General features: G+C 41.1%; 54 protein-coding genes (1 of these 54 running past the window's edge). 22 read left to right on the top strand and 32 right to left on the bottom strand.

Annotated elements, in window-relative coordinates; translation table 11 throughout:
- The 3 genes in view from eat to eutC are tightly spaced (at most 13 nt apart) and all read left to right on the top strand, a layout consistent with a single transcriptional unit that may run on beyond the window.
- Positions 1-48, top strand: partial view of an ethanolamine permease gene (gene eat, locus RR876_RS09490; RefSeq protein ID WP_332477390.1) — the 3' portion only. Its footprint begins 1,398 nt before the window's first position; only the last 48 of its 1,446 coding nucleotides appear in the window; its start codon lies off the left edge, out of view; its stop codon occupies positions 46-48.
- A 13-nt stretch (positions 49-61) separates the two neighbouring features.
- Positions 62-1,447 carry an ethanolamine ammonia-lyase subunit EutB gene (locus RR876_RS09485; RefSeq protein ID WP_332477391.1) on the top strand — a complete coding sequence of 462 codons (1,386 nt, stop codon included), beginning with the start codon at positions 62-64 and terminating at the stop codon, positions 1,445-1,447.
- A 10-nt stretch (positions 1,448-1,457) separates the two neighbouring features.
- Entirely contained in the window at positions 1,458-2,279 is an 822-nt protein-coding gene (gene eutC, locus RR876_RS09480; RefSeq protein ID WP_332477392.1) for an ethanolamine ammonia-lyase subunit EutC, read from the top strand.
- A 64-nt stretch (positions 2,280-2,343) separates the two neighbouring features.
- Here eutC and RR876_RS09475 read toward each other — a convergent pair whose 3' ends face one another.
- Together RR876_RS09475 and RR876_RS09470 are read right to left on the bottom strand one after the other, a co-directional pair.
- Positions 2,344-2,940, bottom strand: a complete 597-nt coding sequence (locus tag RR876_RS09475; protein ID WP_332477393.1) for a 2-hydroxychromene-2-carboxylate isomerase — start codon at positions 2,938-2,940, stop codon at positions 2,344-2,346.
- A gap of 11 nt (positions 2,941-2,951) precedes the next feature.
- Positions 2,952-3,719: an SDR family oxidoreductase gene (locus tag RR876_RS09470; protein ID WP_332477394.1), complete on the bottom strand. Its 768-nt coding sequence runs from the start codon at positions 3,717-3,719 to the stop codon at positions 2,952-2,954.
- Positions 3,720-3,813: 94 nt separating this feature from the next.
- Here RR876_RS09470 and RR876_RS09465 point away from each other — a divergent pair, with 94 nt between their 5' ends.
- Entirely contained in the window at positions 3,814-4,377 is a 564-nt protein-coding gene (locus tag RR876_RS09465) for a TetR/AcrR family transcriptional regulator (RefSeq protein WP_332477395.1), read from the top strand.
- A gap of 114 nt (positions 4,378-4,491) precedes the next feature.
- Positions 4,492-5,196, top strand: a complete 705-nt coding sequence (locus RR876_RS09460) for a glutamine amidotransferase (protein ID WP_332477396.1) — start codon at positions 4,492-4,494, stop codon at positions 5,194-5,196.
- A gap of 100 nt (positions 5,197-5,296) precedes the next feature.
- Here the strand turns inward: RR876_RS09460 and RR876_RS09455 are convergent, their stop codons facing one another.
- The 4 genes from RR876_RS09455 to tkt all read right to left on the bottom strand — a co-directional run bounded on the left by RR876_RS09455 (position 5,297) and on the right by tkt (position 8,900).
- Positions 5,297-5,893, bottom strand: a complete 597-nt coding sequence (locus RR876_RS09455; protein ID WP_004696771.1) for a YceI family protein — start codon at positions 5,891-5,893, stop codon at positions 5,297-5,299.
- A gap of 123 nt (positions 5,894-6,016) precedes the next feature.
- Positions 6,017-6,466 carry a GNAT family N-acetyltransferase gene (locus RR876_RS09450; RefSeq protein WP_332477397.1) on the bottom strand — a complete coding sequence of 150 codons (450 nt, stop codon included), beginning with the start codon at positions 6,464-6,466 and terminating at the stop codon, positions 6,017-6,019.
- 114 nt (positions 6,467-6,580) lie between these two features.
- Positions 6,581-6,796, bottom strand: a complete 216-nt coding sequence (locus RR876_RS09445) for a hypothetical protein (protein ID WP_004696769.1) — start codon at positions 6,794-6,796, stop codon at positions 6,581-6,583.
- Positions 6,797-6,911: 115 nt separating this feature from the next.
- A complete protein-coding gene (gene tkt / locus RR876_RS09440) occupies positions 6,912-8,900 on the bottom strand; it encodes a transketolase (protein WP_332477398.1) in 1,989 nt (662 codons plus the stop codon).
- A gap of 720 nt (positions 8,901-9,620) precedes the next feature.
- On the opposite strand from tkt, the gene metK reads away from it, so the two are divergent.
- Positions 9,621-10,787, top strand: a complete 1,167-nt coding sequence (metK, locus tag RR876_RS09435; RefSeq protein ID WP_332477399.1) for a methionine adenosyltransferase — start codon at positions 9,621-9,623, stop codon at positions 10,785-10,787.
- 97 nt (positions 10,788-10,884) lie between these two features.
- On the opposite strand, the gene RR876_RS09430 is transcribed toward metK, so the two are convergent.
- Complete coding sequence (locus tag RR876_RS09430; protein WP_005401120.1) at positions 10,885-11,130, bottom strand: hypothetical protein; 246 nt, start codon at positions 11,128-11,130, stop codon at positions 10,885-10,887.
- Between the two features lie 314 nt (positions 11,131-11,444).
- Between RR876_RS09430 and RR876_RS09425 the strand changes: the two genes are divergently transcribed.
- Entirely contained in the window at positions 11,445-11,657 is a 213-nt protein-coding gene (locus RR876_RS09425) for a hypothetical protein (protein WP_004984928.1), read from the top strand.
- On the opposite strand, the gene RR876_RS09420 is transcribed toward RR876_RS09425, so the two are convergent.
- Positions 11,619-12,260 carry a LysE family transporter gene (locus RR876_RS09420; RefSeq protein ID WP_332477400.1) on the bottom strand — a complete coding sequence of 214 codons (642 nt, stop codon included), beginning with the start codon at positions 12,258-12,260 and terminating at the stop codon, positions 11,619-11,621. The two genes, RR876_RS09425 and RR876_RS09420, sit on opposite strands and share 39 nt — an antisense overlap.
- 132 nt (positions 12,261-12,392) lie before the next feature.
- On the bottom strand, positions 12,393-12,962 hold the full coding sequence (locus RR876_RS09415; RefSeq protein ID WP_224469015.1) for an FxsA family protein: 570 nt from the start codon (positions 12,960-12,962) through the stop codon (positions 12,393-12,395).
- Between the two features lie 122 nt (positions 12,963-13,084).
- Between RR876_RS09415 and ruvC the strand changes: the two genes are divergently transcribed.
- Positions 13,085-13,630 (top strand): crossover junction endodeoxyribonuclease RuvC, encoded by a 546-nt coding sequence (ruvC, locus tag RR876_RS09410; RefSeq protein WP_004696760.1) that lies wholly within the window; start codon positions 13,085-13,087, stop codon positions 13,628-13,630.
- Between the two features lie 3 nt (positions 13,631-13,633).
- Here the strand turns inward: ruvC and RR876_RS09405 are convergent, their stop codons facing one another.
- The 7 genes from RR876_RS09405 to RR876_RS09375 form a co-directional block, all read right to left on the bottom strand.
- Positions 13,634-13,960, bottom strand: a complete 327-nt coding sequence (locus tag RR876_RS09405) for a hypothetical protein (RefSeq protein ID WP_332477401.1) — start codon at positions 13,958-13,960, stop codon at positions 13,634-13,636.
- Between the two features lie 74 nt (positions 13,961-14,034).
- Positions 14,035-14,661, bottom strand: a complete 627-nt coding sequence (locus tag RR876_RS09400; RefSeq protein WP_332477402.1) for a hypothetical protein — start codon at positions 14,659-14,661, stop codon at positions 14,035-14,037.
- A gap of 389 nt (positions 14,662-15,050) precedes the next feature.
- Positions 15,051-16,649, bottom strand: coding sequence for a bifunctional aspartate transaminase/aspartate 4-decarboxylase (locus RR876_RS09395; RefSeq protein ID WP_087013398.1), 1,599 nt, complete (start codon positions 16,647-16,649; stop codon positions 15,051-15,053).
- 55 nt (positions 16,650-16,704) lie between these two features.
- Positions 16,705-18,390 carry an aspartate-alanine antiporter gene (gene aspT, locus RR876_RS09390; protein ID WP_087013396.1) on the bottom strand — a complete coding sequence of 562 codons (1,686 nt, stop codon included), beginning with the start codon at positions 18,388-18,390 and terminating at the stop codon, positions 16,705-16,707.
- A 528-nt stretch (positions 18,391-18,918) separates the two neighbouring features.
- Positions 18,919-20,217, bottom strand: a complete 1,299-nt coding sequence (gene hemL, locus RR876_RS09385) for a glutamate-1-semialdehyde 2,1-aminomutase (protein ID WP_332477403.1) — start codon at positions 20,215-20,217, stop codon at positions 18,919-18,921.
- A 42-nt stretch (positions 20,218-20,259) separates the two neighbouring features.
- Positions 20,260-20,880: a thiamine phosphate synthase gene (gene thiE / locus RR876_RS09380; RefSeq protein ID WP_332477404.1), complete on the bottom strand. Its 621-nt coding sequence runs from the start codon at positions 20,878-20,880 to the stop codon at positions 20,260-20,262.
- A 518-nt stretch (positions 20,881-21,398) separates the two neighbouring features.
- Positions 21,399-21,782: a DUF962 domain-containing protein gene (locus tag RR876_RS09375; protein ID WP_332477405.1), complete on the bottom strand. Its 384-nt coding sequence runs from the start codon at positions 21,780-21,782 to the stop codon at positions 21,399-21,401.
- A gap of 284 nt (positions 21,783-22,066) precedes the next feature.
- Between RR876_RS09375 and RR876_RS09370 the strand changes: the two genes are divergently transcribed.
- Together RR876_RS09370 and RR876_RS09365 are read left to right on the top strand one after the other, a co-directional pair.
- Positions 22,067-23,527: a CYTH domain-containing protein gene (locus tag RR876_RS09370; RefSeq protein WP_332477406.1), complete on the top strand. Its 1,461-nt coding sequence runs from the start codon at positions 22,067-22,069 to the stop codon at positions 23,525-23,527.
- 404 nt (positions 23,528-23,931) lie between these two features.
- Complete coding sequence (locus RR876_RS09365; protein ID WP_332477407.1) at positions 23,932-25,392, top strand: CHAD domain-containing protein; 1,461 nt, start codon at positions 23,932-23,934, stop codon at positions 25,390-25,392.
- A gap of 69 nt (positions 25,393-25,461) precedes the next feature.
- Here the strand turns inward: RR876_RS09365 and RR876_RS09360 are convergent, their stop codons facing one another.
- Positions 25,462-26,094: a hypothetical protein gene (locus RR876_RS09360; RefSeq protein WP_332477408.1), complete on the bottom strand. Its 633-nt coding sequence runs from the start codon at positions 26,092-26,094 to the stop codon at positions 25,462-25,464.
- A 114-nt stretch (positions 26,095-26,208) separates the two neighbouring features.
- Between RR876_RS09360 and RR876_RS09355 the strand changes: the two genes are divergently transcribed.
- Positions 26,209-26,604 carry a DUF3144 domain-containing protein gene (locus RR876_RS09355; protein WP_004696747.1) on the top strand — a complete coding sequence of 132 codons (396 nt, stop codon included), beginning with the start codon at positions 26,209-26,211 and terminating at the stop codon, positions 26,602-26,604.
- A 121-nt stretch (positions 26,605-26,725) separates the two neighbouring features.
- The gene (locus RR876_RS09350) at positions 26,726-27,790 is read left to right on the top strand and encodes an amidohydrolase family protein (RefSeq protein ID WP_332477409.1); all 1,065 of its coding nucleotides are present in this window, start codon (positions 26,726-26,728) and stop codon (positions 27,788-27,790) included.
- A gap of 91 nt (positions 27,791-27,881) precedes the next feature.
- Here RR876_RS09350 and RR876_RS09345 read toward each other — a convergent pair whose 3' ends face one another.
- The 3 genes from RR876_RS09345 to RR876_RS09335 form a co-directional block, all read right to left on the bottom strand.
- Positions 27,882-30,659 carry an insulinase family protein gene (locus tag RR876_RS09345; protein WP_332477410.1) on the bottom strand — a complete coding sequence of 926 codons (2,778 nt, stop codon included), beginning with the start codon at positions 30,657-30,659 and terminating at the stop codon, positions 27,882-27,884.
- 146 nt (positions 30,660-30,805) lie between these two features.
- Positions 30,806-31,633, bottom strand: coding sequence for a PhzF family phenazine biosynthesis protein (locus RR876_RS09340; RefSeq protein WP_332481907.1), 828 nt, complete (start codon positions 31,631-31,633; stop codon positions 30,806-30,808).
- 152 nt (positions 31,634-31,785) lie between these two features.
- A complete protein-coding gene (locus RR876_RS09335; protein ID WP_332477412.1) occupies positions 31,786-33,174 on the bottom strand; it encodes an L-cystine transporter in 1,389 nt (462 codons plus the stop codon).
- 159 nt (positions 33,175-33,333) lie between these two features.
- Here RR876_RS09335 and RR876_RS09330 point away from each other — a divergent pair, with 159 nt between their 5' ends.
- Both RR876_RS09330 and RR876_RS09325 read left to right on the top strand, forming a co-directional pair.
- Positions 33,334-33,939 (top strand): flavin reductase family protein, encoded by a 606-nt coding sequence (locus RR876_RS09330; protein WP_332477413.1) that lies wholly within the window; start codon positions 33,334-33,336, stop codon positions 33,937-33,939.
- Between the two features lie 108 nt (positions 33,940-34,047).
- The gene (locus RR876_RS09325; RefSeq protein ID WP_332477414.1) at positions 34,048-35,250 is read left to right on the top strand and encodes a YbfB/YjiJ family MFS transporter; all 1,203 of its coding nucleotides are present in this window, start codon (positions 34,048-34,050) and stop codon (positions 35,248-35,250) included.
- 223 nt (positions 35,251-35,473) lie between these two features.
- Here RR876_RS09325 and RR876_RS09320 read toward each other — a convergent pair whose 3' ends face one another.
- The 3 genes from RR876_RS09320 to icd all read right to left on the bottom strand — a co-directional run bounded on the left by RR876_RS09320 (position 35,474) and on the right by icd (position 38,087).
- A complete protein-coding gene (locus RR876_RS09320) occupies positions 35,474-36,025 on the bottom strand; it encodes a M23 family metallopeptidase (protein WP_332477415.1) in 552 nt (183 codons plus the stop codon).
- Positions 36,026-36,374: 349 nt separating this feature from the next.
- Positions 36,375-36,548: a hypothetical protein gene (locus RR876_RS09315; RefSeq protein ID WP_164996884.1), complete on the bottom strand. Its 174-nt coding sequence runs from the start codon at positions 36,546-36,548 to the stop codon at positions 36,375-36,377.
- A gap of 285 nt (positions 36,549-36,833) precedes the next feature.
- Positions 36,834-38,087, bottom strand: a complete 1,254-nt coding sequence (gene icd, locus RR876_RS09310; RefSeq protein ID WP_332477416.1) for an NADP-dependent isocitrate dehydrogenase — start codon at positions 38,085-38,087, stop codon at positions 36,834-36,836.
- A gap of 197 nt (positions 38,088-38,284) precedes the next feature.
- On the opposite strand from icd, the gene RR876_RS09305 reads away from it, so the two are divergent.
- Complete coding sequence (locus RR876_RS09305; protein WP_332477417.1) at positions 38,285-39,073, top strand: pseudouridine synthase; 789 nt, start codon at positions 38,285-38,287, stop codon at positions 39,071-39,073.
- A 34-nt stretch (positions 39,074-39,107) separates the two neighbouring features.
- Here RR876_RS09305 and RR876_RS09300 read toward each other — a convergent pair whose 3' ends face one another.
- Positions 39,108-39,851, bottom strand: a complete 744-nt coding sequence (locus tag RR876_RS09300; RefSeq protein ID WP_332477418.1) for a hypothetical protein — start codon at positions 39,849-39,851, stop codon at positions 39,108-39,110.
- Between the two features lie 172 nt (positions 39,852-40,023).
- Positions 40,024-42,255 carry an NADP-dependent isocitrate dehydrogenase gene (locus RR876_RS09295; RefSeq protein ID WP_332477419.1) on the bottom strand — a complete coding sequence of 744 codons (2,232 nt, stop codon included), beginning with the start codon at positions 42,253-42,255 and terminating at the stop codon, positions 40,024-40,026.
- A 513-nt stretch (positions 42,256-42,768) separates the two neighbouring features.
- Between RR876_RS09295 and uraH the strand changes: the two genes are divergently transcribed.
- Entirely contained in the window at positions 42,769-43,167 is a 399-nt protein-coding gene (gene uraH, locus RR876_RS09290; protein ID WP_332477420.1) for a hydroxyisourate hydrolase, read from the top strand.
- An 84-nt stretch (positions 43,168-43,251) separates the two neighbouring features.
- Here the strand turns inward: uraH and RR876_RS09285 are convergent, their stop codons facing one another.
- The gene (locus RR876_RS09285; protein WP_332477421.1) at positions 43,252-44,955 is read right to left on the bottom strand and encodes a M61 family peptidase; all 1,704 of its coding nucleotides are present in this window, start codon (positions 44,953-44,955) and stop codon (positions 43,252-43,254) included.
- Positions 44,956-45,134: 179 nt separating this feature from the next.
- Here RR876_RS09285 and RR876_RS09280 point away from each other — a divergent pair, with 179 nt between their 5' ends.
- The 3 genes from RR876_RS09280 to slyD all read left to right on the top strand — a co-directional run bounded on the left by RR876_RS09280 (position 45,135) and on the right by slyD (position 48,493).
- A complete protein-coding gene (locus RR876_RS09280; protein WP_332477422.1) occupies positions 45,135-46,445 on the top strand; it encodes a D-alanyl-D-alanine carboxypeptidase PBP6B in 1,311 nt (436 codons plus the stop codon).
- Between the two features lie 124 nt (positions 46,446-46,569).
- Entirely contained in the window at positions 46,570-47,871 is a 1,302-nt protein-coding gene (locus RR876_RS09275; RefSeq protein ID WP_332477423.1) for an NAD(P)/FAD-dependent oxidoreductase, read from the top strand.
- Between the two features lie 139 nt (positions 47,872-48,010).
- On the top strand, positions 48,011-48,493 hold the full coding sequence (gene slyD, locus RR876_RS09270; RefSeq protein ID WP_332477424.1) for a peptidylprolyl isomerase: 483 nt from the start codon (positions 48,011-48,013) through the stop codon (positions 48,491-48,493).
- 67 nt (positions 48,494-48,560) lie between these two features.
- Here the strand turns inward: slyD and RR876_RS09265 are convergent, their stop codons facing one another.
- Together RR876_RS09265 and RR876_RS09260 are read right to left on the bottom strand one after the other, a co-directional pair.
- Positions 48,561-48,839, bottom strand: a complete 279-nt coding sequence (locus tag RR876_RS09265) for an acylphosphatase (protein ID WP_332477425.1) — start codon at positions 48,837-48,839, stop codon at positions 48,561-48,563.
- Positions 48,836-50,305, bottom strand: coding sequence for an NAD(P)H-hydrate dehydratase (locus tag RR876_RS09260; RefSeq protein WP_332477426.1), 1,470 nt, complete (start codon positions 50,303-50,305; stop codon positions 48,836-48,838). Before RR876_RS09260 ends, RR876_RS09265 begins: the two co-directional genes overlap by 4 nt.
- Before the next feature lie 22 nt (positions 50,306-50,327).
- On the opposite strand from RR876_RS09260, the gene queG reads away from it, so the two are divergent.
- Entirely contained in the window at positions 50,328-51,422 is a 1,095-nt protein-coding gene (queG, locus tag RR876_RS09255) for a tRNA epoxyqueuosine(34) reductase QueG (protein ID WP_332477427.1), read from the top strand.
- 301 nt (positions 51,423-51,723) lie between these two features.
- A complete protein-coding gene (gene bioB / locus RR876_RS09250; RefSeq protein ID WP_004981788.1) occupies positions 51,724-52,713 on the top strand; it encodes a biotin synthase BioB in 990 nt (329 codons plus the stop codon).
- A gap of 68 nt (positions 52,714-52,781) precedes the next feature.
- On the opposite strand, the gene RR876_RS09245 is transcribed toward bioB, so the two are convergent.
- Positions 52,782-53,018 carry a hypothetical protein gene (locus RR876_RS09245; RefSeq protein ID WP_205668114.1) on the bottom strand — a complete coding sequence of 79 codons (237 nt, stop codon included), beginning with the start codon at positions 53,016-53,018 and terminating at the stop codon, positions 52,782-52,784.
- A 606-nt stretch (positions 53,019-53,624) separates the two neighbouring features.
- Between RR876_RS09245 and RR876_RS09240 the strand changes: the two genes are divergently transcribed.
- The gene (locus RR876_RS09240; protein ID WP_332477428.1) at positions 53,625-55,262 is read left to right on the top strand and encodes a long-chain-fatty-acid--CoA ligase; all 1,638 of its coding nucleotides are present in this window, start codon (positions 53,625-53,627) and stop codon (positions 55,260-55,262) included.
- 64 nt (positions 55,263-55,326) lie between these two features.
- Here the strand turns inward: RR876_RS09240 and RR876_RS09235 are convergent, their stop codons facing one another.
- The 3 genes from RR876_RS09235 to RR876_RS09225 form a co-directional block, all read right to left on the bottom strand.
- Positions 55,327-56,334 (bottom strand): alpha/beta hydrolase-fold protein, encoded by a 1,008-nt coding sequence (locus tag RR876_RS09235; protein WP_332477429.1) that lies wholly within the window; start codon positions 56,332-56,334, stop codon positions 55,327-55,329.
- 190 nt (positions 56,335-56,524) lie between these two features.
- A complete protein-coding gene (locus tag RR876_RS09230) occupies positions 56,525-56,986 on the bottom strand; it encodes a DUF2147 domain-containing protein (protein WP_332477430.1) in 462 nt (153 codons plus the stop codon).
- Between the two features lie 185 nt (positions 56,987-57,171).
- The coding region (locus tag RR876_RS09225) for a citrate/2-methylcitrate synthase (RefSeq protein ID WP_332637072.1) at positions 57,172-57,671 on the bottom strand (500 nt) is incomplete at its 5' end.

The following is a 57,671-nucleotide window of genomic DNA, read 5'->3' as shown; positions in this document are numbered from 1 at the left end:
CCTGAAGAAGAATTTGAAAGTATTCGTAAGGCCGAACAAGACTTATAGAAGGATCTATGACATGGCTTATAAAACGTTGATTGGACATCAGCACTATGTGTTTAATGATTTAAAAACTTTAATGGCAAAAGCAACCCCGCTGCGCTCAGGTGATCAACTTGCAGGTGTTGCCGCGGAAAATGCCACGGAACGTGTTGCCGCACAAATGGCATTGGCCGATGTTCCATTGAAGCAGTTTTTAACTGAAGCGCTGATCGACTATGAACAGGATGAAATAACCCGCCTGATTATCGATGAGCACCGTAGTGATTTATTTGCACCAATTTCACATTTTACCGTTGGAGACTTTCGTAACTGGCTACTCAGTGAAGATGCAACTACGCAGAAATTACAACAACTTGCGCTCGGTTTAACCCCTGAAATGGTGGCTGCAGTGAGTAAAATTATGCGTAATCAAGACCTTATCTTGGTTGCGAGTAAATGTGAAGTCATCACCCAATTTCGCAACACCATTGGTTTAAAAGGTCATCTCTCGACCCGTTTACAACCGAATCATCCAACCGATGATCTCTTAGGGATATCGGCCAGTATTTTGGATGGCTTGATGTATGGCAATGGTGATGCTGTCATTGGGATTAACCCTGCAACCGATAACCTACAAAATTTATCGGAACTGCTCAAACTACTCGATCATGTAATCCAAGAGCATCACATTCCAACCCAGTCTTGTGTACTGACCCATATCAGTTCGGGGATTCAACTGGCTGAGAAAAATGTGCCGATTGATTTAATGTTTCAATCGATTGCAGGTACACAGCGCGCCAATGAAGGTTTCGGAATTAACCTTGAATTACTACGTGAAGGCTATGAAGCGACACTAGCTCTCAAGCGTGGGACTGTGGGACAAAATGTGATGTATTTTGAAACAGGTCAAGGCAGTGCCTTATCTAGTAATGCACATCACGGCGTAGATCAGCAAACCTTAGAAGTCCGTGCCTACGCTGTGGCTCGTAAGTTTAACCCACTGCTGGTAAATACTGTGGTTGGGTTTATTGGTCCAGAGTATTTATACAATGGCAAACAAATTATCCGTGCAGGCTTGGAAGACCATTTTTGTGGCAAGCTCCTAGGCTTACCTATGGGCTGTGACATTTGCTATACCAACCATGCCGATGCCGACCAAAACGACATGGATGTATTACTCACCCTATTCGGTGCGGCAGGTTTGAACTTTATTATGGGCATTCCAGGCTCAGATGACGTCATGCTGAACTATCAAACCACGTCATTTCATGATGCACTGTATTTAAGGCAACTTCTGGGCTTAAAAGCCGCACCTGAGTTTGATCTGTGGTTGGCTGAACAAGGCATCTTTAAACAACAGCAGCAGCATATTCTCTGGCCGGAACATATTCCGCCACAATTTGAAAAACTTCTACATATATAAGGAGCAGCTTATGTCACTTGTTCCTCTAGAAAACTATCAATCTGAACAGCATCAGGATGTTTGGGAAAACTTAAAGAAATTTACCGATGCACGTATTGCCATTGGTCGCGCTGGCTGTAGCATCCCGACCCATGAACTGCTTAAATTTCAACTGGCACATGCGGAAGCGCAAGATGCGGTACATCAAGCTTTAGATGTCGAACACTTAGTTGCGAGTTTTAATACACTAGGTTTAGATAGTCTAACGGTACACAGCCAAGCTGAAAACAAACAAGAATACTTAAAACGTCCCGACCTAGGTCGCCTGTTAAATCCAGCTTCACAACATGGCTTAGAAGTTTTTAAATCCAGTAACCCGCAAAACTATGATGTCTGTATTGTGATTGGTGATGGACTATCTGCACGGGCGATTGAAGAAAATGCTGTGCCTTTTATTCAGCATTTGATCTCTCATCTCCAAGCGGAACACTGGAGCATTGCACCGATGGTGATTGCAACGGGAAGCCGAGTCGCTTTGGGTGATCCAGTTGCAGAGTGCCTACACGCGACTATGCTCGTGATGCTAATTGGAGAAAGGCCTGGCCTAAGCTCACCGGATAGCATGGGAATTTACTATACATGGAAAGCAGCCTCAGGCACTTTGGATGCTAAACGGAACTGTATTTCAAATGTTCGACCTGCAGGCTTAAGTATCCCTGTTGCAGTACAACGGCTAATGTCTCTCATGCGTGGCTCTAAGAAACTCGGCTACTCAGGTGTAGACTTAAAGGATGAACATAAGATGGTCAGTCTAGACACGGAAACGGAACATACCCCTAAGCGTTTATTTTAAATTGAAGCAGATCAGCCGTAATTTTACGGTTGATCTTAAATGGTGTGTTCTTTTAACTTGTATTTTAGCTCGCTTTATTCAACGCTTGTTCTACAAAATGTAGGCGATCTTGGCCCCAATACATTTCATCACCCACAAAGAATGTCGGTGCACCGAAAAGGCCACGTTGAATCGCCTGTTCTGTTTCAGTAATCAGTTTTTGTTTCACCACATCCGACTGAACCATACTCATAATATCTTCTACAGAAAACCCACTCGGTTTTAACACTTCTGCCAAGACATTAGGTTCATTCAGATTTTGTGGTGTACCAAACATCGCATCGAATAAAAGTTTCAAAACTTGCTCGAACTTTTCTAGATGCAACAATTGAACGCCTGTCAAAATGCGCATTAGGGTTAAAGTGTTCATCGGGAAATGCGGATTCATTTGCATTGGAATATGGTAATACTCCGCCCAGCGTCGCATATCTAATATTGAATAAACCCCTTTGACAGGAATCTCTATCGGACTACGATTGCCTGTTGCTTTAAACACCCCGCCCAATAAAATAGGTTTATACACAATCTGAATCTCTTGCTGCTCTGCCATTTGCAGTAAACGATAGTAGGCCAAATAACTATATGGGCTGCCCAAATCAAAATAAAATTCTACGCTTTTCATGCTTTGTCCTTTTACCACGTTTCCATCCAAGGTCTTAAATCTAACTCATGCGTCCATGCATCGCGCGGTTGCTGCGACAAATGCCAATAATTTTCTGCAATATGCACGGGATTTAATATGCCATCCTGTTCTTTGCGTGCGTACATTTCAGGAAAAGTGTCTTTAATAAAGTCGGTATCAATTGCTCCATCTACCACCACGTGTGCCACATGAATATTTTTCGGGCCGAGCTCACGTGCCATACTTTGGGCTAAGGCACGCAGTGCATGTTTCGCCCCAGCAAAAGCGGCAAAGTTTGCTGCACCTCTTATGCCTGCGGTTGCACCCGTGAAAATAATGCTGCCGTGTTCACGCATGACCATACGCTTTGCCACTTCACGCCCTGTCAAAAATGCACCGAAACATGCCATCTCCCAAATTTTAAAATACTTACGTGCAGTTTCTTCTAAAATACTACATGGCACATTCGCTCCAATGTTAAACACTAAAACATCGATTTCACCAATATTGGCTTCAATTTCTTCGACCAAAGCGATGACTTGATCTTCTTTACGTGCATCAGACGCAAAGCCATATGCAAGGCCACCTTCAGCTTCTATCTCTGCAATTAAGGGCTGGAGTTTTTCGGCATTTCTTCGCGTCATGCAGGCGATGTATCCACCACGCGCAAAACGTTTCGCAATTTCACCCCCTGTAGCATCTCCTGCGCCAATCACTAACGCGACTTTCTTTTTAGCATCAGCCTTTTGCAACTGCTGTTCTGGCTGTAATCCATCCATAAATACACTCCCTTTATAAAATAACGATCGTTATCATAACGATCACTATGTTATAGTTTTCAGCATCAGTCAATTTTATTTTGATGAAACTCCTATGCGCTATAAAACAGGCTATAAAGAAGAAAAACGTCAAGAGCTACTTAAAATCAGTGCTCAACTGGCCAAGAAGCAAGGCTTTGCCAATACGGGCGTCGACGGTTTTATGAAAGCGGCTCAAATGACCAGTGGTGCTTTTTATTCGCATTTTTCATCGAAACATGAATTGTTTGAAGCACTGATCGAATCCGAGTTGCAACACAGCTTTCAAGCATGGCAAGCCAATCCGCATGACAACCTCGAAGATTGGATTGACTTCGAACTTGAACGCTATTTAGCGCTATCTCATGTGCAACGTCCAGATCAAGGTTGTGTTATTCCCTCTCTTGCAGCCGAGGTAGCACGTAGTAGTGGAACAACAAAACTGTGTTTTCAACAGGAAATGCTTCGTGGTCACGCACTCTTTACACAACATCTAGGCAGTGAAACACAAGCTTGGGCGGTACTGTGTCAACTGGTCGGTGCAATCGTCATGGCGCGCAGCATGGTGGATGAACATCTACAACGGGAAATTTTAAGCTCAAGTAAATGGATGATTAAAAACATGCTACAGCGCAAGTGAAAGCTTGGATTGAGTTCATAGTTTTTCTACATTTTTTCTGATTTATTGCCTTCAACTTCTGTGCATTTCCCTGTACATTTTTACACTTCTTTAACGCCTGTGAACGAGCCAGCTATGACGACACTACCCGATACGATTTACGCGATTCAGCATCTTGCTTTTGAAGATTTGGGCGCATGGGAAGATGTGTTATATCAATTGGGTTATCGGGTACGATATTTTGAAGCCGGCAAAGATGACTTAGCTAAAGCGTTAAACTACACAGGTCTAACCGTCATTTTAGGTGGCCCAATTGGGGTATATGAAATTGAAGACTACCCTTTCTTACAACACGAAATAGACTTACTTAAAGTTCGTTTAGAAAAAAACTTACCGACTGTAGGAATTTGCTTAGGCGCACAGTTGATTGCACATGCACTCGGTGCAAAAGTATATGCAGGTCATAGCAAAGAAATTGGCTGGAGTCAGTTACAGCTCAATACCGCTGAACATAACCCACTACAAGCACTGATAGGAACTGAAGTGCTACATTGGCATGGAGACACCTTTGAACTCCCTGCTCAAGCTGAACTGTTGGCCAGCTCAGAAGTTTACCCCAACCAAGCCTTTCGTGTAGGCAAAAATATTCTAGGCTTACAGTTCCATCCAGAAGTCGCAGCAGACGGTTTAGAAAAATGGCTAATCGGGCATACTGCTGAACTGCGTCAAGCGAACATCAATATTCCAGCATTGCGTGCAGACAACCAACGCTTTGCAGCTCAACTAGAGCATGTCTCTGGACAAGTTTTGGAAGCGTATTTAAAAGCACTGGTTTCATAATTCAGCCATAATCCGCTCAATGCGTCTATTACTCTAACTTTTAAGTTCACGGCAGCCACAAAAAAGCACCTCTATAAGGTGCTTTTTTGTTAGATGTCGCTTATTTTGCAGCAGCTTTAGGTTGTGGAACTGATGCTTCAGTGGTGATATTCACAGTGATTTTATCACCCACGTTTGGCACGTATGCGCCTACACCAAAAGCAGAACGGTCAAATGAAGTGGTTGCGTTGAAACCAATTGACTGTGCTTTAGTCATTGGGTGCTCACCTTGTTTATTCAACACTGCATCTAAAACGACAGGCTTTGTCACATTTTTAATGGTTAAATCACCTGTGATTTTGTATTTATTCGCGCCTACAGCCTGTACTTTTGTACTTTTAAAAGTGATGGTTGGATATTTTGCTGCATCAAAGAAATCAGCCGCTTGTAAGTGTTCATCTAAAGCTTTTACGTTGGTGTTTAAGCTAGATAAAGGAATCGTTACATTCACCGATGAATTTGCAGGTTTTGCATTGTCAACATTAATCACACCCTGAATGTCGCTGAAGTTTGCAGATGGCGTTGAAAAACCAAAGTGACTCCATGTGAAAACTGTTGCTGTATGTGTAGGGTCAATTTGATATGCCACAGGTTTCGCCATAGCAAATGTAGTCGCAGTTGCAACAGCCAAACCGATTGTTAAAGCTTTAAAGTTCATGTTTTTATCTCACATTGGAATACTGCTTAGTCTATAGAGTTCTACAACGAATACATCTATAAAGATAAAACGATATGTTGCAACTTTAGAACGATATAATTGTTTTTAAATGTAGCAACTTACCTACGCCCGATATTGAATGAAACCAGTCTTCTTCGCGACTTTATTATAAAGTTGCTGTGCGACCAAATTATCCTGATGGGTGAGCCAATAAACCCGATCACATGCACGCTTTTCGGTACGCATTTTGACGTGTTCGATTAAAGCTCTTGCAACCCCTAGCCCACGATAGTCCTCATGTGTAAATAGATCTTGTAAGTATGCGTAAGGCTTTAACGTCCAACAGCTATCATGCTCTATCACATGCACAATCCCTACAACCCGACCTGCTATAAGTGCAGCAAAACCATACATATGCTCACGCTTAGAATCAGTCAATTTATGCCATGTGTTTTCAGATATCTGCTGCAATAAATCAGCCTGATAAAATGCCTGATAAGCTTGCCATAATGTAGCCCAGATCGACTGATCGATTTCTGTCAGTGGCACAATTTGAATATTTGGTACTTCCATTTTGCTCTCAAAGTGATGTTTATTTTTGTAAGGCTTATATTTAAGCTGAAATCACTACAAAGAAAAAGCCTTATTGAATCGCTTCAATAAGGCTTCTTTTAGACATGACAACCATCATAGTTTTTCAATCAGAATCCGATCAATTAACTTCATACCTGTCTGTTTTTCATGGTTTTTACGACGGATCTTAATTTGCTTATCTTCTGCTAAATCTTGCAATAACAGTTCAACAGCAACCATCGCCTCCAAAGGTAGATCTGGTCCAATCCACTTCTGTTCGCCCGCATCCATCAATACAACTTCATCATGAATTTGATCGTACAAGCTCATATCATCACCTAAAATTTATGCAGCTACTTCAGCAGCAGCTTGCATATTATATACGCCATTCAAAATAAAAGACGCCCCTAAACTGGAGCGTCCTTCAAACAGTTAATTTTAAAAATTAAGCTGTCAATTCTTTTACCGCAGCAACAACTGCTTCAGTCGTAATACCGAAGTATTGGTATAAGTCTTTCGCAGGTGCAGATTCACCATAAGTCGTCATACCAATTACACGACCATCTAAACCTACAAACTTCCACCAGTAGTCTACGTGCGCTGCTTCAACAGCAACACGTGCACGAATGTTTGATGGAAGAACCGCTTCACGGTACGCTGCATCTTGCTTCACAAATTCTTCTGCACATGGCATAGACACGACACGCACACCGTCAAGTTGTGCGTGCGCTTCCATTGCTAAAGATACTTCAGAACCCGTCGCGATGATAATCGCTTTTAATTCGCCTTTTTCTTCAGCCAATACATAACCACCTTTCGCTACATTTGCAATTTGTGCATCTGTACGTGTTTGGAATGGTAGGTTTTGACGAGAGAAGATCAACGCAGACGGGCCTTCTGAACGTACAAGTGCAGATTTCCAAGACACCGCAGCTTCAACTGTGTCACATGGACGCCAAGTATTTAAGTTTGGTGTACCACGTAAAGAGGCAATTTGCTCTACAGGTTGATGCGTTGGACCATCTTCACCCAAACCAATTGAGTCATGTGTATATACATGGATTACACGTTGTTTCATGAGTGCAGACATACGTACTGCATTACGCGCATATTCCATAAACATAAGGAATGTTGCAACGTAAGGAATGAAACCGCCGTGAAGCGCAACACCATTTGCAATGGCAGTCATACCAAACTCACGTACGCCATAGTGTACGTAGTTACCTGCTGGATTGTCTTGAACGCCTTGGCAACCTTTCCAAAGTGTTAAGTTAGAGCCAGCCAAGTCCGCAGAACCACCTAATAATTCAGGCAATAATGGACCGAAAGCTTGCAATGTATTTTGGCTTGCTTTACGCGTAGCAATGGTTTCCGCTTTTGCATTGGTGTCAGCAATAAACGCATCTGCTTGAGCAAGGAATTCAGCTGGCAATTCACCTGAAAGGCGACGTTTCAATTCAGCTGCTTCAGTTGGATATTTTGCTGCATATTGAGCAAATAATTCATTCCAAGCTGCTTCAGAAGCCGTCCCTTTTGCTTTTGCATCCCATGCTGCATAAACATCAGCAGGAATTTCAAATGGGCCTTCAGTCCAGCCCAATGCTTCACGTGTTAATGCGATTTCGTCATTACCTAGCGGCGCACCGTGGCAGTCTTCTTTACCTTGCTTATTTGGTGAACCTAGACCAATAATCGTTTTACAGATAATGATCGTTGGTTTTTTCGTTTCAGCTTTTGCTTGCAAAGTTGCAGCACGTAATGCATCTGCATCATGACCATCAGCTTTAAGTACTTGCCAACCGTAAGCCAAGAAACGTTGCTCCGTATCGTCAGAGAACCAACCTTCTACTTCACCATCGATCGAAATACCGTTGTCGTCATAGTAAGCAATCAGTTTACCCAGACCTAGTGTGCCTGCAAGTGAACATGCTTCGTGAGAAACACCTTCCATTAAACAGCCATCACCTAGGAAACAGTAAGTGAAATGGTCAACAACGCTCATCTCATCTTTGTTGAACTGCGCTGCTAAAGTTTTTTCAGCTAGAGCAAAACCAACTGCATTTGCAATCCCCTGACCAAGCGGGCCAGTCGTAGTTTCAATACCTGGTGCATAACCTAATTCTGGGTGACCTGGCGTTTTAGAGTGCAGTTGACGGAATGCTTTTAAATCTTCAATTGATAAATCATAGCCCGTAAGGTGCAATAACGCATATTGCAGCATAGAGCCATGACCATTTGATAGTACAAAACGGTCACGGTTCGCCCATTGAGGGTTAGTCGGGTTATGGTTAAAAAACTCACGCCATACCACATCAGCGATATCAGCCATCCCCATTGGCGCACCTGGATGTCCAGAGTTTGCTTTTTGCACAGCATCCATTGCCAATACACGAATTGCGTTTGCAATACGACGTTCGTTAAGCGGGGTTGTCATAGGTCAGAGTCCAAACAAATGATTTAAAGAGTAAGATGAATAGAATTCAAAGATAGGTGTATTGTCTTAAAAAAAGAGGAATGGGTAAAGCCTAATGGACAATATTTCGCTATTTATTCATCATCAATGTCTAATAAATACGGGCATTGCCTAAAATCACAACAATTTCACTCAGAAATATCTCTCTAGCTTTTCTCCGGATCAAATTCTACACGATAGAATCATCAACTTTTAAAAACAAAGCTCGGCCACCCTATTCACTAATCAGAACAAACCGTTATCCTTGAGTATCAAACACATCACAAGATACATTTGTATTTTTTACATACAATTAAACATTCATAGTGAATTTTATTCACTTTTTTAAATTATTCATGAATTACTACAGATTATCGATTATTTTCTGATGCTTATTTTGAGCATTTTTTATTTACCAACTAAACACCCAAGCCAAAAAAAACTCAATCAAACTATTGTTTTACAATTAGATATAACCAAAGCAAAACACCTCATAATAGGTACCTGTATACTTTGAAGCAAAACCCGTTATTTTGTCATTTCGAACTAAAAATAAACGCTATATCAATTTTTTAGATGCTTATATCAGATAAAAAGTCGTTGAATTGAAATAAATTCAGTCATTTTGGTCGTGTAGAACTGGCTCAAACGGCTAAGTCGATGTACCATATTGCGTCTTTTAAATTAACTGTGATAGGACTTATGCGCGAGTACGCTGTATTTACCTCGGAATCTGTAAGCGAAGGCCATCCAGATAAAATGGCTGACCAAATCAGTGATGCTATCTTGGATGCGATCTTAAAAGAAGACCCATATGCGCGGGTTGCTTGTGAAACGCTTGTAAAAACGGGTGCGGTAGTACTTGCAGGTGAAATCACAACAACTGCAAATGTTGACTTCGAAGCGATTGTTCGTCAAACCGTAAATGGCATTGGATACCACCATTCTGACCTTGGTTTTGATGGTTCAACATGTGCCGTGATCAATATGATTGGTAAACAGTCACCAGAGATTGCTCAAGGTGTTGACCGTCAAAAGCCTGAAGATCAAGGCGCGGGTGACCAAGGTTTAATGTTTGGTTATGCAAGCCGTGAAACTGACGTGCTTATGCCTGCTCCAATTTCATATGCACACCGTTTAATGGAAAAGCAAGCTGAACTACGTCGTAGTGGCGCTTTACCATGGTTACGCCCAGATGCAAAAAGCCAAGTGACTTTTGCCTATGAAAATGGCATGCCTGTTCGTTTAGACGCAGTCGTATTATCTACCCAGCACGATCCTGAAATTTCTCAAAACAACTTAAAAGAAGCTGTGATTGAAGAAATCGTGAAAAAAGTGATCCCTGCTGAAATGTTCCATGCAGACACCAAATTCCACATCAACCCAACAGGGATGTTTGTGATTGGTGGTCCAGTGGGCGACTGTGGTTTAACAGGTCGTAAAATCATCGTAGACACCTACGGTGGTATGGCTCGTCACGGTGGTGGTGCGTTCTCTGGTAAAGATCCATCTAAAGTTGACCGTTCTGCTGCTTACGCAGGTCGTTATGTTGCGAAAAACATCGTAGCGGCGGGTCTTGCAGACAAATGTGAAATTCAAGTGTCTTATGCCATTGGTGTGGCTGAGCCAACGTCTATTTCAATCAATACCTTCAATACAGCAAAAGTATCTGAAGAGCTGATCATTGCATTAGTCCGTGAACACTTCGACTTACGCCCATACGGTATCACTCGTATGCTTGACCTCATTCAACCGATGTATAAGCAAACTGCTGCTTATGGTCACTTCGGTCGTGAAGGTTCAGATACTGCATTTACTTGGGAAAAAACAGACAAAGTGGAAGCGCTTAAAGCTTCAGCTGGTCTATAAGTTTGATCCAAAAAGAAACCCGCTTAATGCGGGTTTTTTTTTATTTTAACTGATGAAAAATAGCCCATCAGTTCAGTCGTGAAGTCATTGAACCTCACTACTTAGGTTTGTTGTCATGATTGAGCACATCAAAGAGCGAAGTCACGGCAGCAGGTTCGCTGTTGCGGTCGGCCAAATAGACTTGTACAGATTTAACGATAATCGCTGCAGCAAGACATGCAACAATACAGAAAATCCAAAATCCAAAAGGACTTCGAATATTATGTGATCCACAGTTTGGACAGTCTTTATCTGTTGATGCGACAACTGTTTCACAACATGCGCAGTGGTATTGATAGAGCATCGCTTTACCCCCTTGTTTTTGTCCTTTCTTGTTTTTATTGTCCATCACCCTGCCTCACAGAATGTTAGATTCATTTATCTTATGTGAGTATTTGTTGAGACTCAAGCGCCATCCACCTGAAGTGATGTCAGCAACGGCTTACAATGAAAGATTAATCAATTGATTTAACGCATATTCCTGTTTATAACACCGAATCATGACAATTTCATTTTGTAACATAATAGTTTTTGACGTATTCCGTCATATTTGCTCAAAACCCTTTAGTTTTCTCGCGATTGTTTATTAAAATAAGATGCAACGATGAGGAAGAAAGAATGGTTCAGTTGATTAAAAAAGGCGGTTTACGCGAACGTGCCAACCGCAGTCGTAGTTATAAGGGCTCAGAAAATACCGAAGCGACGTTGCAGCCCAACCGCTATGCGCAAAGTAAAAAAGATGAAGTGTCTATCTTGGAACAGGCTCCATCATCTAAAGAGCTTAAAAATGACTTAGATGTAGATTGCGAGAGCATCGTACCAAAGCCATAAAGCAAAAATCAGGAATAATCCACCAGAAAAAATGTCGATATAACTTCCTGAACGTTGATATGCCGCTTTAATTTTAGGTAATGATAAAAGCAGCATCAGCAGTGCAAAAGTCATAAAAGTTTGGATTGGAATAATGACCGCAAGTTGCATTTTTAAATAGGGACTTGCGCTAGAACTCAGTGCCAATGAAAACACACTACTGAAATAAATCAGCGTTTTCGGGTTAGACAAGTTAGTCAGCAAACCTGACATGAAATAATGGTTTGCCTTTGGTGGAGGCAGTTTTTGACCATCATCTAGCAAGGCTTCTTGCTGCATTGTGCTAAGGCCTGCTTTCAACATAAGCCAACCCATACGTGCAAGGAACACCCCACCAATCACCATCAATACTTGTTGAATCCATGGCATTTTGTCGATGAGTACAGTAAAACCTAACAAGGTTAAAACCACCCAAACGACGATGCCAACGGAAATACCTAAAATAGTTTTTAAAGTGTTTTTTTGTGTGGTCGAAGCTGAACTTTTGGCAATCAGCAAAACGTCAGGACCAGGACTTAGCTGCGCAACAAAATGCAATGCGCAAATCGTGAAAAGCAATGACATAAAAAAGCGGCATAAATTTTAAAAAATAATTATATCGTTTGTTATATTTATTTTAAATCATAAGCACTTAAAACATTTTCATAAAGATAAAAAAAGCCGAGTTAGAACTCAGCTTTAAAATTAGGTATGAAATTATTTATTCACATCTTTCATTTCAATTTTTTTCGCATCTGGCGTGACTTCTCGTGCTTCGCCATCAATAATACTCGAGTCACGATAAGCTGAACCACCCTGCTGTTGCTGCATTTCTTGCATCTGACGCATGATGTCTGCAAATGGGTTTTGACCTTGAGCTCCACCACCCATGCCATTCATATCTCCCATCATTTTTTCCATCATCGCTTGCTGACGTTTCATCATCACGTTCATCAGTGCACCTGTCATGGCTTTTTGCACCGCAGGAATAAGCAATAACACGGCAACCACGTCTGTTACCAAACCAGGAATCAATAAAAGAAAACCTGCAATAATTTTTGGCAGATTGTTTGTTAATGCAGGATCTGCACCCATTTGGCCCGCTTGCATTTGCTGCATTTGTGGCATTAAACCTGCTGAATACTTACGAATCAGGCTCATACCAATAAAGAAAGCTGCAATAAACCAGAAGAACACGTACCACATGCTACCAACGAGGTCGCCCACGCCAATCCATACGAAGACTTCGAGAATGACACCAGCTAATATAAAAAGAAATAATTTCATGAAAATTAATCTAATCTCAACAAAATGAATAAGGTGCAAGAATCAAGTGCTCAATCTACATCAAGCTTTTTTGATACGCTTATGTAACAATATGGGCATATTATTTTTTTTAAAGGGCAAGCATGTCATTAATTATTGGTATTGACCCCGGTTCTCGCCTTACAGGCTACGGTATTATTCAAAAAGAAGGTCAAAAACTAATTTTTGTCGATGCTGGCACCATTCGTACCGAAGCTGCTGATATGCCTGAACGGCTAAAACGTATTTTTGCAGGTATCGATCGTATTGTAAAATTTCATGGCCCAACCGAAGCTGCAGTTGAGCAAGTGTTTATGGCACAAAACCCTGACTCCGCACTGAAGCTGGGGCAAGCACGCGGGGCTGCTATTGCTGCACTGGTAAACCTTGACCTACAAGTCGCAGAATACACGGCACGTCAGATTAAACAGTCGGTAGTCGGTTATGGTGCTGCGGACAAAGAACAAGTACAAATGATGGTGATGAAACTCCTAAACCTAAGCATCAAACCACAGCAAGATGCCGCCGATGCTCTCGCTGCTGCCATCTGTCATGCGCATGCTTCAGGCAGTATGACCAAGCTTGCTGTACTCAATGCTCTAGGCGGTATGGCACGCGGACGCAGCCGTAGTAGCTCTCGTCGACGCTAAGTATTAAGTGACATAGTCTTTAAAGTCTTTACGCATTTCACGTACTGATGGTGCTTTAGGATAGGTTGCTATCAGCATTCTTCCTGAAACGCGTAAATTTTTCTTTTGGGCAGGATCGATACGTATAAAGACCAATTCTTCTGGCTCATTGCGATGGTTGATCTCACAAATCATAATGGTGTAGTTTTTTTCAATCACATTATAACGACTAAATGCCTGCTGTACGATTTGCTTAAAATTTTTCTGTCCACCTGCTGGTGCAAGTTGAGTATAAATCACCAACAGTATGCATGCACCAACCACCAAGGCCACCAGTAAGTATTTATCCATTCTTCCTCCTCTTTAATTAATAATTATCATCAATATATAACGATTTGATTTTTCCATTCATTAAGATAAATAAATTAATTCGGATGAATAAACTCATTCTTATTTATTCTTTCAGGTGTATAACCATTTGGAGCATTTAGAACTATTCCAGTTCCATGAATTGTATAACCATTTTCATGGTCATTACGGTAGACCCGATGTTGAGTATTACTTCTATAAAATTGAGTTGAGTATCCCCATAACCGCTCTAAGCCTTGCCATTCGCCATCTCCTGTTGCATATTCAATTATATACTCGCCTAGAGGCACCTTCATTTCTGTATTGCTAAATTTTGGAAGTTGAATGACTGCTTGTAGATTATTCGTAAACTTATCTCTTACCAAAAATACAGCATCTTTGTCACTTGTTTGGAATTGTAAAGTGCCTTTTTGAGCACCATCACTAGGAAACTTGATCATAATATTTTTTTCAAACGGTTGTGCATATTGAGTCTCAGATTCCTTTCTTTTTTGATCAAATATTTGAACCTCTTTCAATCCATTAATTGTTTCTTTTCCAGAATCTTGATTTATATAATTTTGTTTCGAATAATTTATAAGATTCTTCTCATCATTTTTATAGAAAAATATAGCCAAGATAATAATCGCAATAAACAATCCGCCAAACTGATTTAGCAAATTGTTTTTATTATTCTTTTTCACTTCAGCCCCTTCAATAATCAAGCAAAAAAAATTTAGTTAAGTGTATATTTTATAAAATAATATTAAAAGTCATAGATCTTATTTCTTGTCAAAATAATTAAATTAACAGCTCCATCATTTCGCATTTAACCAAGCTTTACCAAACACCCATAAATGATAGGTGAAGATAATTCAGTAGCTGAAAAAATTTCATAACTAAAATACCAAGAGTACCAATCTATAGCTTTAATACCTAATCGACTCATGACCAAACCCTTGGAGTTTATTCATAAAACTCTTCTTGTATGGTGTATTTCATTAATCTTTTATCCAAAATTTAAGGTCTTGTAAAAAAGCCCATCAAATGAGATGGGCTTTTTTACAACTAGATTAATCTATACCTTTCAAGCTTATTTTTTCTTTTTAAAGTTTAGATATTCTTGATAAGACTCTTCCGCAAAACGTCGTAATGAATCACCAATCGCCGCATATTGAAATTCATTCAGATTTGCCAAAGACGCTCGCGCAGAAGGATGTTGTACACCAAAACCTGAGCCCGGAAGTAAAACAACCCCTGTTTCATCTGCTACACGGAAAAGTAACTCGGTTGGGTTTTTATTTTTCATAACCCAATCTGCAAACTCATCACCATACAGCGTCCGCGAAGTATTTTCCAAATTCACCAGCGTATAATAATCGACGGCATTTGGATCTTGAGGAACATCAACACCCAGTTGTCGATACAGCGCTGCATCACGCTCACGCACCACAGATTTAACCGCTTTTTTATAGCTTTGACGCGAGTCCATTAAGTTAAATAGCGCAAATAAAACCATTTGAACTTGTTGTGGTGTCGACAGTCCAGCGGTGTGATTTAGAGCGACATTACGACTATCTGCCACCAGACGATCAATAAACTTAATACTTGATGGATCTGTCGTGAGCGATGAATAACGCTCTTCTAGTTCTTTTTTATCTTTTTTAGATAATTCAGTGAGCTTCTTATCCAAAATATTATTGTTGGTCGTGGCGATGACACCTAGACGCCAGCCTGTCGCACCAAAGTATTTTGAGAACGAATAAACCAAAATGGTGTTGTCTGGACAAATGGCGAATAGTGATTTGAAATTATCGGCAAATGTTCCATAGACATCATCGGTCAGGATTATCAGATCAGGACGTTTTTTAACAATATCAGCCAAAATCGCCAAGCCTTCATCACTCATTTTGACCGAAGGTGGATTACTTGGATTCACCAAGAAGAAAGCTTTAATTGATGGATCTTCTAATTTTCGGAGCTCTGACTCTGGGTATTGCCATCCCTGATTTGGATCCGCCTCAATCAATACTTCTTCCAACTGATAATCATTGAGTTTTGGAATTTCTAAATAAGGGGTAAAAATCGGGGTGCCGATGGCAATTCGATCACCCTTAGCAATAATTTTATTCTCTTTAAGCGAGTTAAAGATATATGCCATTGCTGCTGTTCCACCCTCTACAGCAAACAGATCTAATCCATCCTTTGGCATACCTTGCACACCCATTTCACGCAACACATACTCTTTAATGATGGTTTCGCTCAGGCGTAACATACGATCTGGAACAGGATAATTACAACCCAAAATACCTTCAACCATTTCTAGTAAAAATGCATCTGGGTCTAAGCCTAACTGGTCTCTGACGTAAGAAATCGCTTTTCCTAAAAATACCACACCTGGCTTATCACGATTTTCGAGTACAAAGTTATCAAAGCGAGATTGCAAGCCTACTGGTCGTGGAAAGCCACCGAGCCCTTCTGGCATATAAGAAAATGAAAACTCAGATTCGGTTGCAGAAAATAAACCAAGTTGGAAAAAAGCTCTACGAGGAACAGTTGCAAGGAAGTTTGGGTTTCCTCGACCTGCGTTCAGCATCATACGGTCAGTTCGACTTTCTGCGAGTGCAATCAGTTTATCTTTTAATTCAAATGGACTTAGTTTTGCGTATTTTGAGTAATCAACGTTCCCCATGGGAAGTCTCCTTTAATTATAGTGAAGCTAAAGATTTATTGTTAAACATCAACTTTTAAGCTAAACCCACGATCAGTGGACCCAGCAAGGTTAAAAAAACATTGGCCAATGCATAGGTAATTGCAAAGGGAACCGTAGGAATTGAATTGCCTGCTTTATCGAGCACTCCACCAAATGCAGGGTTTGCACTTCGTGAACCAGTTAAGGCACCTGCCATCACTGCGACATTGTCATAACGCAGGACATAACGTGCGAATAGCATCGAAAGAACCAGTGGCACAACGGTGACCACTACACCAATCATAAATAGAGATAAACCACTGTCTTTAATGGTTTGAATGGCTTGTAACCCTGACTGTAAACCAACCGCAGCCACAAAACCTGCAAGACCTAAATCTTTAAGCAACTGCGAAGCTGCTAAAGGCATATTGCCATGGACTTGGTTTCGACTACGTAGCCAACCAAACAACAGACCTGATAAAAGTGCGCCACCGCCAGCACCAAGTGTCAGAGGAACATCGCCGATACGCACAACAAATAAGCCAATCAGTAAGCCCACCACCAAACCAGCACCATGGAAGATCCAGTCTGTTTTTAAGCTTTCTGGTAAGGCCTTCCCTGCCTCTTTAACTAAACGCTCAAGATCACTTTTGGTTCCGTATACGGTCACCACATCGCCTTGACGTAGGATAGTTTCATCACTTAAGAGCTGTGTTTCGTCCTGACGTTTAATGCCCAGCACATAAATGCCGTGTTTAAGATAATCAGGCGTATTGGCTTTGACATCGCCTAATGTTCGATTGATGTATTTAGAGTTTCTTAAAATGACATCCGTCGTATCCATGACCATTTCCATGCCTTGGGAAGATTGGAGTTCTGAGCCAATATTCTCTGCAATAGAAACAACACTTGCTCTGCGACCAACGATGAGAACCACATCATCCGTTTGCAAAGTAATTTCAGGGGATACATCGATAAATTGATCTTTACGTTTAAGCCGCTCAATAGTAATACCTGACTTTTGGGCTTCTAGTTCTGCAATCGTTTGACCAGACGCTTGTTGGACTTTATAAATCCGTCCCACAATTTCTGGCATCGCCAGTTCCTGACCCGGTGCAAGTTCAAAAGCACCTTTTAAACGCTCAGACTGTGCTTTAAGTGCGTCATCATGAATTTCTCGCCCCATAAATTTCGGCAAGATGTTCACACAAATAATAATCGCACCTAGAGAGCCAAAAATATAAGTCACAGCATAGCCAATTGCGACATTGGCTTGCAGTCGTTGAATCTCTGCCATTGGCAAATCTAAGCGCGAGATAGCATCGCCTGCTGTACCAATAATGGCAGATTGTGTCATCCCGCCTGCTGCTAAGCCTGCAGCCAAACCTTTGTCTAGATCAAATATTTTCGCCATTGCGAGAACGGTGATAAGCCCGCAAATGGCCATAAAGGCAGCCAGTAGAATTTCTTTAATCGACTGAGGTCCTAGAGATTTGAAAAATTGCGGACCACTTTCAAATCCAACTGCATAAATAAATAGTGCAAACAGAATGGCTTTCACACCATTGTCAACAGGTACACCAATCAGACTTAGAATCACTGCAACCAATAATGATCCAGCGACACCACCAAATTGAAATTTACCGAATTGAAATTGACCAATCCAAAAACCTATTGCCAATGACAAAAACAATAGAATTTCGGGACTATGTTTTAATTCACCTTGTAGCCACTCAATCATATTATGGACTCACTTTATTATTAGATTTATCATTAAAACTAAAGTTTATTTTTCCATTTGATAAAATACTCCTCAGAATATATAAATGCAAATATATTATTTTATCTATAAATAATGACAATTAATTATTTCAAAATAATTTAAAAATATATAAGTTTTTTATTCTCATATAAACAAAGTAAAATCGTCGGAATTAATATTTCATATTGTAACTAAAAGCATTAATTTTTATTTAAAATAATTTATTTAATCTTTATTTTCTTCTTCACATTAATATAAATAACTGATTTAATTATTTTTATAAATCTTCTTTTTAATAGAATCGATCTCTTCAATTTGTGACCCGTGTCACAATTATGAATTCAACATATCTCAGCTTTATTTAAACGTATTGATAAGTTTGATGAACTATAAATTCGGTAGCTACCAACAATAAGTAGTACTTAATTTTCATATTGAATTCCACAGTTAAAATGCTATAAAAAAAGCCCATCAAATGAGATGGGCTTTTTTAGCAAGTACAAATACTTACTTCATACTTGCAAAAACTTCTTTCGCTGCTTGCAGCGTAAATTCAATATCTTCATCAGAATGGGCAGCTGAAATAAAGCCAGCTTCAAATGCAGATGGTGCAAGATTCACACCACGGTCTAACATGCCATGGAAGAACTTACGGAATGCATCGATATCACACTTTAACATCGAGTCGAAGCTAGTAATGTCTTCTTGATCGGTAAAGTACAAACCAAACATACCGCCTACTTGTTGCGTTTTAAAAGCAATACCCGCTTCATCAGCCGCGGCTTGTAAACCCACAAGCAGTTTTTCTAGCTGCGCTGTCAATTTTTCATAGAAACCATCTTGGCGCAGGTGTTTAAACATCTCAATCCCTGCACGCATTGCAAGTGGATTCCCCGACAGTGTTCCAGCTTGGTAAACTTTGCCCAGTGGCGCAATACACTCCATCACTTCTCGTTTCCCACCAAAAGCACCCACGGGTAAGCCTGCACCAATAATTTTACCCAAGGTGGTTAAATCAGGAGTCACGCCATAGTGAGCTTGCGCGCCAGCCAATCCAACACGGAAACCAGTCATCACTTCATCAATGATAAAAACAGAACCATGTTCATCACATACATCACGAATCGCTTGTAAGAAGCCGTCGATTGGTTTGACTAGGTTCATGTTCCCTGCCACAGGCTCCACAATCACGCCTGCAATCTCTGAACCAAACTTAGCAAAGCACTCTTTTAAAGTAGCAATATCGTTATATGGAAGAGTAAGTGTGTGTTTGGCAAAGTCGGCAGGAACACCAGCTGAAGTCGCTTCACCTTCGCCGCTGGTTAACAAACCTGAACCTGCTTTTACTAGCAGTGAGTCTGAATGACCGTGGTAACAGCCTTCAAATTTTACAATCTTATCACGACCTGTATAACCACGTGCCAGACGAATAGCAGTCATGGTTGCTTCAGTACCTGAGTTGGTCATACGAACCAGCTCAATTGACGGCATAATTTCGCAAATAATGTCGGCTAAAGTCGTTTCATGTACGGTAGGTGCACCGAAGCTTAAACCATCCACTGCAGCATTTTGAACTGCTTTAATAATTGCAGGATGAGCATGACCTAAAATCATTGGTCCCCATGAGCCCACATAGTCTACATAGCGCTTACCATCCACATCGTACAAGTATGCACCTTGCGCCTTTTCAATAAAGACAGGCGTTCCGCCTACGCTATTAAATGCACGTACAGGTGAGTTCACACCACCCGGAATATGTTTGCTTGCTTGTTTAAACAATTGTTCTTGCTTTGGAGATAAGCTCATGAAGTTACTCAACTCAAAAAATAAAAAAACATCTAAAAATACTTAAGCTTTAGATGCAAATAAATCAGCCCACTGTTCTATACGATCAGGAATCGCAGACATTGATAGCCCTAATATATCACTAATCACCGCGCAAAGGTCGGCACCAGCTTCGATCACTTCGCCTGAATTTTCAACTGTTAAGCCACCAATAGCACAAATCGGCACATTCAATTTGGCTTTAGCTTCCTTTAAAGTCTGCAAGCCAATATTGCCAGCTTCTGGCTTGGTCTCAGTTGCGTAAATTGCACCAAAAGCGACGTACGTTGCACCTTCAGCAATTGCCTTTTCAGCCAGCTCAATCGAGTTCAAACACGTACGACCAATCACAGCATCTTTTGGCAGGCGTGCGACAGCTTCAGCAACTTCGCCATCACCTTGCCCTAAATGCACACCAACGCCGTATTTAACGGCCATTTCTAAGTCATCGTTGATCACAAAAGGAACACGATACTCAGCACACATAGCTTTCATATACTCAACTTCGTAAGCCTGTTCTTCTTTAGGTACTTTTTTACGGCGATACTGCAAAACGGCAACTTCACGTGTTGCCATTGCGCCTTCTAATTTAGCCAAAAGTAGCTCTAAAGGATCATCATTTGTAATTAAATATAAACCGCGCATTTAACTCTACCTTTGGGTTATGTCGTTCTATTATAAAGCTAAAGGCTACTGATGCTTTAATGAATTGGGACTGAAAATGCGTTGCTTTGCACAAAAATCCCGCGACCAAGCTCAGGCTATATAAAAATACCTATTTTCAGTGATAGTCGCCTCACCGCTTTCGCAGTTTAATGGATACACAAAGCAACAAGAACAAAATAAAAATAACAACTTTATAACAAGAATAAGAGACACGCAGCGATCTGATACGGCTTTTTAGCTTTTTAAACCAGTGATGTTGAAATAACATCATAAAAGCTAAAAAGCCGCATATTTTACTTAGCATCCACATAAAAAAAGCCTAGAGAAGGTCGCTCTAGGCTTGGAAAACTAAAAGTACTTTGAAGTTCAAAGCACTTATATATTATTTGGTGAAAATATAAACAACGACATCATTATTAGAACATTAATTCAGACTTTGCAACTGTTAATTTCAAGCTTTTAATAAAACTTTCATGATGAAGTCACAAAGTGCTTCACTAACTTGGAATTTTGTCCAAGGCACGATCTTGTAAGCTTAAATTTCCACGTAAAACATCGGAAAACATGCACCAGTCAGAAATAAAACTATATAGAGGCTGTTTAAAACTGGCCGGCTTATTTTTTTCAAAAACAAAATGACCTACCCATGCACAGGCATAGCCAGAGACTAAACCATATACAAAATAACGCGGCTTGCGTTTAAGTATGGCTTTAGAGAAAAAGTACAGTCCAATCGAACTGCCCGCGACGTGTAGCCGACGACTCATGATGTTGCGGTGTTCTGTGAGATAAAAACGATAAAACTGGTGATAGCCCTTAATCGGCAACTGAAAATTTGGTTCAGCGTCGTGTTCTTGTTTCGGTTTAACCTGAGCATTCATCTGTCATCATCCTGATGGTTTTCTACCAACATAGCTGAAAATATGCAGTCTGCAAAGTGCAATCGCCTCGGGGGAGTTTCCACTAAAACAGAATTGTTTTTTGATCAATCTCACGCTGCAACTTTGTTTTATTGTGTCGTCAAGTCTTACATACTGTCTCTTTTTCGCTACAATCCAGTGGTCCATTGGTGTGCCTTTAGCGCACATAAAAACAAACTACAGATCATGCATCTAAATACATAAAGGCTTGGCACTGACCTAGCCCCTCAAATTAGGAATTTTTCATGGTTGAAATTGAATTAAAATTTCAGATTAGCGAAGCACGACGTACTGCCCTTCTTAAAGCATTAGATCCTAAAAAATCTGAAAAGATTCAACTTCAAGCCAAGTATTTTGACACTCCTGATCGCCTCTTGGCCCAACATGGTGCTGCTTTGCGTCAGCGTCTTGAAGGCACTTGCTGGATTCAAACACTCAAAGCCGCAGGTAAAAGTCATTTACACCGTTTTGAACATAATCATAATTTGGGTGAGTTAGAATCATCTCCTGAACTGGACTTAAGCATTTATGCAGCTATTCCAGAGGCTCAGCAAATTTTAACCCAAGCTTTAGGAGCGGACGCGGCTGCGTTAAAGCTCACCTTTGAAACGGACATCCAACGTACCTATCGCGTCATTGAGTTTGAAGATGCTGAAATTGAAGTCTGTTTGGATGTTGGTGTGGTTCGTGCATCTGGTCGAGAACAGACCATCCATGAGGTAGAATTCGAACTTAAATCAGGCTCTGTTCAGTCGCTTTTGGCCTTTAGTTTTGAATGGGTGAAGAAGTATCAACTGTGGTTAGATGTCCGCAGCAAAGCCGAAATGGGTAATCTACTGGCACTTGAGCAAACAGTGAGTCCAGCGCGTTTTGAAAAAGAATTTGTCCTATCGAAAAAAGAAAGTGCGGCATATAACCTGAGTTTGCTGATTGGTCAGCAAATGCAGCATTTACTGCCGAATATTGCTGCAATTTCAGCAGGTGTTGCTGAGCAAAGCCATATTGATCAAGCACAAACTGCTTTAGAGCACTTACAACTAACCTTGGCTTTATTTAAAGACTGGAATAGTAATATTTCTGATAAATGGGCGATGCAACTTGCAGCATTTAAGCATCAGTTTGATCATTTACAACATTTGCAGCATATGCAAAGTACCCTAGGCGCTTTTCTTCAAAACCCAACCACTACTGAAAATCTTGCCAAAGACATTTTATATGCTCAAGAAAAGCTTGGAAATTTAGTTAAATCGACGCAGAACGTCCATCATTATCTTGAATTATTGACCTTTAGCTTAAGTTCACATGATCAGGTACAAAAGCAGGATTTAAAAACCTATGCACACAACACCCTGCAAAAACAATATCGACAGCTACAAGAAAGCTTAAATGCTGCGGATATTAGTCACTTTGAAAGCTTAGAAGTATTGGCACAGAAAATTAAGGAATTGAAGTTTAGCTTTCCTATTTTAACTTCAATTTATGATGTGAAAAATTTGCAGAAATACAGTAAAGCGTTAAATGATGCCCAACAAGCCGCACATGAATATCAAATTTTGGCAACTTCAGCTGCATACATTCAACAGACAGAACTTGAAGCCAGTGATTGGTTTGTTTTAGGCTGGCTCACGGCAAAACTTGAAGTTTATGCCGATAAACTTTTAGAAGCGACAGAGCAGTTTTTAGTCAGCCGTAAATTCTTAAAATAACGCTCTGTATAGCATAAGCAGTCATGTTAAATACATGACTGCTATCGATCCTCCACAAAGCCTGATAAACCCCAAAATCACGCTAGAAAATCCTGGTTGTCGGCATGGATGTCACTAATTTATCTGTAATAAAGGAACATTATCAGAACAACGCAGGCTCTATATTACTTTTCATATTTAAGAAACTAAGGCTATGTCCTCCTACTTAACGTCGAGTTGTAGTCGGCTCACGGCGACAATTAGTACTTAGTTACCTTTGCATACTTTTTAAACTCCGCCTCATGATTTTAAAAGTGACATCTAGCACACTATTTCTGCCCTTTTAGCTTATACCCATCCAAAACTGGTCTTTTTTCACTCAATTTAGCATATAGTAAAACATAGGTCGTCATGAGTCATGGGCTATGCAAGAGATTGAGTTTAAGTTTCAAGTTCCAGTTAAAAAGCGTAAGACCTTACAAAAAGCGTTTACACTGCTCAAGCCTGAGCCGATTCATTTGGCAGCTCAATACTTTGATACAGCCGATCAAACACTTGCTAAGCATTGCATCGCGATTCGACGACGTCTGGAAAATGATGAATGGAAACAAACCTTCAAAGCAGTGAACACCGCAAAAGCATTGAGTCGCTTTGAACTTGAATTTGATATAGCGCCACCTGAGACGACGACCCTCGAATTAAATAACTATGAAACGTATCCTGCTGTCTATAAAAAATTAAAACACGCTTTGGGACTTCCGCTGACAACCCTTGAATTGCTCTTTGAAACTAACATCCAACGTTTACGCGTTTTGCAGAATGTTAGAAATAGTACAGTTGAGATTGCACTCGATATTGGAAAAATTTTTAAAGAACAAAACAGTGTTGCTATTTTCGAAATCGAATTTGAATTAAAACAAGGATCAATAGAAGATTTGATCGCATTTATACGACCTTGGGTTCAAAAATACCAACTGAGTCTCGACACACACAGTAAGTCAGACTATGGACTTCAAGTGATTCGTAAGCAAAGTTACTTTCCTGCGCAGTATCAAACACCTCTTGTACTGAACAAAACCTCAAGCGAAGCTAAGGCTCTACAAAGCATAATGGCCAATTGCTTGCAGCACTTACTTCCCAATGCCAGTTCAATTGCTCGACAGCAGTACTCCAGTGAGCATGTCCACCAAACCCGCGTGGCAATTCGCCGCTTACGTACCGCACTGAAAAGTTTTGCTGCATGGTCTGAGAACATTCAACCGCACTGGAAAAAGGAACTTACCACTATTTTTCAAGCCTTAGGTGGAACACGTGACATCGACGCACTGAACGAAGACTTACTCCCTCAACTGATTGAGGCAGGTTATCCATTAGACCATCTTGCACCAAGTACAGAGGCCATCTCTGATGTCTGTGCTCTATTTCAACGACCAGAAACGACGCAACTTTGGCTTGAATTAATTTTATTTACAGAGCAAGAACTAGATCCGCCTTCAAAAACCAAATTAAAAAAGCATGCACTCAAAGTGATACATGCTTTACACCATAAAATATGCGCACATGCCGAGCACTTTAGCCTGCTTGAAGATGAGGAAAAACACCGCGTTCGTAAGCAAGTCAAACAACTGCGTTATAGCATTGAGTTTTTGGCGTCTTTACTCGATGCAAAAGCTTTAAAAACCTATTTAAAAAAACTCAAAGTAGTTCAGGAAAACTTGGGGCACTATAATGATTTGGTGGTTGCAGACGCCTTATTTCAACAAGCCCCAGAACCAGAAGTCGCTTATAGTTTTGCCACAGGATGGATCGCCGCGGAAAAAAATAGAATGCTGAAATTGGTTGAACAACAGCTGATACTGTTCAGTCAAACCAAAAAGCTGAAATAGTCTTTTAAATTAAAATATAGATCAGCAGCAAAAGTTCTTCTATAGGTGAATTCCCTGTCTATACCTAAGTTAACGATACTTTCCGTACACTTTCCACGTATTGTTGTCTGCTAAGGGGTCGTTATAGCTATCACTGCGCTGTTTACGTGGTTTGTCTCGAGCATCGACCAGTTCAAAGTGTGCTTCGGTACTTAACACGATACCATTTACATAAAATCGGGTACGGGTATATTCACTCTGCCCATGCTGAAACACATAGGTTCTGAGGTCAATAAATTCCCTATGCGCAACCAAGGCAGCGTTATCATCGCTGTCCAACCAAGCGTGCATAGCCTGCACCTGTTCTGGTTCAAATTGTCCGCATTTTTCAATTAAGCTCGCAATGCCGCGAAAACTTTTAGACTCTTTGGCGCGGGTTTTATTAATCCGAATACGATCAACATGAAAATAAAACAGCGGTAAGTTCAAATGACTAGGTAAATGAATTGCATCCAATACCTCTTCTTCCATAAAGGGTTGAAATAAGTCTTGCGCCCGCTCAATCAAACCCGTCCACTGGCGGTAGTAGTCCTCAACCTCTGCTTTCGTTCCGTAATAGATTGGTAAGCCTTCGACATTGGCTAGATTTTGTGGCGGCCAAATGTTTTGACGCAATAAGGCAATATCACTTTTTAAACTTTGTACCGCAATCGCGTCTTGCATGGATATTCTCTATTTTATTGCTTAGGCTATTTTTAGATTAAGGCAAAGGTTTAGTTTCTGCAAGGCTTTGCCTATAATGCAGTCTGAGTTATTTATGTATTTTAGGACAAGTTCATGGTTCAGAAGATTGAAGCAACAGATGTAACCGAAGAAGAAGCGTTGAATGCTGCTTTTTTTGAACGTGCAGATGAATTTATTAAGCAAGCCAACGATTTTTGTCGCACTGAAAAAGGTTCACAAGTGAAACCTGCTGAAATACGTGGCCAAGTGAGTGCTGCGATGTTGTTTGGTACAGCACGCTTTAACACGTGGGTGGCAGCCAACAACTTTAAAGATGGCGATGAAATGCGTGATGCCAAAGAACAAGTGATGTCTTATATTTTGCAGCAGTTCCAAATGATGCTTGAAGACAACTATGACGAATATTGTGAACAGTTTGAAAACTACCTTCGTTTCCGTCATAACGAAGAATTCCATGCTAACAAGCATGACCACAAACACGATCACTGATCAATCCAAGCCTGCCTCGTGCAGGCTTTTTTCATTTCGTCGTATTTGAAACGAAATACAATGTTGCAACACCTCAATTTACAGTAAGGTAATCGCTAAGGAATACGACTTAGGGAAGAACATGCAGCATTTGGACTTTGCACTCATCGATCCACACATCCATCAGTGGGACCCCTATAACACGCCACATGCAGCGGCTTTGGCAGTCAAATTATTGGGTAAGCATCCTAAGCTTTTGGACAAGATGGTTCGTTTGGTGAAACCTAAAGACCTGATTGAAACCCTAGGTCTAACCCGTCATATCACACGTCCTTATTTGCCCCAAGACTATAAACTCGATACTGGCCCATACACAGTAGAACAAGTGGTACATGTTGAAGCCAGTTGGCATCACAGCAAAGATAAAGGTGTGGTTGAGGAAACTCAGTTTATCGAGTCTTTAGCTTTTGGGGCCGATACGGTCAAATTGGGTGGCATTGTCGCAACAGCTGACCCGCGTGATCGTAACTTTAAAAAGATCCTAAAATTACACCATAAAGCTTCACCACACTTTCGTGGTATTCGTAAAATGGCATCTTTTCATGAAGACAAAGAAATCCATGCGTGGGCAGATGAACCACACTTATACCGCAATAAAAAATTTCTCAAAGGCTTCGAAGTGCTGTCCCAATACAACTTGAGTTTTGATGCTTGGGTTTATTCCACACAGCTTGAAGATGTAATTTATCTGGCCAAGCAGTTCCCAGAAACTTCCATTGTGTTAGATCATTTGGGTACACCCGCAGGTTTATTTGGTCCAATTGGTGCAAATACAGGGATGACACAAACAGCGCGGGAAAATATTTTCTTCCGTTGGAAGGACGACTTAGCTGAACTTGCAAGCTATCCGAATGTCTATACCAAAATGTCGGGACTCTTCATGCCTGTATTAGGACATCGTTTTCATAAAGAAGGCCGACTGGCGTCCAAACAAGAAGTCTTTGACCTTGCAAATCCCATGATTACGCATGCCCTCGCCTGTTTTGGCACCTATCGGGTAATGTTTGCCTCTAACTTTCCTATGGATTCGGTCAGTACATCGTTGGTGAATATTATCGATGCCTTTAGTGATGTTGTCGCAGCCTATGACCCTGATGCTTTAGAGCGCGTATTCCATCACAATGCCAAACAGTTTTATCGGCTTTAATTGAAAAAAATAAGAAAACTAATTTCTAAAAGCTATAACAAAAAGAACCCCTCAATTTTGAGGGGTTCTTTTTAGGTAGGAGCAAAAATCTTTACTTTTTCAACGCTGGCTGCGCTTTGCCATATTGGTCAGCCATCACTTCAACCAACTGATCCAGCTTAATATACTTCTGGATCACCGCATCAACATCGGCTTTGCCAATTTTTGCCAATGCTAAATCACGCTGCTCACGATCCAGTAAAGTACGATTACGCTTCATTTGAGGAATCAACATGCGATGGATATTGCGACTATCTTCAAGTGCAGTCACACGCTTTTTCAAAATATCAGCCTTGGCAGCTTCCACTTCCTGTTCAGTAACGCCTTTTGCCAATAACTCATTCAACACTTTATAGACCGCTTGAGACAATTGAGCCGATTTGCCTGCGCTATAATTTGCATCAATCGTCAGTGCTCCTGACTCCGTCCAGTCATCCAACGAAATGCTGCTGCCAAAACCATAGACCAAGGCATTCTTTTCACGTAGCTCTTGCGCCAAACGAGATGATAACTGCGACTCACCTAAGATGTGCTCAAGTACCTGTAAAGCAGGTGCATCTGGGTGGTATGTGCCCACAGGGAACGTCATAATGCTCTGATAGCTACCAAACTCACGCTGCTCTGACAGTGCATGTACACGCTGCGCTTTATATGCCGTAAAGTCAGAAGTAATTCGCTGATAAGGCGCTACCGAATTCCAGTTTGCAAAAGCCTGATTTAAAGTCTTTTTCATCTTTTTCGTATCAATCACGCCCGTTACCGAAATTTGTGCATGATTCATCGCGAAAAACTGCTGATACAGCTGTTTCACCTGAGCTTGTGTTGCGGCCTGATACTGCTTCTTAACATATTCAGGCTCGAAGTGATGGCGAATATCCCCAATTGGATAAGTTTCAAGTAAACGTGCAATGGTTAAAGCCGCTACAGTTTCAGGCTCAGTATACGGTCGATCCAGACTTGCTAAGCTTTGCGACTTAATCAAATCAAACTGGCTTTGTTCAAAAGTTGGATTTTTAAGTACATCGATCACGAAGTTAAAAAATTCATCAAACTTTTCTTTCTTCGCCACGATTGAGATATTGATGCCGTTACCATTACTTGCTGCACTTGCACCACCGCCTGCGTCGATCGAGTGGTCAGCAATATCTTGCAAACTATATTGAGTTGATGCTCTGAGCAATAAATAAGAAGTCAGGTCTAATAACTCTGCTTTATTAAACAAACTTTCTGCTGTACCAAAGTCAATCGAAATGGTGGCATAGGTCTTATCGTCACGCGTAGTACTTGGGTACAGCGCATATTGCATGCCATTTTTTAACTTGCCACGCTGAATTTGTTTTTCAGTACTTTCTAAATATTGCTTTGAACTTTTTACATATCCAGCCACTTCTGCCTTATACGCACTGACATCTTTCAATGGTTCTTCAGCCACGGCTTGCTGATCTAAAGTTTTTGTAGGCGTGGCTGCTGCCGAATGTTCAAGTGCTTTTTTCTGATCTTCTGGGGTTGGTAAAATAGTGCCTGAAATACGATGCTCGGGTACTAAAAAGTCATCTAAACGTTGGTTCACATCAGTAACGCTGAGCTGTTGTAACTGTTGCTGATCTTTAAAGTATTGTGTCCAATCACCATTGGCAGAAACCACGTAGTCACTGAGCATGCCACCGACTGCCGTTGCGCTGCTGAACATGCTTTCTTGGGCATTTTTAATCATGCTCTTCACGCGGTTGAGCTCAACCTCGTTGAAGCTTGGTGTTTTTTCTACCCCAGTAACCAAAGCTGACTCGACTTTCTTTACATCATGGTTAGGTGCATAAACTGCGCCCATAAACACCATATTGAAATCTTGGTCTAACCATGTGGTTGACTGAACTGCTGTCGCCGTTCCCGTTTCTACAATGCTTTGGTACAAATGCCCACTGGGTTGCATGGTATATAAATACGGTGACACCGCCAACGCGGTCTTAATGTTCTCGTTTTTACCATTCAGGTAAATATTATATTTGGCTAAGTTACTGCCTTTTTTCACCACAAACTGGCGATCTTGAATCTTGCTGGCATCTAAGACAGGTACTTTGACTTTCGCAGGCACAGCGCGCGCTTTAATCGCACTAAATTTTTCATCAATCTGCTTCAGTACAGCTGCTTGGTCAAACTTCCCCGAAATGACAAACACCGCATTATTCGGCGCATACCAGTCACGATAAAACTTATTCAGTTCAGCCATTTTGATTGACTGTAACTCGTTTAAATCACCAATAGGTAAACGCCCTAAATATTGATTACCATAAGCAGATTTCCACATCTGATCCATGAGCACTGAAAAAGGCTGATCCATACGGACTTCGCGCTCGCGTTTTACAATCGCGATTTCAGATGGTACATATTTTTCTTGGAGCACCAAGCCATCCATACGCTCGGCTTCAAGATTAATCAGCTCATTAATCGCATTTTGTTCAGGACGAACCACATTTATATATTTGGTTGAATAATAATCCGTGCTGGCATTATTCATTAAACCGTATTGATCTAAACGGCGCTGAAACTCGTCCCCTGGAACATTTTTAGTTCCCTTGAACGCTAAATGCTCTAGTAGGTGCGCTAACCCCCCCTTACCTTTTGGATCGTTCAATGAACCGGTTAAATAGACCATGTTCATATACACTTTATTTTCTTTATCGTTTGGCGCAAGAATAATACGTAAACCGTTATCTAATTTATATTCTTCAATTTTCTGTTCCGATTTTACCAATACGGGTTGTGCCCATACTGTGCCCCCAAAGCCAAGTAGCAATACCGACAAACTCAATGTTTTAAAACGCATTAACATTATTTTTCCAAATAATTCGACAAAATATGAATGATTCTCAACATCATAGAGGAAAGTGAATTTTTTTTTATAGTAATTTGGTGAAAAATAGCATTTTAATCAATGCTTATTTTTCACCAGTAGTTTTAATTTAAGAGAATTGCAACTTAATCTAAGTAAAGTTCAGCCGTCATATATAACTTGGCATAGCCAGAAATTTGGATCCGCGTTTCAGACTGGATATCACAGTAAAGCAATCCTCCACGGCTCGATGCCTGATAGGCAAGCAATGAGGTTTTACCCAACTTCTCCGCCCACAAGGGCGCAAGACCTGTATGCATGGAGCCTGTCACAGGGTCTTCATTGATGCCTTTATGCGGTGCGAAATAACGCGCGATATAATCATAGTCTTGAGACGTTGAAGTCAGGGTAACATCCAAGTTTTCGGCGGTAATTGCGGTACTGACTTTATGCTTTTCTGCCATTTGACGAATTTTATCCAAGTTCGGTTTGGCATCCTTAACTGCCTGCTCAGACTCACACACTAAAATATAAGCCTGTGGGTTTAAATAGACTTCTTTAATTTCACAATCGACCAATTCATGAATTTCCGCAGGATAGTCTTCTAACTTTTGCGGTGCACGAATTGGAAAATTCATATGAATCTTGCCGTCAACATCTTGATCAATGATAAAAATACCCAAGTCTTTTACATGAAACTGGATACGTTTGGCATCGGTATAATCACGAAACAGAACATAACTACTGGCTAAAGTCGCGTGCCCACAAAAATCCACTTCAACCTGAGGGGTAAACCAACGAATTTCATAGTTTTCAGCATCAATCACTTTCACAAAAGCCGTTTCTGCCAAATTATTTTCTAACGCAATATTCTGCATCAAATCTACTGCTAACCATTCATCACGCACAATCACAGCGGCAGGATTACCTTTGAATAATTCAGTTGTAAAGGCATCGACTTGATACATTTTCATCGTTTTTCTCCTAAATTGAAGCTTTATTTTGCAAAAAACTGAGTAAAAAAGTAGACACAGTTTTTAGTCATTTATGGATACACGCCCAATAAAAAGAAGCCTAATCATGAAGATAGGCTTCTTTTCAGTTCATAAGCTATATATTTCTCAGCTTAGACTTCTTTTAAGTCCACATTGTCTTGCTCAAAAATACGCTTATCCGTTTGACCTAAGACTTGGCTGGTCACGACACCTGCGGTCATAGAACCATTCACATTCAAAGCCGTACGACCCATATCAATTAAAGGCTCAATTGAAATAAGCAGTGCAACCAAAGTCACAGGCAAACCCAGCATCGGCAGGACAATCAGTGCTGCAAATGTTGCTCCACCACCTACACCTGCCACCCCAATCGAGCTCAAGGTTACGACACAAACCAAAGTCAAAATCCACAGTGGATCGAGCGGATTAATGCCAACTGTCGGTGCAACCATAACAGCTAGCATCGCAGGATACAGCCCCGCACAGCCGTTTTGCCCAATGGTCGTACCAAATGATGCTGAAAAGCTGGCAATCGACTCAGGCACGCCCAGACGTCGTGTTTGCGCTTCAATATTTAAAGGAATACTCGCAGCACTTGAACGGCTGGTAAATGCAAAGGTCAGCACAGGCCAAACCTTTTTAAAAAACTGAATTGGGTTCATACCTGTGAGCGCCAAAATCACGGCGTGCACGATAAACATAATCGCTAAGCCGATATAAGACGCAACCAAGAAGCCACCTAAGTTTAAGATGTCCGCCATTTTAGAATTGGCCACAATATTGGTCATGAGTGCAAACACACCATAAGGCGTGAGCATCATAATTAGACGCACCAACTTCATGACCCACGCTTGCAAGATGTCAATTGCAGACAACAGCTTTTGTCCTTTATCAGCATCCGCTTTCATGAGGTTCAAACCTGCAATGCCTAAAAACACTGCAAAAATGACTACACTGATAATGGAGGTTGGATGTGCCCCTGTCAGCTCGGCAAAAGGATTGCTCGGAATAAATGACAGAAATAAATCAGGTACTTGCAAGTCAGCCACTTGCCCGACATAGTCAGTTTGAATCGTATTTAAACGTTCAGTTTCTTGTGTGCCTTGTACCAAACCTGCCGCGGTTAAGCCGAACAGATTGGTCACCACCACACCGACAAATGCAGCAATCGCGGTGGTAAATAACAAAGTTCCAATACTGATAAAACTAATTTTACCTAATGAACCTGCATCGTGTAGCTTAATAACAGCGCCTAAAATGGAAACAAACACCAAAGGCATCACCACCATTTGTAGTAGTTTGACATAGCCTTTACCGACCAAATTAAACCACTGTACCGACTCTTGCAGTATAGGCGAATGCGTACCATAAAACCCATGTAAAGCGAGACCAAAAACAATACCAAGACAGAGACCTGCCAGTACTTTCTTCGCTAAACTCCAATCGGTTTTACGGGTTTGGCCCAGTAAAAAAAGCAATGCAATAAAAATGATGACATTGACGATTAAGGGGATATTCATATTGTTTCCCTAAATGATGCTGTCATAATTATAAATCAAAATTTAAACGGGCTTACTGTTTTGCGCCATATTCCACTCTGAATGTACAAATTTAGACTGAATTGGCAGTTTTAGAATGTGGTATAAAGCATTTAAACGGCTGTTAAAGTGTTCTTTTACATGAATCAATCTCTGCTTAATCCTCACATTCTGCCCGTCCCTTTAGAAAAAGCATATCGGCTACTCAACCACGGCCCAACCGTGCTGGTTTCCAGTCAAGATAATGAAAGCACCGATGTCATGGCCGCGGCTTGGGCATGCGCCCTAGAGTTTAGCCCAGCCAAAGTGACGGTTGTACTGGATAAATCGACAAAAACCCGCAGTATTATTGAAAAATCAGGTTTATTTGCTCTACAAATACCTACACTTAAACAGCTGAAAATGGTCTACGCACTGGGCATGATCAGTCAATATGATGCACCTGAAAAGTTACATCAGTGTGGAGTCGAACTTTTTCAGTTTGGTCACAGCCCAATTCCAGTGGTTGAAGGCTGTAGTGCATGGATTCTGTGTGAACTTATTCCTGAACCACATAATCAACAGCAACATGACTTGTTTATTGGCAAAGTCATTGCCGCTTATGCAGATGATCGTGTTTTTAGAGATGGCCATTGGTACTACCATGAAGCCGCAGATGAATGGAAAAGTATCCATCATGTTGCAGGCGGGCATTTTTATACCATTGGTGATGCCGTGGATATCAATCAACTCAAAGATACTGATTAAATTGACTTCGCCTTTACTCCGCTCGACTAAAGGCGGACATCACCCGATTGTTTTATTGTAAATTTCATCTTATAGTTCAAGTGTATTTTTTAAACAAACAGTCAAATTATGATGAACAGGACGTTCTCAAGCACCGTACAACTGAGTCTCTTTCTCTGCCTGAGTATGTGCTTGGGAATTGGCATCTTACGTTTTTCTTATACCGCTCTACTGCCATCCACTCGCGAAGCCTATGAATGGTCAAACAATTTCGCCAGCCTACTCGGTAGCGCCAATCTGCTGGGTTATCTGATCGGAGCATTTTGGGCGATGAAGTTGCCACAGAATGCAAAAATGCCGATCTATATCATTTTTGCTGCGCTCTTTGGTTCAATCAGCCTGTTTGCCTGTGCATTTGCGCATTTTAACGAAGTTTGGTATTTGTTGTGGCGCATCATTTCAGGTATCGGCGGTGGTTTGCTGATGATTCTATCGCCCAGTATTGTGGCGCAGTGCAGTGAGTTACAGCACCGTTTTAAAATTAATCTCATTGGATTTAGCGGAATAGGAATTGGTGTATTGGCAGCCACGCTGTTTATGCCGTATTTAGACCGTATTGCAATCAGTAGTGCATGGTTCATTCTCTGTGGCTTTGCATTTGTCATTACATGGTTATTATGGATACTGGTTCGTCCTTTCCAAAAGCAACTGCACAGTATCCCTACAAACCAACCCCAGACTCATACAGTGAATAAAATTTACTATAGCTTACTCATTGTTTATGCCTGCAGTGCCTTTGCGTATATTCCCCATTCTTTGTTTTGGATTGATTATTTAAGCCATGTTTTAACGCTGAATTTATATTGGATCAATTTTAACTGGATTTTATATGGCTTAGGCAGCGCTTTGGGTGCAGCGACAGCTTATGCTTTAGCGCGTAAATTTGGCAACTTTCTAGCTTTAAAGATTTTATACAGTGTCTATATTGCGGCAGTTTTTATTGCGGTTCTGAGTTTTTCGCCTGTATTTACCCTCCTGTCTTCATTTCTCACAGGCCTACTGAACCCTGCGGTAGTCTTTCTCACTTCCTACACCATTTTGCAACTTTATGGCTTGGCCTATAAAAAATTGTGGAGTATGGCAACACTCAGCTTTGCAACGGTCCAGCTGGTTGGTGGCTTAAGTTTTAGTACATTGCAGCATTTGGGTTGGTCATATCACTTTCAGTTTATGCTTGCTGCGGGAGTCCTCGGTTTAGGAACATTGCAACTATTTTACTTTACCCGTACGACATCCACCTCCAATCCAACAACTAAAAAAGAGGCCTTTTAATCCTTCACATAAAAGGAAATCGAAAAAGATGAACGCAACCTACTTGCGTTAGTAGGTTCCGTTATAGAGAGTCATCCTTTTTAAATACGTAGTGATATTTTTACTCGCATCTAAATATTACAAATGAACGATGTAAGAAGAAGAAAAGAACCCACTTGAGGTACCTTCTATGACCAATACAATGAACACATTCAAACTTTTACAACTGTAGATCAAAGCTTAGTTATTTCAATGCATTTAAAGTTAAATACGGATAAGGATTCACAGCTCCTTTCCCAGTCCTATAAATTCCATAGTGCAAATGTGGTGGTGTATTCTTGGCATTGCCCGTGTTCCCGACATAGCCCAATACCTCTCCCACTTCAACCCAATCACCCGTTTGAATATCAGGCGCATAAGCATCTAAATGTGCATAGTAGTGACGGCTTAAGTTTGGTCCCATTACCCATACCACTTGTCCACCTAAACTATTGAGGCCGACATCCAAGACAATGCCTGATGTAGCACTTAAGACAGGTGTACCACGTTTAGCGAAGATATCAATACCTTGATGTTTTCGTCCCTGACCACGTGCTGCCCCCCAAGTGTCTTGTATATGCTTATGGCTTACACCTTGTACAGGCACATTTAAATTTTTTGCTAAAGGTGTCTTATATAACTGCCAATATAAATATGGATAACTCAAACCCGCTGCTTCACCCGAAGCGGGTGGTTGACATCCACTCATCAGCAGACTTGTACTTAAAATAGCTCCACTCAGAACTAAACGAGACATGATTCAACTACTCAGCTAATTTTTAGATATTAAAATAAGATAAAGTTACCTTTTCATACTAAATGCTTCATATATTGAAAGATATCTTATAAATGTAACGACAAAGCCCTCATATAAAATGAGGGCTTTGCTTCAAATAAATCACATAAATTACTTACGTTTCTTCAATTCTTTCTCTAAGGCTTTCAGCTTAGACCGATGCTTAGAAATCTTTTTTAAACGTGCTTTGATCTTCTGTTTTAATGTTTTCACAACATTATTCGACATAGGGTCCTCCTTTGGTTCAACTCCATTTGATCGATACTTCCCTGAAATACCTTTGGCATTCGTTCATGAAATAGCAATACGTCTAGCGCTGTTGCTGATCTGGGTTCGGCTGTTTTTGATTCGGTTGTTTTTGCGGATTTTGCTGTTCTTGTGGCTGGTTCGGCTGTTGCTGTTGTTGCTGCTGATCTTGCTGCTCTTGTGGTTGATTCGGCTGCTGTTGACGTTGCTGCTGATTATTTTGTTGTTGATTAGCCATGAGACTACTCCTTTTTCATCATTTGCCGTAGTTGACAAGTCCCACCTTACAGTAATAGGGAGAAAACCCAAGCCATAAGCTGTATCAAGGTAATTCAACGTAATTACATATATAAATTATGGTTAAGAATCAACTCCTCCTTATTCTTCAGCATTACCTATACTCACTGAAAGCACGAATCCTTTAACCTAGTTTTACATTGAAAACATATTTCCAGACCTATTTTCAACATAACAAAAGAAACCCGCAGCATGTGCGGGTTTCTATCATCTTTTAACTTAAGGCTTATTCCATATTCGCAATAATAGCCTCACCAAACTCCGAACAACGCAATAAGGTCGCATTCGGCATTAATCGCTCAAAATCATAAGTGACTGTTTTCGCCTCAATTGCCCCTGAAATCCCCTTAATGATCAGATCTGCCGCCTCTATCCAGCCCATATCCCGTAACATCATTTCAGCAGAAAGAATAATGGAGCCTGGGTTGACTTTATCTTGACCGGCATATTTTGGCGCTGTTCCGTGCGTGGCTTCATACACAGAAATCGCCCCACCAATATTCGCACCCGGCGCAATACCAATCCCTCCGACTTCAGCAGCCAGTGCATCAGAAATATAGTCACCATTCAGGTTTAAAGTCGCAATCACTGAATAGTCCGCAGGACGCATTAAAATTTGCTGCAAGAATGCATCGGCAATCACATCTTTAATGATGATGTCTTTACCATTTTTTGGGTTTTTAATTCTTACCCATGGCCCACCATCAATGAGCTCACCACCGAAACGGTCCATCGCAAGTTCATAGCCCCACTCTTTAAACGCTCCTTCGGTATATTTCATGATGTTGCCTTTGTGAACCAAGGTCACACTCGGCTTATCATTATCAATCGCAAATTGAATGGCTTTACGCACAAGCCGCTGCGTTCCCTCTTTCGATACAGGCTTTATCCCAATACCACAGTTTTCTTCAAAGCGGATTTTAGTCACGCCCATTTCTTCTTTGAGAAACTTAATCACTTTCTTCGCTTCAGGAGAGTCGGCTTTCCACTCGATTCCAGCATAAATATCTTCTGAGTTTTCACGGAAAATAACCATATCGGTCAGTTCAGGGTGCTGAACAGGTGATGGTACCCCTTCAAACCAACGTACAGGGCGTACACAGACGTACAAATCTAATTCTTGGCGTAACGCCACGTTCAAAGAACGAATGCCCCCACCGACAGGTGTGGTTAAAGGGCCTTTAATTGAAACCACGAACTCGCGTAACGCATCAAAAGTTTCTTCTGGCATATAAGAGCCATAAATTTTATTGGCTTTTTCACCGCAGTAGACTTCCATCCACTCAATCGAGCGTTTACCACCATATGCTTTTTGTACTGCTGCATCCACGACAGTTTTCATGGCTGGTGTAATGTCGACACCAATACCATCGCCTTCAATAAAAGGAATAATCGGTTGATTTGGAACATTTAAGGATAAATCTGCGTTTACAGTAATTTTACTACCATCCGCAGGAACGATGATCTTCTGATAACCCATTTTGCAGGCGCTCCCTTTTATTATAATTGGCAAATTTAAAAAATAATTGCCGATAGACAATACTTTCCACTCTTCTTATCGCATAATAGCTTAATCGAATTCCGCTGTTTTTGAGATTTATACGAGAAATAACTACATTTCTCTATTAAATAAATCTTGATATTTCTTATTTTATGTAATTACAGAAGTTATTGACTATGAAAATCGTCATCCTGAATAAGCCCTATGACGTCCTCTCCCAGTTCCGTAAAGATGAAGCACATATGACGATGTCTGACTTTGTCAGCGACTCAACTTTACGCTTGGCTGGTCGTTTGGATATGGACTCTGAAGGCTTGGTATTTTTAACCGACCATGGTGGTTTGAACCAATACATCACCAACCCTGCCAATAAAAAATTTAAAACATATTTGGTTCAAGTTGAAGGTGATGTCACTGAAGAAGCCCTTGAGCAGTTGCGTAAAGGTGTGGAACTTAAAGATGGTATAACTTTACCTGCTGAAGCATCTAAAGTTGAACAACCTGAGTGGTTATGGGAGCGTGATCCTCCTGTACGTTTCCGTGCGTCTGTGCCGACTTCTTGGGTCGAAATTTCAATTTGTGAAGGCCGTAACCGTCAAGTACGTCGTATGACTGCTGCTGTAGGTTTTCCTACTTTACGTTTAATTCGCACCCGAATTGGTGCAATTGATTTGGTTCAAATGGGTTTACAACCGGGCGAAACCAAAGAAATCGAGCCACTTTTATACCCTGACTTTCAAAACATTCCTGCTGAAGAACCTTATCGTTCACGCTCTTATGTGAAAAAACCAGGTGGTACCGGTGGTAAACCTATGGTTCGGAAGAACAAAGATGGTTCTGTGAAAAAGTCAGGTACAAAGCGTATTTGGCAAATGGATGATAGTGAGAAACCAAAGCGTAAAACCAATGGTACTACACGCCCCAATGCAAAAGCGCCACGTGGTCGCGGACGTAATGGTCGTTAAAATTTGATTGATTTAGAGCCCACGAAAGTGGGCTTTATTTTTCCAGAAAAAATTCTGCACCAAACTGTAATTCATTACGTTTATAAATTAACAATTTAAGTTCTTTACATAAAACCTTTCCATTCTTACAAGTAAAAGTTATATCAAACTCAACGAATAATTCCTGTTCACGATTTAATACATCAATCTGTAAATCCGTTAAGTCAAATTCTAAACTTTGCTTTTTCCCTATTGCTACATGGTCAACTTTTAATATTATATATTTCTTGCCATTTTCTTTTATTTTCAAATCAAAAACTTCTTCGCCGAAATTTATTAAATTTAAAATAACCTTAACAAATACATTTTCATTAGAATTTAATAAATGATTATTTTCAAAGTTTTTTTCAAATTGTCTGCCTAATACATTAAATACCTCAGCATCAGAAATAATAAAGCGTGGTTCTAGTAAGTTCTGTTGCTCTTCATATTGCGTCTTTTGAATATTAACAAGTTCTGTTTGCTGTTTAACATTCTCCCTCATCTCATCAATCTGAAGTTGTAACGCTTTTTCTTGTTGTTCTAAAGCTCTCGTATTCTGATCTAACTGCTTACCTTGCTGAACATACCCTAGAATTAACCAGAAGAATGCAACAGGTGCAAAAATACCAGCAAGAAAATCACCTAAAGCATTTAATTCGATTGGCAAAATATAGCCATTACTTTTAGTAAAGCCATAAATTCCCATGAACCAAATAGCTGTCACTAACACCCCGAAAATTAAACTCTTTTTATTCATCTCTTAATTAAATCACTCAAATATTATTAAATTATAGTTATAACAAACATCTGATATTAAAAAATATCATCTGATTTTTTAAAAATAAAGCATAAAGCACTATTAAAAAAAGCCGATGCATATGCATCGGCTTTTTTCACTTCATCGGTAAATTTACCGATTTAGTTTTGACTTAGATCGCTTCAAGTGTCGCGTTTAAAGTTTCGCTTGGACGCATTACAGCATTTACTTTAGCTGTATCTACAGCATAGTAACCACCGATGTCAGCAGCTTGACCTTGAACTTGAGCAAGTTCAGCAATGATCTTGTCTTCGTTTTCAGCAAGTGCTTTCGCAAGTGGAGCAAACTTCGCTTTCAACTCAGCATCTTCATCTTGTGCAGTAAGCGCTTCAGCCCAGAACTTCGCTAAGTAGAAGTGGCTGCCACGGTTATCTAACTCGCCAGTACGACGTGATGGAGACTTGTCGTTATCAAGTAATTTACCAGTCGCTTGGTCTAAAGTCTTCGCAAGAAGTTTCGCCTGAGCGTTATCTTCTTTAATGCCTAGCTCTTCTAAAGAAACCGCTAACGCCAAGAACTCACCTAAAGAATCCCAACGTAAGTGGTTTTCTTCTACAAGCTGCTGTACGTGTTTAGGTGCTGAACCACCCGCACCAGTTTCGTACATACCACCGCCCGCCATTAACGGAACGATAGACAACATTTTCGCTGAAGTACCCAATTCCATAATTGGGAACAAGTCAGTCAGGTAGTCACGTAGGATGTTACCCGTTACAGAAATCGTATCTAGGCCACGCGCTACACGTTCAAGTGTATAACGCATTGCACGTACTTGAGACATGATCTGAATGTCTAAACCAGCAGTGTCGTGGTCTTTCAAGTATTTTTGTACTTTCTTGATCACTTCATTTTCGTGCGGACGGTATGGATCTAACCAGAAGATTGCTGGCATACCCGAGTTACGAGCACGGTTTACTGCAAGTTTTACCCAATCTTGAATCGGTGCATCTTTCACCTGACACATACGCCAGATGTCGCCTTCCTCAACATTTTGAGTCATCAACACTTCGCCAGTTTCTAGGTCAGTGATGTTTGCAACACCCGCTTCAGACATTTCGAAAGTTTTGTCGTGCGAACCATATTCTTCAGCTTTTTGTGCCATCAAACCAACGTTAGGCACAGTACCCATCGTACGTGGGTCAAAGTTACCATTCCACTTACAGAAATTGATCATTTCTTGGTAGATACGCGCAAAAGTTGACTCAGGCATTACTGCTTTACAGTCATAAGGTTTGCCGTCAGCGCCCCACATTTTACCGCCACCACGAATCATTGCAGGCATTGAAGCATCTACAATTACGTCGTTTGGTGAATGGAAGTTTGTGATGCCTTTCGCCGAATCAACCATTGCAAGTGCAGGACGGTGTTCTTGGCAAGCGTGTAAGTCTTCAATGATTTCTTCACGTAAAGAGGTCGGTAAAGTTGCGATCTTCTCGTAAAGACCAGCCATACCATTGTTTACGTTAATGCCTAGCTCATCGAACAATTTACCGTGTTTTTCAAAAGCATCTTTGTAGTAAATTTTCACACAGTGACCGAAAACGATCGGGTGCGAAACTTTCATCATGGTTGCTTTCACGTGTAAAGAGAACAAAATTCCCGCTTCTTTACAATCATCAAGTTCTTTTTCATAGAAATCGCAAAGCGCTTTCTTGCTCATGAACATTGAGTCGATGATTTCGCCGTCTTGAAGTGCAACTTTTGACTTCAGAACAATCGTTTCACCAGACTTGGTGATGAGTTCCATTTTCACATTACGTGCACGGTCTAAAGTCATCGACTTTTCACCGTGGTAGAAGTCACCTTCATCCATGTGAGAAACGTGAGTTTGAGACCATTGCTTCCACTCGCTCATAGAGTGCGGGTGTTTTTTCGCATAGTTTTTCACTGCAGCTGGTGCACGACGGTCAGAGTTACCTTCACGCAATACAGGGTTTACAGCTGAACCAAGACATTTGCCATAGCGTGCTTTAAGCGCTTTTTCGTCTTCAGTAATTGGGTTTTCAGGATAGTCAGGAATCGCGTAGCCTTTTGATTGAAGCTCTTTGATACATGCTGTTAACTGAGCAACAGAGGCACTAATATTCGGGAGTTTGATGATATTAGTATCTGGATCTTGGGTAAGACGACCTAGTTCTGCAAGATTGTCTGGGACTTTTTGCTCTTCTTTTAGGTATTCAGAGAATTCTGCGAGAACACGTGCGGCAACAGAGATATCAGTTTTAACGATCTCTACACCAGCAGGTTTAGTAAAGGTCTCAATGATCGGCAGTAGCGAATAAGTCGCTAGCAATGGCGCCTCGTCGGTCAGTGTGTAAATGATGGTTGACTTTCCACCAGCCATATATAGCCCCTTGCATTAGATTGAGTTTTTTAGGGTGATGAGCTTCTGGCTCAACCCCTGCGAACCGATGTGCTTGAATAAAACCCTGAAAGTATCGTCCCTCAGGGCTTTCCAGTCAACGTAATATCCAGTGATAACGACATTTCGCCAGAAAATACCACTACAGCCTTCGTTTTTCAAATTCACGTCTTTCAACAAGGCTTTAGCTTTTGCTTAGCAAATAAACAAATTTTTTAACGAAATGTGTTATTTACCTCATTTAAACCACAACATCAGATACTTTTCACATAATACAGTCTTCAAATCGTTTTACAGTCTTGTAGTCCTACATGCATCAGAATGACTTTTCTCACCGCTAAATTTAAATTGGCAGAGCCATTCATCATGCCGAAGCTTAAATATTGATACATAAACCCTCTACGCGTACTCCTCAATTTTTACATTTTTAAACCTATGATTTTTATATGGTTGGTTAAACTGAATCTTTTTCCTGCAACGGTAAGGGTCAATTCAATGCTAAAAATGCTGCTTCCGCTCATTGGACTTGGTTTTTCTTCTTGGTGTTTTGCTCAAAATCCATTGAGCGTCCATGTGCTGAATTTGGAAAATGGTCTCCCTTCTGCCAATGTCAAAGTGACACTTGAAGCCCAACAAAATGATAAATGGACAGAAATCAGCTCAAGCACGACTGATGACCACGGTCGAATCAACGATTTATATCCCAAAGATACGACCTTACAAAAAGGTGTGTACAAAGTTACCTTTAAAACGGGTGATTGGTTTCGCCAAAAAAATCAGCGCTCGTTCTTTCCAGAAGTGCCCGTGGTATTTGTCATTGATGGCTCATTGGATCATTACCATATTCCGCTGTTAATTAGCCCATACGGCTATTCCACTTACCGTGGTAGTTAATGCTCGCAAATAAGCACATATAAAAAAACCGATGCCTAGGCATCGGTTTCTATCTCAACAGAATCAAATAAAGTGGCTTAGGGATTAAGCCTTGAACCACTTATCTGCTTTCGCTTGGTCTTCAACTTTCAATTCAACTTCCGTCAACTCTGAACCAGCAGCTTTTACGACAAAGCTCATCAACTCATCACGGCGGAATGCCAAAATGCTATACGAGCCTTCTTGCTTGGCATACTTTTCTACCAGTTTCACCGTTGCTTTGAGACCATCAATCGCAATGATCACATCATGGGCAGAAAGGCCAGCTTGAGCAGCAGCACCATCACGACGTGCGCTTTGCACCAAGACGCCTTCTGGCTTATCTACAAGCTTTAAACCTAACGGCAATGACTTATCATTTTTCAGGCTATAACTTAAACCAAACTCAGGGAAAAGTTGATCCAGCGGCAACTCATCTGTGGTGTTAATTAAGTGATTGATTTGCTCAATCCAATTATCACCTGTCAGCTCATTACACAACTCAACAATTGTACGCTCATGTACTTGTATGCCCTTTTGCGCGTTCTCATAAAGTTTATGCATAAGCGCGTCTAGGCTTGAACCACGTAAGCGCAAACCTAAGTCTAAACATAGGGCAACCAAACAACCTTTGTTGTAATAGCTAGTGCCTGCATTGTTCGAGTTTTCATCCTGACGGTAAAATTTCACCCATGCATCGAAGCTAGACTCAGACACAGACTGAACAAAACGACCCGGATTTTGCAAATAGCGATCAATCTGAGTTTTGAGTAGTTTGATATATGAGGCTTGGGAAATCACACCACTACGTAGCAAAATCAGGTCATCATAATAAGACGTGAAACCTTCAAAAATCCAAAGCAAAGAGGTATAGCCTTCTTTATTTAGATCATAATTGACAAAGTTTTCAGGACGAATGAATTTAACCAACCATGAGTGGAAGTATTCATGACTACATAAACCCAAGAAACGTTGATAGTCTTCAGACGGCTCTTCAGGCTCATTGGCTTTTGGTAAGTCTTCACGTGGACTAATCAAGCTAGTTGAATTTGGATGCTCCAAACCACCATAGCTATTTGCTGTCGCCATCGTCATAAAGATGTAGTTTGAAAATGGCGCTGAGCCAAACATTGAAATTTCTGTTGCGCAGATTTTTTCAATGTCTTGCTGCATACGTGCAGCATTCATGGCATGTTTACCTGACACCACAAACTCATGTGGAATACCATTGGCTTCAAAACTAAAACGCGTCTGTTCTGCCAACTCCAATGGTGCATCAATTAGCTCGGCATAGTTTTTGGCTTTTAAAGTAAAACGACCTTTAACGAGGCTTTTTGAAGCCATACCAGTGGCCAATTGGAAGTGTTTTAGCTTATCTGGAAGGAACAATTCAACTTCAACTGCTTTGTCCTCTTGACCCTCCAAACCTAAGCAAGCGCATGCTGGATTTACATATAAACGGGTTTGATCTACATACGCACCGCGCACCGACAGATCATAGGCATAGACATCATACTCAACCGTAATCAGTTCATGATCAGTATTAAAAAGACGCCATTTATTCTTTTCAAATTTTTGGATTTCTAACAAACGCCCTTCTTCATCATATGCACGAACCGATTCAATATGCTTTGAAAACTCGCGAATGAGGTAACTACCCGGAATCCAAGTTGGTAATGAAAGTACCTGTGTTGGGTCTGCTACAAAACGTAAAGTCACGTGTATAAGGTGCTGACGATAATCGTCAAATTCGATCTGATAATGCAACATAATGGGCGATACAAAATAAAATGAAATGAGTTATAACTTAGCTTAGCATTATTTACGTCAGTTTTGCGTCACAGTCACATTTGTCTGCATTTTTGACTGGTCATTGAGGTAAAAAAGGCATAGCATTTGCAGCTGTTTTAGGTTTAAAAGTCACGGAATGGCTTGGTTAGGGAATTTCATTGAAAGCTGTCATCTACTTCATCGCTACACTCTTCGCCTTATGTTCAAGTTTCACTCAAGCGGCATTGCTCAACATTGTTCCTGAAACAGTTGAAGCTCAAGCTTGGACAGTTTTTGACAGCCAATCGGGGCAAGTCATTGCAGAGCATAATAGTCATGTTCAACGTGCACCCGCTTCGCTCACCAAAATGATGGTGGCGTATATTGCACTCAAAGAAATCAATGCAGGAAAGCTCAATAAGAGCGAAATTCTTACCGCAACACCTGTGGTCAGTACTGTGATGTGGGATGAGTCCCAAATGTACTTAAAACAAGGTGAACAGATTTCTGTGGATCAGCTTCTAGCCGGTTTAGTGGTGATGTCTGCCAACGACGCAGCCGTGACTTTAGCGGAACGCATCTCAGGTGATATTCCAAACTTTGTTGCACGAATGAACCAAGAAGCCAAAGCGCTGGGAATGACTGAAACGCATTTTCAAAACCCTGCGGGTATCACCATGCCAGAGCACTATTCAACCGCACATGATTTAGCGCTACTAGGCCAAGCCTTGGTGAATGAAACGCCAGACTATTTATACTATTCAAAACAGCAAAGTTTTAGCTACAACCAACGCTTTCACCGTGCAACCAATGTTCTGTTAAAACAAGACCCGACAGTAGATGGCTTAAAAACAGGTTATACCAAAGCAGCGGGATACAATTTAGCCCTGACAGCAAACCGCCCGACCATGAATCCAGACAATCCAAACCGTCGTTTGGTGGTCATCGTTTTAGGTACAGAAAGTGCAGCAAAGCGTGCTGAAGTTGCACATAACCTTATGAATTTGTCTTATACCTATACTCGTAACGAAGTTGCACTAAAAGATAAGCAAATTATCGCTGAACTACCTGTCGTCAAATCGACATTGAAAATGTTTAAAGTGAAAAGTAAGCAACCGAAAATTGTGACTACATCACTGTACGATCAACCATATGCCATTGACTTACATGCCTTTGACCAGACCAACCAACGCATTATGCTCAATACAGGCAATGGCACCATTCAACGCATTGATCCATTAGAGTCCACAAAAACGCATTTCAATATTGAAGTGTTGCAAAACAAGCTGACCGCTCCGCTGGCTGAAGTGATGCAACTGGCGAAAGTGCAGGTCTATCAAAACAATCAGCTCATTCAAACATTCACCATTGAAGAAGATGTACAAATTGAAGAAGCCAATATTTTCCAGCGTCTAATGTTTTGGTTCAAAAGCTTGTTTCCATTTTTATCAAGCGATGAACCTAAAGTAAAAACCTATACACTCGGTTAAGTTCGAGCAGTATCCCGAGTTTTATACTTTATGTAACTTGTAAGACAATCTAATTATCAATAAATCAAGAAGATGGCATATTCAATGTCATCTTCTTTTTTTAATAATAAATAGGTTGCTTCATATGGCTGTACAAACAGAACAAGTGCCACACCATATTGTTATTATTGGCGGTGGTGCTGGTGGTCTAGAGTTAGCAACGCAACTCGGTGACAGCTTCGCAAAATCCAAATGGGTTAAAATCACCCTCGTCGATCAAAACCTCACCCACATCTGGAAACCCTTACTCCACGAAATTGCGGCAGGTACACTCAATCCAAGTGTTGAAGAAATCAATTATTTTGCACATGCTTCTAAACATCATTATGAGTTTGTTTTGGGTCGTTTTGTCGGCTTAGATCAAGAACATAAACAAGTAAAACTTGAAGCACGCCAATATGCCAAACAAAGCACTGAAACCACGCAGTTTGAACTCAACTACGATACCTTAGTCCTTGCAGTCGGCTCGACCTCTAACGACTTTGCGACCGAAGGCGCTAAACATTACTGCCACTTCCTCGACAGTCGCCAGCAAGCTGAAATTTTCCAACAAGACCTTCTACATTTATATTTGGATGCACAAAACCGTCCCGAAACACGCGCACTCAATATTGCGATTATTGGTGCAGGTGCCACAGGAGTTGAGCTTGCAGCCGAATTGGTCCATGCGAAAAGTACCTTTTTTAAATACGGTCTCAATAAAATTGATCCAAATAAAGTCAAAGTGACCTTGATTGAGGCAGCGAACCGTATTCTTCCCGCCCTATCCACAAAAATGGCAAATCACACCCATACCCAATTGGAAAAGCTTGGCGTTGAAGTCCTCACCCATCACCGTGTTGCAAAGTTAGATAAAGACCATGTCTATTTTGCTGACGGCTCACAAATCGATGCCGATCTTAAAGTTTGGGCAGCGGGCATCAAAGCGCCTGTCGTTTTAAATGCGCTTGAAGGCTTTGAAAAAGATGCGATTGGCCGCCTTAAAGTTTATGCGACTTTGCAAACCCGTTCCGACCCCAACATTTTTGCCTTTGGCGATTGTGCTCACTGCCAGCCCGCGGCCGATGAACCAGTCCTTGGCCCACGCGCTCAAGTGGCCAGTCAACAAGCTGCCTTTTTGGTACGTGCGCTCAAAGCACGCATTCGTGGTCAGTCTTTGCCGATGTTTAAATTTTCTGACAAAGGCTCTTTGGTTTCCCTCAGTCAATACAAAGCTGTTGGCGAGCTACTGGGCCAAGTTAATGTGCAAGGCGTGCTGGCAAAAACCATGTATGTTTCTTTATATCGAATCCATCAGGCCACCTTACATGGCTATACCCAAGCTGGGCTGATGACCGCAAAAGACCTGATGAATAAAAAAGTCGGTCCGAAAATAAAATTGCATTGAAATCTAAAAATGCGTCCCCACTAATAAAAAAACGCCATAAGAACGTGGAAAATGCAGTTTTTTTGCTAAATTTAGTCTACAAAAGCTGCTTTTCACTTTATGATATACCCCTTAAATTCTAAATGAATGGACGAAAAACATGACTGCTATCGCAAATGATCACGTGGTTTCTTTCAACTACAAATTGACTAACGCTGAAGGCGAAACGCTAGACCAATCACAAGGTGAACCACTTGCATATTTGCACGGCGCAGGTAACATCATCCCAGGTTTAGAAAATGCATTGGTAGGCAAAACTGTAGGTGAAAAATTCACTGTTACCGTTCCTGCTGCTGAAGGTTATGGCGAATACAACCCTGAACTCGTTCAAGAAGTTCCAGCTCAGATGTTCCAAGGCGTAGACAACATCCAAGCGGGTATGCAGTTCCAAGCTCAAACTGATGATGGCGTTCAAATCGTAACTGTAAAAGCAGTTGAAGGCGAAAACGTAATTGTTGATGCGAACTTCCCACTTGCTGGTCAAGACTTAACTTTCGAAGTTGAAATCGTAGAAATCCGCGATGCAACTGAAGAAGAATTACAGCACGGCCATGCGCACGGTGCTGGTGGTCACCACCACTAAGATTTAACAATCTTAAAAAAAGGGCGAAAGTTTAACTTCCGCCCTTTTTTTATTTTTAAATACTTGGTCATTCGCGACGTATTTGAAAATCTGTAAATATTTGCTGTTCTGAAGCAAGTTCTACGATGACCACATCAGTAACTGCTGCATCACTTGGCCCAACTTTAGCACGATTCACCAGTTCGGCAACCGCACCATCATCACCCAAAAGTAATGCTTCAACTGCACCTGAATCCAGATTCATTACATAACCCTTTAAACCTAAAGCAACAGCATATTGTGCAAACCAGCGTCGATATCCAACACCCTGTACTTTTCCCAATATGGTTAGTTTTACTGCTGTCATACTGAATGTTCTCGGTTCACGACCGTATAAATTGCCTGACTCATTTGCTGCGCTTGTAAACCACGTTCACCTTGCTGAGCCAAAAGGTCGCCTGCTTGAGCATGTAAGGTCACAATTTGGTGTAACGCAATGTCATCCTGCAACTGCGCTTTTAAACTGGCAATCATGCCTGCCAATACATCACCCATTCCACCTGTCCCCATCCCTGGATTACCTGCGGTACAAATCCAAAGTTGCGTATCTAAAATCAAGCTTCCCGAACCTTTCAGCACCCATTGTCCTGCATATTTTTCTTGTAAGGCATAAATAGCTGCAATACGGTCAGACTCCACCGCTGAAGTACTCATACCGAGTAAAGTCGCGGCCTCCCCAGGATGCGGTGTTGCATAGACCTGTTCACCTATTTTTACAGGCTTTTCAGCCAAAAACCATAAGGCATCCGCATCCAACACCACCTGTAAAGCACTGGTCTGAATGAGTGGAAACCATGCATCAAACTGCTGCTGAGCCCACGAGTCTCTTCCCAACCCCATACCAAAACTGACTGCATCCACATGTGCCACCAACGCTTCACGCTCTTGGAGCGACATTTGGTTAATATCACGCAGCATAATATTGGGTGCACGAGCTAAAATTGCAGTATGGTGTTTTACATCACATACCACGGTCACCTTGCCAGCACCGGCATGAAAGGCGGCTTCTGCGGCTAACATCACCGCACCCCCCATCTGCGCATGTCCCCCAATCACCAGTACATGCCCGTAACTTCCTTTATGTCCAAAGGCTTGACGCGGTACAAGCTGCACATGCTGTGGAGCAAGTGAAGCTAAAGGTTTTAAAGCACTGTCTACAGGAAGTAGCGAAATAAGCTCAACGACTCCTGCATAAGCTTTACCCTCCCCAGTAAATAAACCAGCCTTCAAGCCCAGAGCCGTAAAGGTATAATCGGCGACAACTGCACAAGGTAAAGCTTGCCCAGTGTTGGCCTGCAAACCACTCGGAATATCAACCGCAATTTTTAAACCTATTTGACTATTGATCTGCTGAATCACTGCCTGCCAGTCTGAACTGAGTTCACGGTTTAATCCTATGCCAAACAAAGCATCAATATAAGCATCATAAGGGCATTGAAAATCAAAACCGGTATGAATCATTATCCCCTGTTGCACAGCTGCTGCATGTGCTTGTTGTAGGGATACAGACTCTCCCAAAGCAGCTGCATAAATTTCAACGTCATAACCTTGCGCGGCTAGATACGATGCAATCAAGTAACCGTCACCTGCATTGTTGCCTTGACCACAACACACCGCAACGCTTTTGACTTGCTGCTGTTTAAGCCTAGGCAGCATATGTTCAGTTGTTGCCCATGCGACTTGTTGCATCAACCCATAAGCACCATTTTGCTGCGCGAACCAACGCCCTTCCCATGCTTGAATCTCACTGCTGTGGTACACTTGCTGATGCATGATTTTTCCTTTGTTCTTGGTTATGACAACATCCACATCTTCCTCAAAAATCCCTGTAGATCAATATGATCCAGAGCAGCTTAAGGCTTGGATTAAAGCTGAAGCACTGGCTTTAGGATTTTCTGATTGTGTCATCGCCAAACCAAATGCTCAAGTTGAATTGCCGCGTTTTAAAAAATATTTAGAACTTGGTTATCATGGTGACATGCATTTTCTTGCTGAAAACTTAGAAAAACGCGCAGATCCAACCTTGCTTGTTCCGGGCACCAAAAGCATTATTTGTGTGCGTATGGATTATTTGGTTGCCGTTCCTGAACCACGTCTTGTGCCTTTTGCACCAAATAGCGCCATCATTGCGCGTTATGCACGCGGACGTGACTATCACAAAGTTATGCGTGGGCGTTTAAAGACCCTTTCTCAGAAAATCAAAGCCAAAGTTGGCGATTTTGAATCTCGCCCCTTTGCAGACTCCGCACCCATTTTTGAGAAATCATTGGCTGAAAATGCAGGGATGGGCTGGGTCGGTAAACACACCTTACTCATCCATAAAACATCAGGCTCATTTTTTGTCTTAGGCGAACTCTTTACCTCTTTAGAGCTACCTTTTGACCAAGCCACCACCAAACACTGCGGTTCATGTAGCGCGTGTATTGATATTTGCCCGACTCAAGCGATTGTTGAGCCTTATTTATTAGATGCGCGTAAATGCATTGCCTATTTAACCATTGAGTTTCAGGGCATTATTCCAGAAGAACTACGCCGCGGTATTGGTAACCGTGTGTTTGGTTGCGATGACTGTCAGCTCATTTGCCCGTGGAATAGCTTTGCCAAAACCACACCGATTGATGATTTTAACCCACGTCATGGCTTGGATGACATTCAACTGCTTGATCTTTGGCAATGGGATGAAAACACCTTTATGGCAAATACCGAAGGGAGTCCCCTGCGTCGTACTGGCTATCAAAGTTTTATGCGAAATGTCGCGATTGGTTTGGGTAACGCGCCATTTTCAGATGAAATATTGCAGCAATTACAAGCTTCTCGCCCAGAGCTTAACGATATTGTGCAAGTCCATATTGACTGGGCCATCCAAGAACAACGGATAAAAAAGCAGTAAAACTTGCTTCGAACGGACTCAATCTAGAAAGGTTCAATCAAATAGCCAGTTGCTTGCATAATTTTATTTATTTTATCTATTTAGCTGCATTTTCAATGTAAACCAACATCCAAATAAATAGAATTTTGTGGCTAAATTTCATGAAAAGTGTTCAACTTTGCAACTATTTTTACAATCTCATAAAAAGATAAAATTAAAAACATAATCGGGAGATACTATTAAAACTGAGCAATAATGCCTTTTAAGTTGGCACGTTAAATGTATGATGTATACAAGTTAGAATTAAAAATGGATCGCCATTATGAACCTACGCAATGATTGGACGCGTGAAGAAATCGAAGCTTTGTATGATCAGCCTTTTCTTGATCTCGTCTTTCAAGCGCAGACCGTACATCGCCAACATTTCCAAGCCAACACCATTCAAGTCAGTACTTTATTGTCGATTAAAACAGGAAAATGTCCTGAAGACTGTAAGTACTGCTCTCAGTCAGCACGTTATGACTCAAAACTTGAAGCCGAAAAGCGAATTGCTGTAGACAAAGTGATTTCAGAAGCTAAAGAAGCTTTAGCCTCAGGCTCATCCCGTTTTTGTATGGGCGCGGCTTGGCGTAACCCACATGAACGTGACATGCCTTATGTACTAGAAATGGTTAAAGAGGTGAAAGCACTTGGTTTAGAGACTTGCATGACTTTAGGGATGCTGAATGAGTCTCAAGCTGGGCGTTTAAAAGATGCAGGTTTAGATTATTACAACCATAACCTCGACACCTCACGTGAGTATTATTCACATATTATTAGCACACGTACCTTTGACGATCGTTTAAATACTTTAGAATATGTCCGTCAAGCAGGCATGAAAGTGTGTAGTGGTGGTATTGTTGGTCTGGGTGAAAAGAAAGAAGACCGTATTGGTTTATTGCAAGAGCTTGCAACGATGCCAATTCACCCAGAATCTGTGCCAATCAACATGTTGGTTCCAATTGAAGGCACGCCACTGGCAGATGTTGAAAAACTCGATGTGACGGAATGGATTCGTACCATTGCTGTTGCGCGCATTATCATGCCACACAGCTATATCCGCCTATCTGCTGGTCGTGAAGCACTTTCTGACTCAGACCAAGCACTTGCATTTATGGCGGGTGCAAACTCATTGTTCTCGGGTGAGAAACTATTGACCACACCAAATGCAGGCGAAGGTAAAGATCGTCAACTGTTCACCAAATTAGGTTTAGTGGCAGAAAAGCCAAAACCAACAGTGGCAGACCTTAGCTTAGATGCCATGGCAAGCTAATACCTAAGAGCTGCTAAGCACAAAAAAGCCCCTTATTTCAATATGGGGCTTTTTTAATGTCTATCTATTTAACCTTCAGGCGACTGAGCAAAATTATGCGCAGTAATTAAAATGCCGTAACTGGCATTCAGATAATCGCCTTGGAAGATCTCATCTTCACCATTTGCATGGCGTACGGTTAAGGTTTGGCGAATCGCGTCATAGTGAAAAGAATCAAAACACTCTTGATGCTGACACAGCCAGCTTAAGGTATCACTCAAATTATCATCAACAATATAAGTCTGTGCTTGAAAATTTTTGGTCATCATCCGAATACGCTAAACACTGTGATGCGGCTATTGTAAGCGGTTCCGAGTCAATTCAGTCAAACCAAGCCATAAAAAATGATAGACATTAAAAAAGTGAGCTTTCGCTCACTTTTCCTTAAGATGATTAGTCGGTTTTAGAATCACCGCACTTTCGGCATTCCATATGCTCCCCAATTTCAGTCATTTGTTCATATTCATAAACGTGGATGCAAAATAGTTTTTTAAACAACTGAAGCATTTTTAACTCCTGTAAGTGATTTTTAAAAATTTGCTTCTTAAAATAGGTATATCTTCCTGACATACCCACAACTCATATCTCATGAGCTATACACAGTTTTAAACATACTTTTTATAAATTTCAAGTGCCTTTTGTCGAATAACAGCATAAAGTGATAAATGGTCATTTACTTTTTTAAATGATGCTTTTCATTTACTTGTGGTTCTGCTTCACATCGCTTTTAAAAATACGGCTGAGATTGAAAGAATGCTTGATTTAAATTTGGATCAAGCTAGGATAAAAATACAATTATTAATGCTCAAAACAGATGTTTCGAGTAACCAATAAAGAGTTTGATAAAAAAGCAACGATAAGGATATTTATACATGCTTGGACGTATGATGTTTCAACCGCTATTGATTAGCAATCTTATTGATCACGCAGAACGCTACCATGCGGATACAGCCATTATTTCTAAAAATACAGACGGCAGTATCACTGAAACCAACTGGGCCAAAGTCGCAGCCAACTCTAAGCGATTTGCCAATGTACTCAAAGGCTTAGGGCTTTCGCAAAGTGACCGTGTAGCGACCATCGCATGGAACAATCATCGTCACCTAGAATCTTGGTATGCGATCTCTGGCAGTGGTTATATTTGCCACACTATCAACCCACGTTTATTTCCAGAACAACTGATTTTTATTATCAATGATGCCCAAGACCGCGTGGTGTTATTTGATAAAACCTTTGCGCCACTTATTGCTGCGGTAAAAGCACATTTACCCCATGTAGAGCACTTTATCTGTTTAGATGCCGCAGATGACGCTATTACAGAAAAAATTGCCGATGTGAAATTTTATGATGACTTGGTCAGGAAAGAGTCTGAACAGTTCACATGGCCAAGCTTTGATGAGCAAACCGCAAGCTCTTTGTGTTACACCTCAGGCACAACTGGAAATCCAAAAGGTGTGCTATATAGCCACCGCTCTACCATTTTGCATAGTTTTGCTATCAGCCTACCCGATTCTCTTAATTTATCTGCAAATGATATCATGTTGCCTGTAGTACCCATGTTCCATGTCAATGCTTGGGGTACGCCTTATGCAGCAGCTATGGTCGGCTGTACAGTTGTTCTGCCAGGGCCGGGTTTAGATGGACCAAGTTTAGTGAACATGATTGACACGTATAAAGTCACTGTGGCTTTGGGTGTACCAACCATTTGGCAAGGTTTACTGGCAGCAGCCAAACAAACAGGCAGTCAGCTGGCAAGTATGAACCGTAACGTTGTCGGGGGTTCAGCCTGCCCACCATCCATGTTAGCGGCCTTTAAAAATGACTATAACTGCGACACCATTCACGCATGGGGCATGACCGAAACCAGTCCACTCGGCTCTGCCAACCAGCTTAAAGCCAAACATCAACAGCTCTCTGAACAAGAACGTTTCCAGCTGCGCCTATCTCAAGGCCGTCCGCCTTTTGGCGTGGATTTACGTCTTACCGATGAAGAAAAAGGCAACCATGAAATTGCCCGCGATGGTGAGCAGATTGGAAATCTACAAATTAAAGGCCACTGGATTATTGACAGTTACTTTGGTAAAGATGAATCCGCACTCACGACCGATGGCTGGTTTGACACAGGTGATATTGCAACCTTAGATGAAGACGGCTTCTTATGCATCAGTGACCGCTCTAAAGATTTAATTAAGTCTGGCGGCGAATGGATTTCATCGGTTGAACTTGAAAACCTTGCGATGGGACATTCAGACATTCTTATGGCAGCCGTTATTGCAGCCGAACATCCAAAATGGGATGAGCGTCCTATTGTCATCGCTGTGAAGAAACCCGATAGCACGGTCACTGAACAAAGTATTTTAGACTACTATACCGACAAAATTGCGAAATGGCAGATCCCTGACCGTGTGATTTTTGTCGACAGTATTCCACTGAGCGGTACGGGTAAAATGCTAAAACGTGAACTCCGCGCCCAATATGGCCAAGTACTACTAGAACAAAATCCTGTTTAACGTTGTTGAACATAAAAGCCTGATCATATGGTCAGGCTTTTATGTTCAGATAGTTTAAATACCATCAATATAATTTATTTGAAAGCAAATCCAATAAGGACACTTTAAATACCTCACCATGCTTTAGATTTGGATAGATTAAAAATTCAGCCTTGACACCTTGCTGATCGAATATAGACAAAATTTCTCTATTTTTATTAATACCATTTGCATCAAAATTAGCGCTTTGCTGTGCTCCAGTATGTGTTAAAAGATCACCTTCCATCAGCAATACATGTTTTTGTGGCTCTTTGGTTAATTTTACTGCTCTAATTTTTTGCATCATACGCTCATCGGCCCAAGAAAGTGATGGACTTGCAGCAAAGAAATGGCTGAAATAACGCCCATCTAGCAAGCTATCAAGCACAAAAAGCCCTCCATAGGAATGCCCCCACAACGCTCTTCTTTGCGCATCCAGTTTTACATTTTGCTCAACCCAAGGAGCAATATCCTTCAAAATCACATTTCTAAAATCAGCACTTCCCCCGCTCATCCACTCTGGATTTCTTGGGTCTTGGGTAGATTTTCCCGTTAATAAATCTGCTGGAGTATAGTCAAGTGAACGAAAAGCTGTGGCAAATGGCAAATTGGTTTTATAACCAATGGCAACCAATACAGGGGCATCATTTTCATACAAAGACTTAAGTATTTCTTCATTTAGATGGGACATCGCAGCGTTTCCATCCAGCATAAAGACCGATGCATACGCGTTCTGCGTCTTCTGTACTGTCTTTGGAATACCTAACCAAACGCTATAAGTTTTATTTGGATCTGTAGTTTCAAATTCTTTGACTTTAAAACTGTAATACGCCGAGCCGATTTCAGCAATATTGGCAGGTAAAGGTTTCATTTCAGGTTTCGCATAAATACTTAAACTGGCACCCAAAATCAATAACGAGCCAAAAATTCGCCAAAGCACAGTAGTAAAAATCTTTCTATAAAGATGAGTCATTTTTCGTATATACAGCCATGAGATACCAAAGCTTAACACACAATAATAATTATCATTATCAATTAAGTAAATGTTAATCATCTCTCTGTCATGACGTACATCTCATCGATTGAATAGACTAACATTTACTTTGACTATGCACTCCGAAAGATGATTTTCCCTTTTTATACGGATTCAACAAGTCTAGCAAATACCCTTCCAGCTTTTTTATCCATAAAAAAAGCCACCGCACTATGAAAGTGCAATGGCCTTATCGACACAATCAAAAGACTTAAAGCTTTTTCCATGTCATGTTGCTCAAACCTTTCGCATCTTTTGCTGAGGCTTGTACCTTCATCAGATCTTTACCTGCATTTAACTGCGCAGTATTGATGTTATACACACGGCCATCTTGAGGATTCAGCCATTGGCCTTTTGCGAATTTTTGACCTGTTGCATCACCCATTAAGCCATTCAGCACTTGCATACCAAAAATCGGTTTATCCTTAAGCCCACCCTGACACTTACTACATACATCACTCACAGGCGCTCCAGCCAAAGGATAGTACTTGGTCACCACTGCGCTATATTGTGATGTTTTAGAATTCTTACGAATCACAATATCTGAAATATAATACCCAGTCCGATCATCAATCACTTTCCATGTTCCAATAAGTGGATCAAATGGCATGGCGAAAGCAGAATGAGACACCCCCAAAAACAGTGCTGATGCACACAAAAACTTATGTTTCATAAAGTAAATTACAATAAAAATGAAGAAATAAACGGTCGCGATTATAGCAATTCTATTCTTTTAATTATCTATTATTTCATTAAAATTAAATATTTATATGAATTAACCCGTGAGAAAAATCAACAAAAAAATTGCATATAAAAAGCCTCCGAAGAGGCTTTTTTATAATGTATCAGAGCTTCATATTAAGCCGCTGAACGTTCTTCAATCGGCACCACTTTACGCAGTTCAGGCCCCGTATAGTCCGCACTTGGGCGAATAATACGGTTGTCTGCACGTTGTTCCATTACATGTGCCGCCCAACCTGTGACACGGCTCATCACGAAGATTGGTGTGAATAATTTGGTCGCAATGTCCATGAAGTGATAAGCCGATGCATGGAAGAAGTCTGCGTTACAGAATAGTTTCTTCTCACGCCACATCACTTCTTCACAACGTACTGAAACTGGATAAAGAACCGTGTCACCGACATCTTTGGCTAAGCGCTCAGACCAAATTTTAATGATGCCATTACGTGGATCATTGTCTTTGTAGATTGCATGTCCAAAGCCCATGATCTTTTCTTTACGTTCCAATTTACCCAGCATTTCTCGCTCAGCTTCGTCGGCTGACGTCCAGTTTTCAATCATTTCCATCGCTGCTTCGTTTGCTCCACCATGTAATGGACCACGCAGTGAACCAATTG

Source organism: Acinetobacter sp. (genome assembly GCF_036666595.1).
Lineage (GTDB): Bacteria > Pseudomonadota > Gammaproteobacteria > Pseudomonadales > Moraxellaceae > Acinetobacter.
Note: the sequence above shows the minus strand (reverse complement) of the source record. Positions and strands in the feature narration are given on the sequence as shown.

Bases quoted from the DNA above. Each gene is read 5' to 3' on its own strand.
- RR876_RS09485 (WP_332477391.1), top strand. From the start codon at position 62: ATGGCTTATAAAACGTTGATTGGACATCAGCACTATGTGTTTAATGAT.
- eutC (WP_332477392.1), top strand. From the start codon at position 1,458: ATGTCACTTGTTCCTCTAGAAAACTATCAATCTGAACAGCATCAGGAT.
- RR876_RS09475 (WP_332477393.1), bottom strand. From the start codon at position 2,940: ATGAAAAGCGTAGAATTTTATTTTGATTTGGGCAGCCCATATAGTTAT.
- RR876_RS09470 (WP_332477394.1), bottom strand. From the start codon at position 3,719: ATGGATGGATTACAGCCAGAACAGCAGTTGCAAAAGGCTGATGCTAAA.
- RR876_RS09465 (WP_332477395.1), top strand. From the start codon at position 3,814: ATGCGCTATAAAACAGGCTATAAAGAAGAAAAACGTCAAGAGCTACTT.
- RR876_RS09460 (WP_332477396.1), top strand. From the start codon at position 4,492: ATGACGACACTACCCGATACGATTTACGCGATTCAGCATCTTGCTTTT.
- RR876_RS09455 (WP_004696771.1), bottom strand. From the start codon at position 5,893: ATGAACTTTAAAGCTTTAACAATCGGTTTGGCTGTTGCAACTGCGACT.
- RR876_RS09450 (WP_332477397.1), bottom strand. From the start codon at position 6,466: ATGGAAGTACCAAATATTCAAATTGTGCCACTGACAGAAATCGATCAG.
- RR876_RS09445 (WP_004696769.1), bottom strand. From the start codon at position 6,796: ATGAGCTTGTACGATCAAATTCATGATGAAGTTGTATTGATGGATGCG.
- tkt (WP_332477398.1), bottom strand. From the start codon at position 8,900: ATGACAACCCCGCTTAACGAACGTCGTATTGCAAACGCAATTCGTGTA.
- metK (WP_332477399.1), top strand. From the start codon at position 9,621: ATGCGCGAGTACGCTGTATTTACCTCGGAATCTGTAAGCGAAGGCCAT.
- RR876_RS09430 (WP_005401120.1), bottom strand. From the start codon at position 11,130: ATGCTCTATCAATACCACTGCGCATGTTGTGAAACAGTTGTCGCATCA.
- RR876_RS09425 (WP_004984928.1), top strand. From the start codon at position 11,445: ATGGTTCAGTTGATTAAAAAAGGCGGTTTACGCGAACGTGCCAACCGC.
- RR876_RS09420 (WP_332477400.1), bottom strand. From the start codon at position 12,260: ATGTCATTGCTTTTCACGATTTGCGCATTGCATTTTGTTGCGCAGCTA.
- RR876_RS09415 (WP_224469015.1), bottom strand. From the start codon at position 12,962: ATGAAATTATTTCTTTTTATATTAGCTGGTGTCATTCTCGAAGTCTTC.
- ruvC (WP_004696760.1), top strand. From the start codon at position 13,085: ATGTCATTAATTATTGGTATTGACCCCGGTTCTCGCCTTACAGGCTAC.
- RR876_RS09405 (WP_332477401.1), bottom strand. From the start codon at position 13,960: ATGGATAAATACTTACTGGTGGCCTTGGTGGTTGGTGCATGCATACTG.
- RR876_RS09395 (WP_087013398.1), bottom strand. From the start codon at position 16,649: ATGGGGAACGTTGATTACTCAAAATACGCAAAACTAAGTCCATTTGAA.
- aspT (WP_087013396.1), bottom strand. From the start codon at position 18,390: ATGATTGAGTGGCTACAAGGTGAATTAAAACATAGTCCCGAAATTCTA.
- hemL (WP_332477403.1), bottom strand. From the start codon at position 20,217: ATGAGCTTATCTCCAAAGCAAGAACAATTGTTTAAACAAGCAAGCAAA.
- thiE (WP_332477404.1), bottom strand. From the start codon at position 20,880: ATGCGCGGTTTATATTTAATTACAAATGATGATCCTTTAGAGCTACTT.
- RR876_RS09375 (WP_332477405.1), bottom strand. From the start codon at position 21,782: ATGAATGCTCAGGTTAAACCGAAACAAGAACACGACGCTGAACCAAAT.
- RR876_RS09370 (WP_332477406.1), top strand. From the start codon at position 22,067: ATGGTTGAAATTGAATTAAAATTTCAGATTAGCGAAGCACGACGTACT.
- RR876_RS09365 (WP_332477407.1), top strand. From the start codon at position 23,932: ATGCAAGAGATTGAGTTTAAGTTTCAAGTTCCAGTTAAAAAGCGTAAG.
- RR876_RS09360 (WP_332477408.1), bottom strand. From the start codon at position 26,094: ATGCAAGACGCGATTGCGGTACAAAGTTTAAAAAGTGATATTGCCTTA.
- RR876_RS09355 (WP_004696747.1), top strand. From the start codon at position 26,209: ATGGTTCAGAAGATTGAAGCAACAGATGTAACCGAAGAAGAAGCGTTG.
- RR876_RS09350 (WP_332477409.1), top strand. From the start codon at position 26,726: ATGCAGCATTTGGACTTTGCACTCATCGATCCACACATCCATCAGTGG.
- RR876_RS09345 (WP_332477410.1), bottom strand. From the start codon at position 30,659: ATGTTAATGCGTTTTAAAACATTGAGTTTGTCGGTATTGCTACTTGGC.
- RR876_RS09340 (WP_332481907.1), bottom strand. From the start codon at position 31,633: ATGAAAATGTATCAAGTCGATGCCTTTACAACTGAATTATTCAAAGGT.
- RR876_RS09335 (WP_332477412.1), bottom strand. From the start codon at position 33,174: ATGAATATCCCCTTAATCGTCAATGTCATCATTTTTATTGCATTGCTT.
- RR876_RS09330 (WP_332477413.1), top strand. From the start codon at position 33,334: ATGAATCAATCTCTGCTTAATCCTCACATTCTGCCCGTCCCTTTAGAA.
- RR876_RS09325 (WP_332477414.1), top strand. From the start codon at position 34,048: ATGATGAACAGGACGTTCTCAAGCACCGTACAACTGAGTCTCTTTCTC.
- RR876_RS09320 (WP_332477415.1), bottom strand. From the start codon at position 36,025: ATGTCTCGTTTAGTTCTGAGTGGAGCTATTTTAAGTACAAGTCTGCTG.
- RR876_RS09315 (WP_164996884.1), bottom strand. From the start codon at position 36,548: ATGGCTAATCAACAACAAAATAATCAGCAGCAACGTCAACAGCAGCCG.
- icd (WP_332477416.1), bottom strand. From the start codon at position 38,087: ATGGGTTATCAGAAGATCATCGTTCCTGCGGATGGTAGTAAAATTACT.
- RR876_RS09305 (WP_332477417.1), top strand. From the start codon at position 38,285: ATGAAAATCGTCATCCTGAATAAGCCCTATGACGTCCTCTCCCAGTTC.
- RR876_RS09300 (WP_332477418.1), bottom strand. From the start codon at position 39,851: ATGAATAAAAAGAGTTTAATTTTCGGGGTGTTAGTGACAGCTATTTGG.
- RR876_RS09295 (WP_332477419.1), bottom strand. From the start codon at position 42,255: ATGGCTGGTGGAAAGTCAACCATCATTTACACACTGACCGACGAGGCG.
- uraH (WP_332477420.1), top strand. From the start codon at position 42,769: ATGCTAAAAATGCTGCTTCCGCTCATTGGACTTGGTTTTTCTTCTTGG.
- RR876_RS09285 (WP_332477421.1), bottom strand. From the start codon at position 44,955: ATGTTGCATTATCAGATCGAATTTGACGATTATCGTCAGCACCTTATA.
- RR876_RS09275 (WP_332477423.1), top strand. From the start codon at position 46,570: ATGGCTGTACAAACAGAACAAGTGCCACACCATATTGTTATTATTGGC.
- slyD (WP_332477424.1), top strand. From the start codon at position 48,011: ATGACTGCTATCGCAAATGATCACGTGGTTTCTTTCAACTACAAATTG.
- RR876_RS09265 (WP_332477425.1), bottom strand. From the start codon at position 48,839: ATGACAGCAGTAAAACTAACCATATTGGGAAAAGTACAGGGTGTTGGA.
- RR876_RS09260 (WP_332477426.1), bottom strand. From the start codon at position 50,305: ATGCATCAGCAAGTGTACCACAGCAGTGAGATTCAAGCATGGGAAGGG.
- queG (WP_332477427.1), top strand. From the start codon at position 50,328: ATGACAACATCCACATCTTCCTCAAAAATCCCTGTAGATCAATATGAT.
- bioB (WP_004981788.1), top strand. From the start codon at position 51,724: ATGAACCTACGCAATGATTGGACGCGTGAAGAAATCGAAGCTTTGTAT.
- RR876_RS09245 (WP_205668114.1), bottom strand. From the start codon at position 53,018: ATGACCAAAAATTTTCAAGCACAGACTTATATTGTTGATGATAATTTG.
- RR876_RS09240 (WP_332477428.1), top strand. From the start codon at position 53,625: ATGCTTGGACGTATGATGTTTCAACCGCTATTGATTAGCAATCTTATT.
- RR876_RS09235 (WP_332477429.1), bottom strand. From the start codon at position 56,334: ATGATTAACATTTACTTAATTGATAATGATAATTATTATTGTGTGTTA.
- RR876_RS09230 (WP_332477430.1), bottom strand. From the start codon at position 56,986: ATGAAACATAAGTTTTTGTGTGCATCAGCACTGTTTTTGGGGGTGTCT.